The following is a 55,951-nucleotide window of genomic DNA, read 5'->3' on the forward strand; positions in this document are numbered from 1 at the left end:
CGAAACACTCCACTACGCTGACCTCACCACCGAGGATCAGCCCCAACTGGAGGCGGCACAGAACCTAGGGTGATTCACGGTCACCGACCTGGTCACCGAGCGGGTCGAGAAATCGCAGGGCCGAATCTCTGCCAAACGAATCCTGCCGATCGCCCGCACCGCCGGCTACGAAGGGTCGGACCGCAACTTCCGCCGCCTTGTCGCAGAAGAGAAGAAACGCTGGCGCACCGAGCATCACCGCGGCCGCCGCCCAGCAGTCTGGGCACCAGGTGACTACCTCGTCATCGACTGGGCAACAGTGGGCGGACTGCACCTGTTCTGCGCGGTCATGGCGTACTCGCGGTGGCGGTTCGCCACCTTCGCGACCGACGAGAAAGCAACCACCACAATGGCATTGATCGCCGAAGCCTTGGCCGCGATCGGAGGTGTCCCAGCAAAAGTACTCGCCGACCGCATGGCATGCCTCAAAGGCGGCGTCGTCGCGAACGTTGTCATCCCCACCCCGGACTACGTCCGCTTCGCTGCTCATTACGGGTTCGCACCCGACTTCTGCCACGCGAACGACCCACAATCGAAAGGGGTGGTGGAGAACCTCGTCGGCTACGCCCAACGCGATCTTGCGGTGCCGCTGTTCACCGAGGCGGCGGTTGCCGGCACCACCGTCGATGTCCATGTCGCCAACGCCGCGGCGAGAGCGTGGTGCACGGAAGTCAACTCCCGCATTCACTCGGAGATCTGCGCGGTCCCCGACGACAAGCTCGATGAGGAGCGAGAACTGTTGTCGCCATTGCCATCTCTACGGTTGGAGATCGGACCGCCGCCGGTAACCCGGAAGGTCGACAAGCTCTCGTGCGTCCGATTCGCCTCCGCACGCTACTCGGTGCCCGTCCGATTCATCGGCTTCACGGTCACCCTCGTCCAAGCCGAGGGCCGGCTGGTGATAGTTGATCCATCCACCGGCGAAGTCGTCGCCGAACACGACCTTGCCCACCCCGGCACGGCGTCGGTGCTCGACGAGCACTACGACGGCGCCCGTCCCGCCCCGAGTCGTGGGCCCAGGCCGAGAACGACTGTGGAACAACAGTTCTGCGCACTCGGACCCGTAGCGGAAGCATTCCTCCTCGGTGCCGCAGCCATCGGCAACACCAGGCTCGCCTCCGAACTCGAGATCCTCCTCGCACTCGGTGCTGCGCACGGCACCGAGAAACTTCTTGCTGCGTTGACCCGAGCGGTCGCGTTCCGCCGATTCCGAGCCGCTGATGTCCGGTCGATCCTCGCCGCGGGTGCGGGCGCACCGCAACCACGTTCAGCGGGGGATGCGCTGATTTTGGATCTACCGATCGCGCCGACCCGGTCCCTCGACGCCTACGCGATCCGCCCGCCCGCCGGCGACGAGCAGGTGCCCTCATGACCGAAACAACCACGACCGCAACGGGATCGAACAAGGCAGCTGCACCGAGAACTGCTGCACCGCAATCGGTTCCCGAACTAGCAGCCGATCTCGATGCCGGACTGCGGCGACTCAAACTCGCAGCAATCCGCCGGACCGCACCCGAAGTGCTCCTGACCGCGAAGACACAGCGGTGGACTCCCGAAGAAGTGCTGCGCACGCTCATCGAATCCGAGCTCGCCGCCCGCGATGCCTCGAACATCGTCAACCGCCTCAAAGCAGCGGCGTTCCCGGTCACGAAAACATTGGAGGCGTTCGACGTGGCGGCGTCGTCGATCCAACCGAAAGCCTTCGACTACCTGACGAGCCTGGAATGGGTTCGGACACAATCGAATCTAGCGATAATCGGGCCCGCCGGGACAGGTAAATCGCACACCCTCATCGGGCTCGGTGTCGCCGCAGTCCATGCCGGTCACAAGGTCCGGTACTTCACCGCCGCCGACCTCGTCGAAACCCTGTATCGAGGTCTGGCCGACAACACCGTCGGGAAGATCATCGAATCCCTACTACGAGTCGACCTGATCATCATCGATGAGATGGGATTCGCCCCGCTCGACGACACCGGCACCCAGTTGCTGTTCCGCCTCGTCGCCGGCGCCTACGAACGCCGCTCGTTGGCGATCGGATCGCACTGGCCGTTCGAGCAATGGGGCCGGTTCCTCCCCGAGCACACCACCGCCGCCTCGATCCTCGATCGGCTTCTCCACCACGCCACCATCGTCGTCACCGACGGCGAGTCCTACCGCATGAAAGACGCACAGCATCGAAAGGACCGCCCCTGAACAACCGGAAACATCAACACGGGGTGGGGACTTTTACCTGGCCACCAGCGGGGACATCGACATGGCCATTGACACCTCCGCCCGGGGACACGTCGTACTCGTCCCACACTGCGGCACCCGTCTCGAAGTTTCCTTGAAGGTTCCACGCTTCGTCGCCGGAAGCGAACTCTGCATTGCCGAACACGTTGTCGGACCACGCGGCCAAAGTCACCGCCGCCCCGATACCGAGAACGAGACCACCTGCAAGTAATGCGCGGACCTTACGCTTACGGTTTGAATTCTGAATGCTCTCGGACATGCCCCGGCTCTTTTCTGAGGGTGTGGTGGTGAATGCCGATTGCATTCACTGCACCAGTTGTCGAAGCATAGGGCAGTCGCGTTACACGTTCTTGGAAAATGTATGGGTAAATTTTTTGGAGGATATTTGCAGGGTTTCTTTCACGAAGAAGAATGCAGACAGCATCATCCGCACTGGTCCTCAAACCGAACAACAGTGAATAAAGTTAGCCAGCTTCGAAACCGGGCGTCCAATTACTCACGCAAAAGCCGAACTTGCGTCGGCACCAGATTCCAACGCCACTGCTTTCGCATCCGGCCCTGGTGAAACCTCGTCCCCTTCCGGCCTACCACCGATGACGAATGCTCCGGTGTCCGGGAGCCAACCCAAGGCCCCACGCTGAAACAAGCTGTACCGACCGAACCCTGTCGGTGTCGGCCGTTCGTCGCTGATCGGGTAGCCGAGGGCACCGTACGGCCCGCCGTGCGCCATGTACCACTCCAGGATCGGTCCGTGCACCTCGTGCGCGCCGCCCTCTGGAAGCGCGAATACCGTTGCATGCCGATACTCGAGCATGCCGCCGCCACTCGGGCCGAGCATGAATTCCCCAACCTGCTCACCGATCCAAGAATGTTCGTAAGCAAACCGATCGAATTGATAGGCGAATACTTCGAGACCGTTGTACGGAGCAGACATGATCAGCGCCTCCCTTACTTACACAGCGTTGAGTATCCCTCGAATTCTCGCTTGCGACATAGAAATTTGCTCAGATTGGCCCAATTCGGCCACCATGTGCCGCATAAGCAGACCGGGTGACATGAGAATGGGAGCAAAAAAGCCCCGCACTCCGAAAAGTGCGGGGCTTTCACGGCATATCGTCCGATTACCGCAGAATGTCGCGGCGAACGATGGTTTCGTCGCGACCCGGCCCGACTCCAATGCACGACATGTACGCACCCGAGAGCTCTTCGAGACGCAGCACGTAGTTCTGTGCGTTGATCGGCAGTTCCTCGAACGTGCGGGCACCGGAGATGTCTTCCCACCAACCGGGCATCTCTTCGTAGATCGGCTTGGCGTGATGGAAACCGGTCTGCGTCATCGGCATTTCGTCGTGCCGGACGCCGTCGACGTCGTACGCGACACAGATGGGCACCGTGTCCAGGCTGGAGAGCACGTCGAGCTTGGTCAGGAAGTAATCGGTGATGCCGTTGACGCGGGTGGCGTATCGCGCGATGACGGCGTCGAACCAGCCGGTGCGTCGAGCACGCCCGGTGGTGACGCCCACCTCGCCGCCCTGCTTGGCCAAGTACTCACCGTAATTGTCGAACAACTCCGTCGGGAACGGTCCCGAGCCGACACGCGTCGTGTACGCCTTCAGGATGCCGAGGACGGTCCCGATCTTGTTGGGGCCGATGCCGGAACCGACCGATGCGCCGCCCGCAGTCGGGTTCGAGGACGTGACGTAAGGATAGGTGCCGTGGTCGACGTCGAGCAGGGTGCCCTGCGACCCCTCGAGCAAGATGGTCTCGCCGCTCTCTAGTGCGAGGTTCAGCTGCAACCTGGTGTCGGTGATGCGGTGCTTGAAGCCCTCGGCCTGCTCGAGCACCTCGTCGACCACCTGCTGTGAGTCCAGCGCCCGCCGGTTGTAGATCTTCGAGAGCACCTGGTTCTTGAATTCCAGTGCGGCCTCGACCTTTTGGGTCAGGATCTTCTCGTCGAGCACATCGGCTGCGCGGACGCCGACGCGAGCGATCTTGTCCTGATAGCAGGGCCCGATACCGCGGCCGGTGGTTCCGATCTTCTTGGCACCGAGGAAGCGTTCGGTCACCTTGTCGATGGCGACGTGGTACGGCATGATCAGGTGCGCATCGGCACTGAGCAGCAGGTTCGTGGTATCGACGTCACGCTTCTCGAGGCCTTCGAGTTCGGTGAGCAGCACACCCGGGTCCACGACGACGCCGTTGCCGATGACGTTCTTCACGCCGGGCGTGAGAATTCCCGACGGGATCAGGTGCAACGCGAACTTGTCGCCGTTCGGAAGGACGACGGTGTGACCGGCGTTGTTGCCGCCCTGGTAGCGAACGACCCACTGAAGGCGTTCGCCGAACAGGTCGGTGGCTTTGCCTTTGCCCTCGTCGCCCCACTGGGCGCCGATCAGGACTATCGCCGGCATGTGCTCTCCTACGTTGCTTTCGTGCGAGGACGCGCTGCAAATACTGCTCGATCGAACGCAGCCGTCACCATTTGCCGCAGGCGCGACAGTGGCCGGGGGAACAGTCTAGCCGAGGCGGTGAGCTGGCCCGCATGCCGCTACGGTGGAGCCGAAACGAGGGCACTATGGTCGTTCGAGGGTTCGACGAAGATCTAGGAGCGCCGTGACACCGTTCGTTCTGCACTGCGGAAATCCGCCGTTGCCGATCACGCTGACCGACGTCCCACTGCGCACCGCCGATGCAGTACCGACAGACGACGACTGCAGCGCGATCTTCTCCGACATCGAATCCGCACCGGCCCCCCGCATCATCGTCCTGGGCAGCGACGCGTCCCTGGCAGCCGTACTGACCCGATTGATGCGCACCGATCGTCTGCACGTCGAAGTCGCGTTCGTACCGGAGACCGCAACCGACGCCGCCCACATCTACAAGCTCGGAACCGGATCCCGTGCCGCAAAGGTGGCAATGACGGGCAAGGCGTCGAGCACACCCCTCATTCGCGACGACGCAGGCAAGGCCGTTGTCGGTCGGGCGCTCCTCGGTGGTGCCGGCGGCACGGAACTCGAGGGCGAGGCGTACGTCGACGACACTCGGTTGTTCTCCGGAGTCGTACCCGGCGTCGAGGTGGCACCGACCCCGGAACTGCCGGGGCTGCGCGCGCGAGTGATCAGCCGTCGACGATTTCTGCCTCGCCGCTGGGTGAGCGGACGGGCGATGCAGCTCGGCTCCCCCGCCGCAGACCTGATGCGCGACGGCATCGCCGGCGACAGAACGGTGAAGCGGTCTACGTTCTATCGTCACCACGAAGAGTGGCTACTGGTCCGATGACCGTTCCGCTGCGCCGCAGTCCCGTTCTGCCGAGCCCGGTGTTCGTTGCCGTTCTCGCAATCGCGGGAGTGGGCGGCGCACTCGCGTGGACGGCCGAGGACGTCACGTCGTTCACCGCGCGCCTCGGAGTGTTCGTTCTGGTATTGGCCGGCTGGATCGCCTCGGTGTGCCTGCACGAATTCGGTCACGCATTCACCGCATTCCGCGCCGGCGACCGAGAGGTCGAACTCCGCGGCTATCTGACGCTCAACCCGCTGAAGTACACCCACCCGCTGCTCTCGATCGTCCTGCCGGTGGTGTTCATCGCGATCGGCGGAATCGGACTTCCGGGCGGGGCCGTGTACCTGCGGACCGGCCAGTTCTCGGCGTCCACGCAGCGGCGCATCGCCCTCGCCGGCCCCTTCGCCAATGCCGTTGTCGCCGTAGCACTCCTGATCGTCATTCGCATGTTCGGCACCGACGGCACTCATCAGGCCTTCTGGTACGGGCTCAGCTTCCTGGCGTTCCTGCAGATCATGGCCACGATCCTCAACCTGATTCCGGTACCCGGACTCGACGGCTACGCCGCACTGGAGCCCTCGCTCTCGCCCGCCACCCGTGCATCGCTCAACCAGTTCAAGGGCTACGGAATCCTCGTGCTCGTCGCGTTGCTGTTCGTGCCCGCAGTCAACTCCGTATTCTTCGGTGCGATCTACACCCTGTTCGGGCTGTCCGGTGTTCCCGAGTTCTTCGCAGGCAACGGCAACTACCTGATGCGATTCTGGCTGTGACGGCTGGTTCATCCGGGAGCAGCGGGAAGAATTGCACGGTATCGAGCGCGATCGACGGGATTCCGTCGATTCAGGCAGGTTCTGTGCAGACTTTCCCAATTGTGTCGGTGCTCGGTCGCATAATTTCCCCATGACGACGTGGAACGACTTCTCGACGGCAGCACCGAGCCTGGCATCGGCGGTGCGCGCCAGATTCACCGCCCACAAGCACCATGTACTCGCGACGCTCCGGGTGGACGGCTCACCGCGCGTCAGCGGAACCGAGGTCGAGTTCGACGACAGCGGCGTACTGCGCCTCGGCTCGATGCTCGGAGCCGTCAAAGCACGAGATCTGCAGCGCGACGGACGGTTCGCGCTGCACAGCAATCCGGGTCACCACTCGATGGAGGGCGGGGACGCGAAGATCGGCGGGCGTGCCGTCGAAATCACCGATCCTGCTGCGCTGCAACCGATATTCGACGCCGCGCCGGGCGAGCTGGTGCCGTACCACGTGTTCGATCTCGACATCACCGAGGTCGTACTGACCTCACTGGTGGACGATCACATGCAGATCGACGTGTGGCGTCCCGGCTCCGACGTACACACCGTCACCAGGTGAGCTCTTCCTTGCAGGTTCGGCCGTGCGCAGCGGGTTCGACCTGCACCGTGGCGTGGTCGAGGCCGTAGCCGGACAGCAGCGACTTGGCACGATCGAGCACCATCGACGACGACCCCTCACATTCGAGGTGCACCGTGGCCACATCCATTCCGGTGGTGAGTGTCCACACGTGCAGGTCGTGCACTCCCGTCACGCCCGGTAGCGCGCGCAGGTCTCCGGTCAGCGCGTCGACGTCGACATTTGCCGGGCTCGCCTGGGTGAGGATGCGCAGCGCCGACCCGGCGAGCTTGATCGCACGCGGAATGACCCACAGCGAGATCAGGACGCCGACGACGATGTCCGCCCACGTCCACCCGAACACGACCATCAGCACGCCGGCCACGAGCACGCCGACGCTACCGACCGCATCGGCCAGAACCTCCATGTACGCACCGCGGACGGCCAGGGAATCCTTGGCGTCGCCGCGAATGAGCAGCATCACGACAATGTTGGCCGCGAGACCGGCCGTCGCGGTGAGAATCAGTGGTACGCCGGGAATTTCAGGAGCATCGCCGATGCGTGAAATCGCCTCGTACATGATGAATGCCGCAACACCGAGCAACAGAACGGCATTCGCGATGGCGGTCAACACTTCTGCCCGATGCCAGCCGAATGTTCTTGCCGCTGCGGCACTTCCCTTGCGAGCGAGCATCAACGCGATCAGACCCATGGACATGCCGAGCACATCGGTGAGCATGTGGCCGGCGTCGGCGAGCAGGCCGAGCGACCCGATAGCCAAGGCCACGGTTGCCTCGACGACGAGAAACACCACCAGGATTGCCAGCGCGATGATCATCTTGCGCACCCGAGACCTGGGCGGCCCCGCACCTGCAGGCGAGTGACCGCCCACGCCGTGGCTGTGCCCGTGACCCGCGCCCATGACTCCCCCTGGTGACCGATGTCGACTTCCGGAAGTCACCATATGCGTACATACGCATATATGCAATGGTGTGCTTCGGTCACAACTCCGGCGGGACGTGCGGATGGTCCACCGTCGGTGGAAGTGTCGCCAAGGCAGAAATACGCTTGAGCCCGGCGACCTGCAGCAAGTCGACGATGATCGATCGCAACTGCGCCAACACCACCGTCGCCGACAGACCGGCGTTCGAGATCAACTCCGGCTTGGCGCCAGCCGCAACCGACCTCAACACTCGCGCCGCTTCTGCCGCGTCGGGCTTCTGTCCCGGATCGGCGAGGATCATCTGCCGCAACACCTCCACCGCATGCGCCAACTTCTCCACCTCGTCGACGACGCGCGGATCGAGAATCTCGTCGTCGCGCACCAAAGTCAGCGACCGGCGCGCGAGCACCCGGATATTGCGGACGGCGTTGTCGATGGGATCGGCCGTGGCCGCGAGCGCCGCAAGACGATTGCGGTGATTCCAATACATCGGAGAGATTCGCGCGATCTCCCGGCCGCCCTTGAGGTCGGTCCGCAGAGCATCGATACCGGACTGCGTCGCACGCGCCTTGCGCAACGCCTCCTCGATCGGTTTGGGGTCGTTGGCCACCAAACCGTCGGCCACCTTCTGCAACACGCTCGCAGCCGTCGCCAACACGCTCGCCGCATCCTTACGGGCCCGCCACACCGGATGCGTCGGGATCAGCGCCACGATCGCGATGCCTACCAGGCCACCGACCAACGCGTCGACCATGCGGTTGGGGCCACCCATGTTGCCGGGTGGAATGAGTGTCGCGACCAGCACGGCGGACGATCCGGCCTGCATCGCGATGATCGGGCCGCCGTCGAGGAACACCGCAGCCGACATCGCCAACACCACGACAAGAGCGATCTGCCACGGCCCGCTGCCGATCAGTGAGATCAGCAGATCTCCGATGCCGATGCCCACCGTCACTCCGACGACGAGCTCGGCCGATCGGCGCACCCGCGCACCGAGCGAGACGCCCAGTGAGACGACAGCGGCGATCGGCGCGAAGAACGGGCTCTCGTGACCGACGATGTCCGTCGCGACGAACCACGCCACACCTGCCGCCAACGCGCACTGAATGATGGGCAGCAGCGACAACTTCAGCCGAGCGCTGCCCGATTTCACTCGGGTTCGGCCGCGCACCCGGCTGGCGCGGGCCCTGTCAGCCCAGGCCGAGCGCTTCTGCTGCCTTGGGGTCACAGTCTTCGAGGAGGTCGAGGCAGCGGGCGTACTCGTCGTGCTCGTTGATGTCGCGGGCCGCTTTGGCGAGGACTGCGACGCATCGGAGGAATCCTCGGTTGGGCTCATGGCTGTACGGGACCGGCCCGAATCCCTTCCATCCGTTACGACGCAACTGGTCCAGACCTCGGTGGTAACCGGTACGAGCATAGGCGTACGCCGTGATGGTGGCACCGGACTCGAGGGCGGCCTCGGCCAGGTAGGCCCACGCGATGGACGCCGTCGGATGCGCCGCCGCGACTGCCTCGGGTGCTTCGTGGTTCAGCAGCGCGGATTCGGCCTCGTCGTCTCCGGGCAACAGTGTGGGTTGGGGTCCGAGCAGATCACCGAAAGAAGTCATGGCGCTCATTGTGCCCTTACGTCACCGAATCGTGTCCGAACACCCCCGGTGGCGCTCGCGGCGAGCGGCACACCCGGTCGATAGGCTGCCAGCTGACGAAATCGAGAACCTCCGAGTTCTCGGCTGAATTCGGTGAACGAGGGAGAACGCATGCCGGACGAGAAGAAGAAGGCGCCCTCCGAGGCCGACGTAGCCACCGAGAAGATCGATCTGGGCAAGAAGAAGCAGGTCGACGAGCCCGCCGACCCTCCGACCGAGAAGATCGTCACTGCCCCAGCCGAGGAACCGGCAGCGGAGGCGAAGCCGGTCGCGAAGCCGACTGCAGCCCCGCGCCGTATCCCGCCGCGAAACCCGTCCGGCGCTCCAGCGAAAGATGTTGCGGCAGAGAAGAAATCACCAGCCGCCGTGCCGCAGCCGGTCGGACCCAGGAAGATCGAGCCGCAGCAACCGAGACCTAAGCAGGTCGGTCCCCAGCGCGTCGGACCCCCGCCGACCGAACCCGGCAAACCGAGTCGGAAGAAGTGGTGGGCGGCGCTGGTGGCTGTAGTTGTCGTGGTCGCGGCAGTCGCCGCCGGTGCGTATCTGCTGATCGACCGCACGAGCGTCGACGACTCCCCGGAGGCCCGGATCAGAACGACCGTCGAGTCGTTCACCCGCGCATTGGCCGACGGCGACCTCGCCACGCTGCGCAGCACCTCGTGCGGTGACCTCGCGACGTTCTACCGAGACATCCCGGACGCGGAGTTCGCCGATGTCCACCGCGTCTCGGCCGAGCAGGGCAACATCCCGACCCTCGACAGCATCGACGCCATCCAGGTCGGCGACGACACCACCGCGATCGCCCAGGTCATCGCGCACACCGAGGCCAACCCGAACGATCGATCGCCGCGCACCTTCGACCTGCGCCTCGAGGGCGATCAGTGGAAGGTGTGCAGCTGACGCTGCATGTGCGCGGAAACTCGTAGCCTGCTACGAGTTTCCGCGCACCTGCGGGCTTGCCCGCTCAGCCTGCGGATACGCTGCGACCGGCGGACTTGAGGTCGTTGCAGGCCTCGACGACGCGGGCGGTCATCCCGGCCTCTGCCTTCTTGAGGTAGCTGCGCGGGTCGTAGGCCTTCTTGTTGCCGACCTCGCCGTCGATCTTCAGAACGCCGTCGTAGTTGGAGAAGAAGTGTCCGGCGATGGGACGGCTGAACGCGTACTGGGTGTCGGTGTCGACGTTCATCTTCACCACGCCGTACTCGAGAGCCTCTTCGATCTCGCTCTTCGCCGATCCCGATCCGCCGTGGAAGACGAAGTCGAACGGCTTGGAACCCGATGCCAGGCCCAGCTTCTCCGACGCGACCTTCTGGCCGTCCGCCAGCACCGACGGCTTGAGCTTGACGTTGCCCGGCTTGTAGACACCGTGCACGTTGCCGAACGTCGCCGCCAGCAGGTAGCGCGAGCCCGCGTCGCCTGCGCCGAGGGCCTCGACGGTCTTGAGGAAGTCCTCGTTGGAGGTGTAGAGCTTGTCGTTGATCTCCGCCTCGACGCCGTCTTCCTCGCCGCCGACGACACCGATCTCGACCTCGAGAATGATGTTCGCTGCCGCCGCGCGGGCGAGCAGGTCCTTGGCGATCTCGAGGTTCTCGTCGATCGGGATGGCCGAGCCGTCCCACATGTGCGACTGGAACAGCGGGTTCTTGCCTGCGTCGACGCGCTCCTGCGAGATCGCGATGAGCGGCCGAACGTAGGTGTCCAGCTTGTCCTTGGGGCAGTGGTCGGTGTGCAGAGCGATGGTGACGTCGTACTTGGCGGCGATCACGTGCGCGAACTCGGCGAGCGCCACAGCGCCGACGACCATGTCCTTGATGCCCAGTCCCGAGCCGAACTCGGCTCCACCGGTCGAGAACTGGATGATGCCGTCGCTACCCGCGTCGGCGAAGCCCTTGATGGCGGCGTTGATGGACTCGGAACCCACACAGTTGATTGCCGGAAAGGCGAACTTGTGTTCCTTCGCCCGGCCCAGCATCTCGGCGTAGACCTCGGGAGTTGCGATAGGCACGGCGTCATTCCTCCATTGAAAAGTTCGGTTGTGTCCTGTGCAGTATGGCAACCTCCGAGCCCGGTGTCGTGCGTACCCGCATCGCTGACGTCATTACGCGGGAGATCGAACAGGGCAGCGTGTTCACAGCCGGGCGACACCAACTACGGAGGGACTTCCCGGTTCAGGCCGGTAGTGTGGGCGCGGTGAGTCTTCTAGCTGCCTCGGAATCGGTGACGACCAATCTGGCGTTGTTACCTGGATTTCTCGACCCCGTGAACCTGCTCAACTCCTTCGGTCACTGGGTGCTGATCGGGCTGCTGCTGGTCGTGTTCATCGAGTCCGGGCTGCTATTTCCGCTGCTCCCAGGCGATTCGCTCCTCTTCACGGCCGGCTTGATCGCAGCGTCGAAGTCCACCGAGATCGAGCCGTTCGCGTCCATCTGGACTCTGGTGATCCTGATTCCGATTGCGGCAATCCTCGGTGATCAGGTCGGCTATCTGATCGGCACGAAGGGCGGCGCAGCCCTCTTCAAGAGCAACGATTCGCGCTTCTTCAAGAAGAAGTACATCGACGAATCGCACATATTCTTCGAGAAGCACGGTCCGATCACCATCATCCTGGCGCGCTTCGTGCCGATCGTGCGTACGTTCGCACCGGTCGTCGCGGGTGCGTCGCACATGAAGTACTCACTGTTTCTCACCTACAACGTCGTCGGCGGCGTGCTCTGGGGCGCGGGTGTGACCACCCTCGGTTACCTGCTCGGGCAGATCGCGTTCATCCGCGACCACGTCGACATCATCTTCCTGATCATCGTCGCCGTCTCCGTACTGCCCATCGTCATCGAGGTCGGCAAGCGCATGATCAAGGCCCGCAAGACTCCGCTCGGGGAGGCCACCGACATGATCGAGGCAGACGCCCCGGACACCAAGTCCTGATCGAGATCTTCCGAAAGTGATCGAGTCCATGTCGTCGATTACCACTGCGCTTCCGACCGTCTCCGTACAGACCGTCGGCAGTTTCGGTCCGCTGGAGACAGCAGGCCCCCTCGTCGTGTGGATCATCGTCATGACTTTCGTCTTCATCGAATGCGCGGTGATCATCGGATTGTTCCTGCCGGGAGATTCGATGCTGATCACGGCAGGAATCGTGATGGCAACCCACGCGTCGGGCACCGGTCACATCTGGGCGCTGTCGCTCGGAGCGATGGTCGCCGCCATCGCCGGCAACCAGGTGGGGTACTCGATCGGTCACCGCACAGGCTCGACGCTGGTGGCCCGCAAGAACGGCAAATACCTCAACACCAAGAACCTGCACAAGGTCAATCTCCTGCTCGAGAAGCACGGATTCTGGGCGGTGCTGGTCGCGCGATGGATCCCCTGGGTGCGCACCCTGTGCCCACTCGTCGCCGGTGCCGCGAAGATGGATCACCGCAAGTACACGATCGCCAGCACGCTCGGTGCCATCATCTGGGCTCCGGTGCTGTTGCTGATCGGGTTCTACTTCGGCTCGTTCATCGACGGCATCCCATGGCTGATGCCCGCCGTCCTCATCGGCATGGTCGTGCTGCTGGTCGTCGGAACCGGACTCGGCATCTGGCAGTACCGCAAGGAAATGGCACGCCCCGAAGAGACCATCGAGGTCGAAGAGGTCGTGGAGTAGCGGCTCTAGAAACCTGCAGGAGTGGAGCCTGCGGAACGACTCAGAAACCTGCAGCTGCGACGCGGTATGCGGCTTCCATGAGCATCCATCCGCCCAGTTGGACCGAGAGGTCTCGCTCGGGGACGTCGGACGGTCGGACCGTTCCTTCGGTGAAGCTGGCGATGTGCAGACCTTGCCCCGGGAATCGGGCTTCGCGGGTCCAGTCGGCTCCGAACAGCGGGTTGTCTTCCACTTCGAGGCGGTTCTCCCATGCTGCTTCGGCCGAGTTCAGCACGATCGCAGCTGCGAGTTCGCGAGCTCGGTCGTCGGCGTCGGAGTCCCCGGGCAGCTTCACCGCGACCATCGCCAGGTACCGCGCGAGGATCGGGTTGAACAGGCCGCCGTCTCCCCCACCGCCGCCGGTGATGACGAGGTTGCGGGTCAGGTGGTTGTCGACTGCGTCGACCAGAGCGTGGACTCGCTGCGCGTGCCTGGGTTCGCCGAGCCGAACTGCGAGTTCGGTCTCGAGGCCCAACGTGACGCCCTGGCAGTAGCTGTACACGGCGCGTTCCATCTCACCGGGTTTGCCGGCATCGACGAGTGCGCGAGTGGAATGCATTCCGTCGAGAATCAGCCCCGTGCGCTCGTCCCTGAGGGTGTGGTCCATCCAGTCGGCCATCTCCTGGGCACGCCACAGCCGACCGGTGCGCGCCAACAAGATCGCGGCCGGACCGTTGGCGGGTGCGTTGTAGAAGTCGGACTTCTTGCGCCACGGAATGCCGCCGCCCTCGGCCGGAGCCCAGGCGTCGAACAATTCCATCTCGATCTGCTGGATGCCACCGCGATTGCCGACGAAGTGCTTCCGCTGCGCCCGTTCGAGCGCCAACCCGAGCCACGCCATGTCGTCGTAGTAGTTGTTGGTCCACCCGCTGACGTTGCGTGTTCGGTGCGCTCGGGTGATCTTGTTCAGTCGCCGACGGCGCTTGGGGGTGAGATCGCGATCTGCGGCATCGACCGCGCAGTCGAGCAGGTGGGCCTGCCACCAGTAGTGCCAGCGCAGGAACATCCGTTCCTTCCGGACCGGTGGCCAGGCGACGACTCCCAACGTCGTGCCCGGTAGCCCCCAGAGCCGACGCATGTGCCGCGCGACGACGGCCCCCTCCGCGGCGTCCGCACGCTGCGACCACAACTCCTGCATACCCGCAATCCTGCCACTACCGTTGCAGATTCGTTACATCCCGCCCCGGAAACCGCCCCCGAAACCGTTCCGGAACCCGCTGTGGTGTCACCACGCAGTATCGATGTCGGCATGCCGCCGAATCCACGAGTGCATGGCAATTCCCGCGGCAACCCCGGCGTTGATACTGCGGGTGGAACCGAACTGGGCGATCGATACCGTCATCGACGCCGATGCGCGGGCACTGTCGGTGACGCCCGGTCCCTCTTGTCCGAAGAGCAGCAGGCAGTCGCGCGGCAACTCCGCCGTCTCGATCGGCACCGACCCCGGGGTGTTGTCGACGGCCACGACGACGAGGCCTTGCTCCGCGGCGAACGCCATCAGCGCTTCCACCGTGTCGTGGTGGTGGATGTGCTGGTAGCGGTCGGTGACCATGGCACCGCGGCGGTTCCACCGACGTCGCCCGACGATGTGCACCGCCTGGGCGGCGAAGGCGTTCGCGGTGCGCACCACCGTCCCGATGTTGGCGTCGTTGGTGAAGTTCTCGATGGCGACGTGCAGCGAATGCCGTCGGGTGTCGATATCGGCGACGATGGCTTCGCGCCGCCAGTAGCGGTAGGCGTCGACGACGTTGCGGCGGTCACCGCCTGCGAGCAGTTCCGGGTCCAACCGCGGGTCGTCGGGTGGTGGTTCGACGTGGGTGTCGGACCACGGTCCGACACCGTTGGGGTTCTCGCCCCACTCGGTGGGACCGGCATCGTCCGACGGAGGAGTGCTGTCGCTGCTCAATAGATTTCGTTGCTGTCCGGTGCGATGCGGAATCCGTGTCCGGTCGCGTCGTCGACGCACGAGATGCCGTTCTCGGCGGACGTGCAGGTGAATCCGTTCTCGGCGATGGTCGCCCCGACCGCGAGCGGCGGATCGATCGTTTCCCCACCCGAGGTGTAGACCACGCCGCCGGAGCACATGAAGGCCGCCGGCCCTTGATTGGTAACTCGAATACCGTTGCCCCAGTTGATCATGCAATCCTCCGGCCGCGGCGGCACCGGAGTGGTGGTGCCCTGACACCCGGCCTCGGTGCGGTTCGACAGCGGCACGATTCCGCACTGGAACAGACCGTCGGGGGAACTGAAGTAGAAGGCGCCGCCGATGGCGGCGTACGTCGTCTGCGGTTCTGCGGTGGGCGGCGGCTCGACCGGAGGCGGGGGCGGCGGGAGCGCTTCTTCCGTCGTCGTCACCGGCGCAGGAGTGGTGGTTGCCGTGGTCGTCGTCGGCGCGAGAGTGGTGGTCGACGGCTGCGGCGGCGGCTGGGCAGCGGACTCACTGCTGCAACCGGCGAGTACCAGCGCCGCGGCCCCGATTCCCACCGACAAGGCTCGAAACCGACCCATTCGCCTTGCCCTGCTCGAACGCACCCTGCTCGAACCCCACGTACTCAGCATGAAGAAACCCCGACCCACCTTTCGACACCGATTGCTCGAAAGACCGACGATACCGGCGTCAGGGCCGGCATCGTTCGGCGACGAGTTCTAAGTGTGGCTCAGGCGCCGGTTGACCTCGCGAGTGAGCCACGCGGGCGAGAAGCGCGAGCCGAGCGAGAGCGCCTTGGACGGCAAGCCGACCGGGAAATGCACCTTGTGCAACCGACGCTTCACCGGCCGGGTCGCGTCGAAGATCGCGTCGGACACGTCTTTGACGGTGAGCCGGACACCCAACGAACTCGTGGTGCCCGTCGACACGCCCTGGGTCATCGCAGTCTGGACGAACAGCGGCCACATGGCCTTGACCGAGATGTCGTACTTGCTCCACTCGAGATCCAACGCCTCGGTGATGCCGCGTACCGCGAACTTGGTTGCGCCGTACGTCACCAGCTCGGGCTGACCGTAGATGGCGGACGCGGAACACAGGTTGACGACCTGCGCGCCTGCCGTGTCCTTGAGGTACGGGAAAGCCGCGAGGGTGCCGTAGACGACCCCGTTGACGTTGATGTCGATCTGACGGCGGTGCACCGACAGGGGCATGTCCTCGAAAGCGCCCGCGGCGAGGATTCCGGCGTTGTTGATCAGAATGTCGAGTCGACCGTCGCCCTCGGAGACGAACTCCTTCAACCGGGTTTCCCACTGGTCGGAGTTGGTTACATCCAAGATGCCGGTGACCACACGGCCGCTGAGCGAGGCAGCTTCCTTGCCGAGCGATGCCAAGCCGGTCTCGTCGATGTCGTAGGCACCGACGAGGTAGCCACTGGCGGCGAACTTGAGGGCCGTCGCGCGGCCGATACCGGCAGCTGCGCCTGAGATGAAGACAGTTGGTCGAGTCACATCGATCACCGTACATGTAACCCTACTTACCGGTAACCCCCTATCGTCGAATATCCAACGGCCGCTTTCGGCGGCGTAGGAGCACCGAAGTGAACAACGCGAGAATCGTGCGATCCGTCGTCGTCGTGACGATCGGCTACGCCCTTGTGCTGGCGATCTGGATCGGTTGGTTGAGGGACCGCACCCCACCGGGAACGCTTCCGTATCAATTGGCAGCCCTGGTCGCCGGATTCGGCGCAGCTCTCGGACTTGCCATGCTGATCGCCGGACGCCCCACACGTGAGCAGAAGGAACTGATCGAACACGGCGTGGAGGGGTGGGCGACGGTCGATGCCATCCGCCGGATCGACGACGACACCGCCGAGTTGGACCTCGAATTCACCGTGCCGGGCTCGGGCAGTTACTTCGGCAAGATCGTCTACGACATCCCACGTTCGGACACCTCACGATTCGAGCCGGGCACCGTCATCGCCGTTCGCGTCGACCCCGCCCACCGCGAGCGGGTACTGCTGCTACCCCGAAGCCAGGGCCTCGACGAGTAGGACCTGCGCCGCCACATAGGTCGAGAGGATGACCGCTTCCGCGGCGCGCCGCCGACGGTCCTCGGTCAGGAAGAGCCGTCTGAACACGATCAGCGCGTCGGAGACGGTGAACAGAACACCGCCGATGATCAGCCTGCGATCGCCGCCGCGCGAGACCGAACGCGCAGACAGGGTCGACGTGGTCGCGAGCACCGCACCGTAGCCGGTCAGGGTCGACGCCACCGCGGGCTGCCGCCCGGCCAGGAGCGTCGATGCGACTGCCCATCCGACGTATCGCGGAACGGCGTCGAGCAGCGTCGGCCGCGCACCCCGACGGAGCAGCAGATACGTATAACTGCCCTGCATCACCGCGAACGCACGCGCGCCCCATTCCAGAGCGGAATCGTCGTCGGGGTCGATCAACAGAACATCGCCGACCGTGGCCGCCGCAAGACCCGCCAGGAGCACCCGATCTCGCGCTGGATCGAGCCCGCTCGCCAGCGCCGGGACGATCAGAGGCTTGGCCATGCGCTGCACGGGCATCGACCCCGCCGCCGCACCGACCACGGTCACCGCACCCGCTATCAGCGCGGCTGCACGAGCCCGCCGAACCCGACCGACAACCATCGCAGACCTCCACCGACAATCTCGTCACAGCGCAAGTCACATGTGACGCTGACCCCTATCGCTTGATACTCGCAGGTCGCGTCGCCATCGTGGAGAGGTCGGTCGGATCATATCGAGGTAGTGGGGACCATCATGCGCCGCAAACTCACCGGGCAGGACAGTTCGGGACGATCCGCCTTCGCCGGCAATCCCAACCCGTTGCTCCGCGACTGCGACGTTCGCCAGGCGCGCATCAAGCACTGGGTGACCGCACTGCTGATACTCATGGTTCCGGTGTCGCTGTGGATCGGCGCCACCGCCCACTCCGATCAACAACAGCGACTCGAAGACCAGAAGAATTCGATTCACCAGGTCACCGCGACCACGACGGCAGTCGCACAATCCGTGCCCGCCGTATCCACCGAGCTCGGCGCATCCGGCGCAGCCGCAACTGCCGTCGACTCACGCTGGGTCTACCGAGGCGTCGAGCACACCGGACGCGTCAGCGTCGACACCGGATCGCCTGCCGGGACCACCACGCAGATCTGGGTCGACAACAGCGGCGATCTGAGCATGCGCCCCCTGACCTCGTCTGATGTCGTCGCCGCATCCATTTTCAACACCATCGGCAGCTGGGTGCTCGTGGCATCCGTTCTCATCGGTGCCTATCAATTGATGCGCTTCCGCTACGACGGTCGACGGGACGCCGAGTGGGACCGCGAGATCGCCGATCTGCTGCGGCAACACTGATCCGAGCTCGTCCATCTCCCTGGGCTCGAGCGCATTTTGCGATAGATAGTTAGTGTATGTAACAATAAATCGGTGAGTCACTCCGACGAAGACATCCGAGATCTCCTCTCACAGCTGGTCACCAGCTCGTCGCGCTTCGTCCGATTGGCCGCACGGTTCGGCAGCGACGAATGGCCGAGGGCGTGGATGCGGGCCCTGTCGTTGCTCGAGGAGTACCAGCCCCTGCGCATCAGCACCTTCGCGGAGCTGGACCGCTGCTCCCAACCCTCGGCAACGGCGCTGCTCGCCAAGTTGAGCAACGCCGATCTCGTCACCAGGCGACCCGACCCCGACGATTCGCGTGCCGTTCTCATCGAGATGACCGAGTCCGGCCACCGATGGCTCGCCGAAGGTCGACGCCACCTCGTCGACGGACTTCTCCCGTACCTGTCCGACCGCGACCCAGAACAGATCCAGAAACTGACCGACGGCTTGAGCGAGCTTCGCAGCATCCTCGAGCCCGTCGATCACGAAACGAGAGGAACTCTTTCGTGACCACCAACACCTCGACCGACAGCCTGCTGAAGCAACCTCGCGCAGTATGGGCAGTTGCATTCGCCAGCGTCATCGCCTTCATGGGCATCGGTCTCGTGGACCCAATCCTCAAGCCCATCGGTGAACAGCTCGACGCCTCGCCATCGCAGGTGTCACTGCTGTTCACCAGCTACATGCTCGTCACCGGCATCGCGATGCTGATCACCGGAGTGGTGTCGAGTCGCTTCGGCCCCAAGCGCACGCTGCTGGTGGGACTGGCGATCATCGTCGTCTTCGCAGCCCTGGCAGGTACGTCCGGATCGGTCGGCGAGATCATCGGATTCCGCGCGGGCTGGGGGCTGGGCAACGCCCTGTTCATCGCGACGGCGCTGTCGACCATCGTCGGTGCCGCATCGGGAGGTGTCGCTCGCGCGATCATCCTCTACGAAGCCGCACTCGGTATCGGTATTGCGACCGGCCCTCTCGTCGGTGGAGTTCTCGGCGGGTTCAGCTGGCGCGGACCGTTCTTCGGGGTGGCCGCACTGATGGCCGTCGCGTTCGTCCTGCTCATCGTCATGCTTCCGGACACCCCGAAGCCCGCCCACACCACGTCGATACTCGATCCGTTCCGCGCGCTTCGTCACCGCGGCCTGCTCACTGTCGGCATCACCGCGCTGCTCTACAACTACGGATTCTTCACCCTCCTCGCCTACACCCCCTTCCCGTTGGACATGGGCACCTACTCCATCGGCTTCATCTTCTTCGGCTGGGGCCTGTGCCTGGCCGTGGCGTCGGTGTTCGTCGCGCCGAAGCTGCAGCGGGCCTTCGGAACGCTGAACATGATGATGCTCGCGCTGCTGCTGTTCGCCGTCGACCTGGCCGTCATGGCGATGTTCACCGAGAACAAGACCGTCCTCATCGTGGGAACCGTCGTGGCCGGGTTGTTCCTCGGCGTCAACAACACGCTGATCACCGAGACCGTGATGATCTCGGCACCGGTCGAGCGCTCGACGGCATCGGCGGCCTACAGTTTCGTTCGCTTCACCGGCGGGGCCGCGGCTCCCTACCTGGCCGGCAAACTAGGCGAGTCGAACATGCACGTCCCGTTCTGGGTGGGTGCCGCCTGTACTGCTCTCGCCATCGTCGTGTTGGCAACCGGCCGGAAGGTGCTCGCTCACGTCGACGATCACGAACCCGCACCTCACAGCATCGACGAGGCCCGTGCCGTGACGGTCGGCGACTGAAATACGTTCACCCGACGGGGTTTTCGCGGCGGTCGAGATGTACGCATCTCGACCGCCGTTTCACGTCTCGAATCTCTCTCGTCACATACGTCCCATCAGTAACACTTTCATAACCAATTCTCAGGTAAAGCTCTGAACGGTTCCCGAGACCGGCCGGTTGGTTTACGGTCACGTCAACACGGTTGTTCGTGTGACTCACCAACTACACCCGTTCCGCGTGGGAGGGCGGGTGCGCGCAGCACGATGCTGCCACTGACCGAAGGGCCACAATCTCCATGTCGCAGAAGTCGATCGCCAGGTCCAAGAAGGCGCGCCTCGCCGCTGCCGGGGCCGCCATGGCACTGTCCCTCTCCATCGCCGCACCGGGAATTGCCAGTGCGCAGGAGCAGACACCCGAAAGCTCCTCCGTCGAACAGCCCGCCACCGAAGAAGGCACCGAGTCCGGCGCTCCCACCGCGGAAGAGGGCGCAACCGTCGAGGGATCGGCCACCGTCGACGGGCAGATCGAAGCGCCTGCTCCGGCCGTCACCCCTGAAGACGCCGCAGCAGCCGCCGCAGCAGCAGTGCCGGCCCCCGAGGTCCCGTCGGCCATCCGCCCACTGCCGCAGGTGACCGGTGGCGTCGTCTTCAACGACGACGGCACCGCGACGGTCAACCTGGACATCATCCCGCAGCTGTCCGACGCCGAGAAGCAGGCGATCGCCGACGCCGAGGCCGAGAGCAAGGCAGCGGTGGAAGCCACCACTGCCGCCCAGGTGCGGCTCGAGACCGCCAAGGCCGCCGAGGCCACCGCGAGCACCGACGCCACCAAGGCAGAGGTCGCCGCAGCCGAGGCCGACGTCAAGGCCAAGACGGCCGCCGCAGAGGCCAAGGCCGCCGTGGTCGCCAGCACGGCCGCCAGTGCTGCGGTCACTGCAGCCAAGAACGACGCTGCCGAGCTGAAGACCACCGCCGACGAGGCCAACGCTGCAGCGGACCAGGCCGAAGCCGACGCGACAGCAGCCGAGGAGCTTGCCGTCCAGCTCGAGGCCGCAGCGGTATCGGGCGATCCCGAGGCCACCGCAGAAGCCGAGGCAGCTCGCGCCGATGCGAACGCCAAGGCCGAACTGGCAGCAAGCGCCAAGGTCGAGGCAGATGCGTCGACCAAGGCCGTCGAGGATTCCGTCGCGGCACTGCAGGAGTCGTTCAAGAGCCTCAACCTCGCCAAGATCGCGGCGGCCACCAGGGCCGCAGCCGCGACCGCAGCGAAGTCGCTGGCACTGCACGTCGAAGCGCAGACGGCCGCTGCCGTGGCCGCGATGGCCGAGCAGAACGCTCTGAACCTCGAAGCTGCAGCCGAGGCCGCAGCAGGTGAGGAAACCGAATCCGAGAAGGCCGCAGCCGACGCCCGGACAGCAGCAGATGCTGCCAAGGCCGACGCCGACGCCAAGGCCGACGCGGCCACCGCAGCTCAGGCTGCGCTCGACGCCGCGCCGTCGGACGCCGATATCGCAGACCTCGAGCAGGCTGCAGCCGACGCCGCACAGGCAGTGACGGATGCCAACGCAGCCGTTGTGGCCGCCGACGCGGATCTGCAGCTCAAGACCGAGGCAGCCGCAGCAGCCAAGACCAAGGCCACCGACGCCGCGACGGCGCTGACGGCCGCACAGGCAGACGTGACCGCAGCTAAGGCCAACTCCGACGAGAAGGCCAAGGCCGAAGCCGATCTGAAGGCCGCAGCCGCCGAATTGGCTGCCAGCGGACCGAAGTTCGAGTGGACGATCAATCTCGGAAACACCGTCCGCGAGGACGTTCCGGTCACCGAAGTCGACGAGAACACCGTCGTCGTCGACAAGACCGGAGTCTCCCTGGTCGGCGTCAAGAACGAGGACGGATCGTTCACGGTCGCGGACTACTTCACCACCGACGAGAACGGTGTCGTCAGTGTTGCCGGCGATCTGCCGCCGGTCGATCTCGCTCTCGGCGACTCCTCCGACGAGGCTTCGGGCGCATCGGACAGCTCGTCGAACACCCCGGTGATTCTCGCCGGAGTCGGCGTGGTCGTCGTTGCGGCTGCAGGCGGAGCGTTCTACCTGCGTCGCCGCAGCTCCACCGATGCCACCTCGTAGTACCCGCTGGTTGTGGACGGCGACCCTGACCTTCGTTCTACTCGTATCAGGTTGTGCGAGTGACGAAGTCGGGGTCGCCGCGCCGGATCGCTCGCCGGTGCAGTCACAGATCACTGTGGCGGCACCGGCGAGCGACGTCGCTCCCGCTCAGCCGGAACACATCGAACTCCGGTCCTCGGACGGCACGACCTATCTGAGCAGCCCCATCCACCCCGATCCGCTCTACCGCGGCGGCGACAGTGGCCAGGTACTCAACCCCGTCGACGAGCTACCTGCCTGGTGGGCCGAGAGCGGCATGCCGGGAACCACAACCGAACAGACGGTAGTGGTTGCCGGACACAACTATTCGAAGCGCGACGCGCCGTTCAAGGCGCTGCGCGTGGTGATGCCCGGCGACACCGTCGCGTTGCGCACCGCGGGCGGCACTCTGGAGTACGCGGTCGAATCGGTCGGCCCCCTACCGAAGGGGTCGCTGTTGGCCGACAACGAACTCCGACGCTCGGTGCCCGGACGATTGATCCTGGCGAACTGCGACGTCCAAGGCGGCGAACCCACCGACGACAACTTCGTCGTCGTCGCGCAACTGGTTCGCTGACAAGCCCTTTCGGGACCGGGATTACAGGCCGAGGTCCGCCAAGCCGAGCAGGGATCGATACTCGAGTCCCTCGGCGGCGATGACCTCGTCCGCCCCGGTCGCGCGGTCGACCACCGTGGCCACTCCGACGACCGTCGCGCCCGCGTCCCGCAGAGCCTTGACGGCAGTGAGCGGAGAATTTCCGGTCGTCGTCGTATCCTCTACGACCAGAACACGTTTGCCGACGATGTCCGGACCTTCGATCTGACGCTGCATGCCGTGCGCCTTCGCTGCCTTGCGCACCACGAATGCATCGATCGGCCGTCCCTGGGCGTGCATGATCGACATCGCCACCGGATCTGCGCCCATCGTCAAGCCGCCGACCGAGACGAAATCCCAATCGGCAACCAGATCACGCATCAGCGAACCGATCAACGCACCTGCCCGGTGATGCAGGGTCGCGCGACGCAGATCCACGTAGTAGTCGGCTTCCTTGCCCGACGACAACGTGACCTTCCCATGCACGACGGCAAGCTCTTTCACCAAATCGGCCAGTTCCTGCCGGTCCGAATTCGCGGCACTCTCGGCCATGTTCGGATTCCTCTCGTCGCACCACGGATCTTCGATAGGTCGGTACGAACTTACCCACCGACTCGCGCGACCGCTTCCGGCGGCTCCGATGCTCGATCTCGGGTCGTTGCTGCCACTAGGCAGCGATGTGGGCCGACTGCTGCTCGTCGAGCAGTTCCTTGGTCTCCACGAACGGTTCCGGTGCGGTCAACGAACGAGACTTGGCAACGAGCGAGGACGGAAACGTGCCGACCGCCTGCGACAACCGGTACGCGTTGTCGTTGTACACGCGCACCGCGCCTGCGATACGACGCTCGGTGACGTTCAGTTTTCCGGCGGGACCCTGAAAAGCCCAATTGCCCAACGCATTCTGACGCGCATCGGCGTCGGCGAGCACAGCATGAAACGCGGCGGACAACGCATTCTCGGCAGCGGCCTGCGCCTGCAGACCAAGGCTGCGATCGCGCACTGCCTTGGACCACGACCGTGCACCGCCGAGCTGACGCAACAGATCACCGGACAGCCCGGTGGCCTCCGCGGCCGCGAGGAACGGGCCCAACTGCTCGTGACGCCGATCCAGTTCGACCTCGACCAGTCGCAGACTCTGCTCCGTCTGCTCGCTGTACCGACCGAGTCGACGCAGCGCGATCAGCACGTAACCGACCACGACAACCGCGACCAGGACCACCACTGCCACGACAACACCCGAAGAAACCGTCACGAGGTACGAATTTAGCCGCGTAAGCGCAACTGTGCCTGTAAACACGCCCGAACTTTCGTCAGGGCTGGTTGCGTCGGCGCTCCGAGTCGAAAGGAATCGGACGCGACGCAGGCGGACGCGGCACCGGACGCGACGGATTCGCCGAACGCGCAGCCTGCGGACCGGCCGCATCGGGCCGCGGCGGACGCGGCCTACGTCCGGGTTCCTGCGGACGTGGCTCGGAAGTACGAGGATCTCGGGTGCGGGGCTCCGGGGTACGAGGAGGTCGAATCCGAGGCTCGGGTGTCTTGGGCGCGGGCGTTCTCGGCTCGGCAACACGTGGCTCCGGGCTTCGCACCGCCTGGATTCGGGGTTCCGCCACCCGAGGCTGGGGATCGTGCGGCACGTCCGCTTGCTGATTATGTGGCTCATGGACCAGTGGCCTACCCGGATCGCTTCGATCGCGGCCGGGATCGCCGGGGCGAGCGCCGTAGACGGCACTTCCACGAACCGGGGGCAGCACGTGCAACATGCCCGACAGTCGCGCGACCGCGTCGATCGCGGCGTCCCAATCGCGACCCGAACTGTTCAGCGGCAAGGACCCGAGCGTCCAGTCCTTCTCGCTCCACAGCAACTGCAGATTCGCCGGAATGGACTCGGTGAACGCGGCCATCCGCTGGTCGCAGACACGGCGAGCGATATCGACGTCGGTGGCGAACACCACGCGCGGCCCGATCGAACCGAGCAGCTCCATGTCCTCGTCGCGCGGCGGCGGCGTCGAGCGGGGCCGGAGGTCGATGTCGACATCGGAACCGACCGAACGCTGCACGGCCACGATGGTGCCTGTCTCCTCGACGTCGAAGAGAACGAACTCCTCACCGCGCCGAACACCGGTCACCACTCCCAGAGCCACGTCGAACTCGGGCTTGGACAGAGCAGCGCGAGAGAACCGAGTGACCAGTTCTCGATCGTGCGGTCGATACTCGTACCCCTGCGCCTTGGCCCACATCTGCCGGACACGTCCGGACCGATCTCGCTTGGACCTGTCGATGTAGAGCAGCGCCACTGCACCCATCAGTGCAATTGCCGCAAGGCCGAACCACATTGCCGTCATCGCGAACCACCTTAATCGACATCCACACCTTCACCGCCCACCACCGCCGGGTCCTGTGAACGGTCCCTACGACTGCTCGGGTTGCCTATGGGGTCATTCCGCAGGCTCCACTCCTAGCCACCGAGACTGGGCGTTTCGATGATGACGTTCGCGCGAATCGTTCCATCCTCGACGGCCTCGCCCTGGACCACGACGAAAGCACCGACCGCCAGCGACGCCAGATCGCTACCGGACAACGAGATTATCTGGGTCTGGGGTGTGGTCTGCACCGTCACCGGAGCGCCGTCGAGTCCGTCGAGCGTCAGAGTCGAACCGTCGTTGGCGCTGATCGTTCCCACCGACGATCCCAGCTGACCGAGAATCTCGGGAATTCCTCCCGGGATCAGCTCGGGCGTGGTGGCGGTGCCCGATTCGGTGGGCTGCGGCGTGGTCGTGGGTGCACTCGAGGTGGGCGGTCGGATCGACGTCGACGGCGCAGAAGCGGTGGTCGACTCGTCGGATCCCCCGCTCAGGAAGGAAATCCCGAACACCACGACGATGGCGAGTACGACGAGTCCGATCAGCGCCAGAACCCACGGTCGTGGCCCCTTGCTGCCGGAATCGGCGGCGTTCGGATCATTGCCGGGAGGCGGAGCGCCGTACTCCGGCGGCTGCCCGAACTGCTGGGTGTGGCCGAATTGCTGAGTGTTGCCGTACTGCTGTGGCTGCCCGTACTGCCCAGTCCCATACCCCTGGCCGTACTGCTGGGTCTGGCCGTAGGCCTGATTCGCCGCCGCCTGCTGCTCGGGGTCGTACGGCGGAAATGCCTGCGTGGGCTGATACCCCGGCGGATAGGCCTGGGGATCGGGGTTCTGCTGGGCCGGATTCTGCTGAGTCGGATCCTGATAGGCCGGGTTCTGGTACGCCGGGTTCTGGTACGCCTGGGTCGGATATGCCTCGGTGGGGTGAGCGCCGTCGGGATACTGCTGGGCTCCGGGGTACGGCCGACCGTAGTCCTGGGTCGGCTCGGATGGCTCCGCCTGGGGTGCTGCGTCCTGATCGCGCTCCCGAGGTGACCGTGGGTCGTCCGGATTCGTCATTCCACGAGCGTACCTACCCGGCACTTCCCGGTTGACGGCACAAAACAGGCCCACCCGAGCGGTGCTCGGGTGGGCCTGTTGCGGAGCGGGGCCGCCGCTAGCCCAGGATCAGGCGTTCGCCGTCCGGGCTCGAGTTGACCGACACCACGTCGCCGTCGTGGACGTCGCCGGCGAGCAGGAGCTTCGCCAGCTGATCGCCGATGGCCTGCTGGATCAGCCTGCGGAGCGGACGCGCGCCGTACAGCGGGTCGTAGCCGCGGGCTGCGAGCCACAACTTGGCCGGCGAGGACACCTCCAACGTCAGGCGACGAGCCGCCAGACGCTTGGCGAGGAAGCCGAGCTGAATGTCGACGATCGACTCGAGCTGGTCCTCGGACAAGGCGTCGAACACCACGACGTCGTCGAGTCGGTTGACGAACTCGGGCTTGAACGAGCGCCGCACCGCGTCCATCACCTGCTCCTTGGTGCCGCCGGCACCGAGGTTGGAGGTGAGGATCAGGATCGTGTTGCGGAAGTCGACGGTCCGGCCCTGGCCGTCGGTGAGCCGGCCTTCGTCCAACACTGCGAGCAGGATGTCGAACACGTCGGGGTGCGCCTTCTCGACCTCGTCGAAGAGCACCACGGTGTACGGACGCCTACGCACGGCTTCGGTCAGCTGGCCGCCGGCCTCGTAGCCCACGTAGCCCGGAGGCGCACCGACGAGCCGAGCGACGGCGTGCTTCTCGCTGTACTCGCTCATGTCGATCCGCACCATCGCGCGTTCGTCGTCGAACAGGAACTCCGCCAACGCTTTCGCCAGCTCGGTCTTGCCGACGCCGGTGGGTCCGAGGAACAGGAACGATCCCGTCGGACGGTTGGGATCGGCCACTCCAGCGCGGGAGCGTCGGACGGCGTCGGACACCGCTTGTACTGCGTCCTTCTGGCCGACGACTCGCTTGCCGAGCTCGTCTTCCATCCGGAGTAGCTTCGCGGTCTCACCTTCGAGCATCCGGCCGGCCGGAATTCCGGTCCAGGCTGCGACGACGTCGGCGACGTCGTCCGGGCCGACTTCCTCCTTGAGCATCACGTCACCCTGGGCTGGCGAGTCCTCGGTCTTGGCTGCGAGCTCCTTCTCGAGGGTCGGGATGCGTCCGTAGCGCAGTTCGGCGGCCTTGCCCAGATCGCCGTCGCGTTCGGCGCGATCGGATTCGCCGCGCAGGTTCTCGAGCTCCTCCTTCAGTGCCCGTACCGAGTCGATGGCGTTCTTCTCGTTCTGCCAGCGCGTGCTGAGCCCGGCCAACTTCTCCTGCAGGTCGGCGAGTTCCTGGCGGAGCTTGTCGAGTCGAGCCTTGGACGCGTCGTCGGTCTCCTTCGCCAGTGCCATCTCCTCGATTTCGAGGCGACGGACGGCGCGTTCGACCTCGTCGATCTCGACGGGGCGCGAGTCGATCTCCATGCGCAGACGGGACGCGGCCTCGTCGACGAGGTCGATCGCCTTGTCCGGCAGGAACCTGGCCGTGATGTACCGGTCGCTCAGGGTTGCGGCGGCGACCAGGGCGGAGTCCGTGATCCGGACGCCGTGGTGCACCTCGTAGCGTTCCTTGAGTCCGCGCAAAATGCCGACGGTGTCCTCGACCGACGGCTCACCGACGTAGACCTGCTGGAAGCGTCGTTCGAGGGCGGCGTCCTTCTCGATGTACTTGCGGTACTCCTCGAGGGTCGTCGCACCGACGAGACGTAGTTCGCCGCGGGCGAGCATCGGCTTGATCATGTTGCCCGCGTCCATCGCCGATTCGCCGGTCGCGCCGGCTCCGACGATGGTGTGCAGCTCGTCGATGAACGTGATCACCTGACCGGCGGAGTTCTTGATGTCGTCGAGCACGGCCTTGAGCCGTTCCTCGAACTCACCGCGGAACTTCGCGCCCGCGACCATCGAACCGAGATCGAGAGAGACGACGGTCTTGCCGCGCAGGCTTTCGGGTACGTCGCCGGCGATGACGCGCTGGGCCAGTCCTTCGACGATGGCCGTCTTGCCGACGCCGGGCTCTCCGATGAGCACCGGGTTGTTCTTGGTGCGTCGGGAGAGAACCTGCACGACGCGCCGGATCTCGGTGTCGCGGCCGATGACCGGATCGAGCTTGCCCTCCCGGGCGAGCGCGGTCAGGTCGGTGCTGTACTTCTCCAGCGCCTGGTAGGTGTTCTCCGGATCTGCGCTGGTGACCCGAGCGCTGCCCCGGACGGCCTGGAAGGCGTCGCGCAGCTCGTTGGGTCCGGCTCCGTGGCCGGTCAGCAGCTTGGCGACGTCGTCGTTTCCGGTCGCCAAACCGACCATCAGATGCTCGGTGGAGACGTACTCGTCGTCGAGTTCGGTGGCCAGGTGCTGCGCTGCGGTGATCGCGGCGAGGGTTTCACGGCCGAGTTGCGGAGTGGTGGTCGAACCGGTTGCCGAAGGCAGTCGGTCGACGAGGCTCTGCGCTTCTCGACGCACCGTTGCGGGGTCGACGCCGACGGCCTTCAGCAAGGGTGTGGCGATGCCGTCGGTCTGATCGAGCAACGCCACCAACAAATGTGCCGGACGGATATCCGGGTTACCGGCCGCGGATGCGGCCTGCAGAGCAGCGGAGAGTGCTGCCTGCGACTTCGTGGTGGGAGTGAAACTGTCCACCGGTCACCTTCTTTCGACTGGGTTCTGCAAAGACTGTCGCTCGGTACAACCATAGCGAAGTTGAGTCTGTTCCGCTCAACCTTGGATTTCTCCACATTCTGCGACGTGCGCGATATCCTCGACCGGTCTACTTTGGTGACGGTCGACAGCAGTGATTCGGTGGGGTGGAGGTGGATCGATGCTCGACGCACGCACGATCTCCCTGGTCCGCACCGGATTCAAATCCGTCGTGGCCGCTCAGGACGGTCCGGCGCGGCTGTCCCGGTCCTTCTACGGCCATCTCTTCGCTCAGCACCCCGACTTCCGAGCTCTGTTTCCCGCCTCGATGGATGCCCTGCGTGAACACTTCGTCATGGCACTCGGCTACGTCTTCGAGCATCTCGACGATCCCGACCGCGTCGAACCGTTCCTCGAACAACTCGGCCGGGACCACCGAAAGCACGGAATCTCCGGTGCACACTTCCGTGCGGGCAGTTCGGCTCTGATCAGCGCGTTCCGCACCTTCGCAGGCAACGAGGTATGGACCGACGAGGTCGAGACGGCCTGGAACGACGCACTGACCGTGGTGAGCGATGCGATGGCCGTCGCCGCCGACGACGACGAACTGCCGCCGTTCTGGAGTGCCACCGTCGTCGAGCATCAGCGGGTGCTCGACGATCTCGCGGTGGTTCGATTGAAGACCGACGGCGAGATCCCGTACTTCCCCGGGCAATACGTCAGTGTGCAGATTCCGCAGCGGCCCAAACTGTGGCGGTATCTGTCCCCAGCCATTCCGAGTAATCCGTACGGCGAGATCGAGTTCCATGTTCGACGCGTATCCGGGGGCTGGGTGTCACCGGCGATGGTCACCGAGACCGCGGTGGGTGATCGCTGGTCGATCAGTCCGCCGCTGGGCGGGATGCATGTCGATCGCGCGATCGGCGAGGACGTGTTGATGATCGCGGGAGGCACCGGTCTGGCTCCGCTGCGTGCACAGGTCATGGAGATGGCGCAGCGCAGCAACAATCCGCGGGTGCATCTGTTCGTCAGCGGAACGTATCCGTGCGATCTCTACGATCTGGACACGTTGTGGCAGCTGTCGCTGTCGAATCCATGGTTGACGATCGTTCCGGTGACCGAGCAGCTCGAGAATCCGTGGTGGTATTCGGGCACACCTCGCGAGCTGCCGTGGGGAATGCATCACCGTCTGCACGGTGCGGTGGGCAAGGTGGTGACCCAGTTCGGCTCGTGGGCCGATCGGCAGATTCAGATCTGCGGGTCTCCGTCGATGGTACGAACGACGATCTACGCCCTCCGCAAAGTGGGCACGCCGATGGAGCACATTCAGCACGATCCGTTCTGAATCAGGATGCGCTGCAGGGCAATCAGCTGGACAGCGATTTCGGTGGCAGATCCTCGACGATTCCGCCGGCCACCAGTCGCGGAGTCCACGTCTCGGTGATGAGCCGGCCGTCTCCGGTGATGATCGCGTCGGGGTCGGGATCGATCAGGATGGGATAGCCGGTGTCCGCGGTGGCGAGAATGTTCTGCACCAGGAGGCCGTTCTCGATGGTGTAGTGCACCGATACCGGATACAGGTCGGAGTCGAATGCCCATGGGCGGCCGATGAATATCACTGCATCGCCGAGACCGTCGAGTACCGACACCGAGCCGTCGCGCTCGAGCCGCAGGCTCCACTGGGGCGGCATGGACGTGGCGAACTCGAATCTGTGGGGCGCTCGGGCGTCGAGCAGGTGGATCATCAACAGCGCGCCGTCGCGGGGATCTCGTTGCGGAACAATGACTTCGAATGATCCGCATTCGTAGAATCGGGACCCGAACGGCCCCGGGATGCCCGCGCCGAGATCGTCTGCGATGGTGAGTGCGAGCCGAACGAACCCGGAGCCGTCCTCGGCCCGGAGCGTGATTCCCTCGGAGGGGTGCGGCAGGCGCGATTCGTCCCGCGGCGCGTAGGACAGCACGGCGCGTAGCAGCGGCTCGACCACCTCCGCGTCACCGTCTCGTGAATCGAACGTTCGCCGTCGACGATCGGTCATCTCCACCCCCTTCGCCTGGCAAGACAGTCTGCCACCGGGGCTCGAATCACGCGTCCGATTCTGCGGAAAACCATTCGTTCGTTCCCGCTCTCGGGGCACCCCACTGCCCGGCCTCGCCCCGCTACGTCCACCGACGCATGAAACCGATCAGTACGATTTTCTGACGAATTTCTGCAGGTCAGCCATGGTTCGCGGGATTCGCGGCAGCGGCTACTATGAGCCGGTTCGGTCCGCGGCGGACCGATCTGCCCGGGTGGGCAGCGGCTGTATCAGGAAGGCACACACATCCCCGATGTCCGCTGATTTCGCCGCACGTCTGAACCATCTGTTCGCCACGATCCACCCGCCCGGACGCAAGCCACACACCAATGCCGAGGTCGCCGACGCTCTCGCCTCGCGCGGACACCAGATCTCCAAGCCCTACATCTCGCAATTGCGCTCGGGACAGCGCGCCAATCCGTCCGCGGACACCGTCGCGGCGCTGGCCGCGTTCTTCAAGGTCAAGCCCGACTACTTCTTCGACAACATCTATGCGACGAAGGTCGACCACGATCTCGAACTGCTCACCCAACTGAAGGGCTACGGTCTGCGCCGCCTGTCCGCTCGGGCATTCGACCTGTCCGAGGAATCGCAAAATCTGCTCAGCTCGATGGCCGAGAAACTCCGCGTGAGCGAAGGCCTACCCGCGGTGCCGCCGGACAGCACCCGCTAGGACCCGCTAGGACCCGGCCTTCGCCGCTGATATGGGTCGTTCCGCAGGCTCCACTCCCGCCGCGGCAATTCGCGCCTGCACTTCCGGACGCCGCAGCGGCGGCACCGTCGGCGGTGGCTGACGCCGCTCGGGAAGCGCATCGAGGAGCCGGTGCGTCGTTGCCGTCACCTCGGCGACGGCCAGCTCGAAGGCATCGCGGGTGGCGTCGGACGTCTTCTGTACGCCGCTGATCTTGCGGACGTACTGACGCGCGGCCGCTTCGATCTCGGCGTCGGTGGCGTGCGGTTCCAACCCTCGCAGGGTGGTGATGTTTCGGCACATGACTCGACGATAGCCCCGCATCTCACACCTCGAGAAGACCCGACAACGCCCGTAGACACAACGCGCGTACCTGCTCGCGGTCGAGAGTTCTGCGCTCCACCCAGTCCAGACACACAGCTCGCACGAAGGCGATCCAGCCGCGCAGCGCGGTGCGTACCGTTTCGTCGTCCTGCAACGTCGTCGGCAGCGCGGCAAGGATCCGCTGCTGCTGGACGTCGAACTCGCGCGTGAGGATCTCGTTGATCAGAGGATCCCCCAGCAACGTGCCGCGATTGACCGCGCGGACGCCGTGCGCATGTTCGTCGGTGTACAAGATGTACGCATCGAGGCCTGCGGCGATCTGCTCGAACACCGGCAACGAGGTGTCCGGCGCGGTCAGACCGAGGTTGCGCTCCGATTCGGCGCGGACGATCTCGACGAAGAACTCCCGCTTGGACGGGAAGTAGTGATACATCAATCCGCGTGACACGCCGGCGAGGTCTGCGACCTCCTCGATCCAGACGTCCTCGTACGGCCGCTCGGCGAACAGTGCCGAGCCGATCTCGATCAGCTGCGCACGCCGCAGTGCCGGCGTCATGCGCTTGCGCGGTGTGGTCATGGGCCTCGAACCTTACTTGACACCGGTTCAACAGTGAGTACGGTCACTATTTGACACGGTTCAACAAGGGCCGGTCCCGAGACGATGGAGTGGCGATGTCGACACAGTTCGCGGTACGAGGCGGCTCCCTGCCCCATCCCCCGCACCGACTCCCCGTGCTCGGCGACGTCGTCGGCGTCGATCCCCGCACCCCCGTCCAGGATTCGACCGCGATGGCCCGCACGCTCGGCCCGCTGTTCGAGCGGCACATCCTCGGCCGACGATTCGTCTTCGCCTCCGGTGCCGACGTGGTGGGCGAGCTGTGCGACGAGAAGCGCTTCGAGAAGTTCTTGCCCCCGGGCGTCGAGAATCTACGGGACATCGGGGCCGACGGGCTGTTCACCGCCTACAACCACGAACCGAATTGGCAACGCGCCCATGATCTTCTGCGCCCGGCGTTCACCGCAGGGGCCATGCGCGGGTACCACGAGATCATGGTCGACGTCGCCGACGACCTGATCGAGCATTGGGAGTCCCTCTCTCGCAACGCGTCACCGACCGATGTATCGGCCGACATGACGACGTTGACGCTCGAGACCATCGGCCGGACCGGATTCAGCTACAGCTTCGGCTCGTTCGCGCGTGCCGAGCCGCATCCGTTCGTCTCGGCCATGGTCGGTGCGCTGACGTACAACCAGCGGCGGGCGTTGCTGAAGGTTCCCGCGTTCGCCAAGCCTCTGTTCGCCCGCTCGGATCGCCGGTACGCGGACAACAAGCAGTACCTGGCAGACGTCCTCGCAGATGTCGTCAGGACCAGGCGCCGATCCACCGAAGACTTCAGCGACCTGCTCCAGATCATGATGGACGCCGCGCGTGAGGCCGACAATCCGAATGCACTGAGCGAAGCCAACATCGGCTGCCAGATACTGACATTCCTGATCGCCGGTCACGAGACCACCTCCGGTGCACTCTCTTTCGCGCTGTACTACCTGGCGACGCACCCCGAGGTCTTCGAGCGCGCCCGCGCCGAGGTCGACGAGGTCTGGGGTACCGGCAAGCCCGAGTTCGGCCAGGTTCCCAAGCTGCGATATGTCCGACGCGTCCTCGACGAATCACTGCGCCTGTGGCCCACGGTCCCGGCGTTCGGCCGCGGGGCACGCGCCGACACCGTCGTCGGCGACGGCTACGCCATGGCGGCCGGAGACTGGGCGATCGTGCTCGCCACGGCGCTGCACCGCGATCCTGTGTGGGGTGACCGCCCGCACGAGTTCGATCCCGACAACTTCCTGCCCGATCGCATCAAGGCCCGGCCCGCTCACGTGTACAAGCCTTTCGGCACCGGTGAACGTGCCTGCATCGGACGGCAATTCGCCATCCACGAGGCCGTTCTGGTACTCGGAACCATTCTGCAGCGCTTCGACCTGCAGGCCGACCCGTCGTACCGACTGAAGGTCCAGGAGCGACTGACCATGATGCCCACAGGCTTTCGGGTACAACCCTCAGTGCGGCAATAGTCAGTCGGGCAGCAGCGGAACCGAGATCCCCGGATCACGGCCGAGCAACACCCCACGAGTGAGCGACGTCGAGCCGAACTTCTTGTGCACCCCGTCGAGCGCCCGGTCCAGGGCCGAGGCCTCCGGCGGTGTCCGTACCTGCGGCGGGTCGAACTGCAGCTCCAGTTGCTCCGCACCGCCCCTGTCGATGCTCGACACGGTGACCCCCACCAACGTGATGCCCTTCTCCGCGATCAGCGGCGCCGCGTCGTGCAGCAATTCGAGTGCGGCGTCGAGAATGTCGCGGGTGTCGGCGGTCGCTCGATCGAGCGTGTGCGACCTCGTCGCCCGGGTGAAATCGGCAAAGCGCAAGCGCAACATGACGGTTCGGCCGGTTCGCTGCGCGGCGCGCATGCGGTGCGTGACGCGATCGACGAGCCCGATCAACGATGCCTCCACCTCGGCCGCGTCGTGCCTGCCGCGACCGAGTGCCCGCTGCGCACCGATGGAACTGCGCGACTTACCGGGCTGGACGCGTCGGGGATCCCGGCCCATGGCCAGCGCGTACAGGTGGGCACCCGCCCCCTTGCCGAGTACCGAGGCCAACGACCGCTCGCCGTAGGCCGCGATGTCGCCGACCGTTCTGATATCCAGAACGTGCAGCTTCTCGGCGGTCACTTTCCCTACGCCCCAGAGTCTTTCGATGTTCAGCGGGTGCAGGAATTCGAGTTCGCCGCCGGGCGGTACCAGCAGCAGACCGTCGGGCTTGGCGAAGGCGCTGGCAACCTTGGCCAGGAACTTGGTGGTGGCGATCCCGACGGTGATGGGCAGCCCCACCTGCTCGGCGACCTCCTGCCGCAGACGCTGTCCGATCTCGGTGGCACTGCCCGCGATCTTCTGCAGCCCGCCGACGTCGAGGAATGCCTCGTCGATGGAGATGCCCTCCACCAGCGGGGTGGTGTCGTGGAAGACGTCGAACACGTCCTTGCTCGCCTGCGAATAGGCATCCATACGCGGCGGCACCACGATGGCCTGCGGGCAGACCGCGCGTGCCTGCCCACCGCTCATCGCCGTGCGCACCCCGAAGGCCTTGGCCTCGTAGCTGGCGGCCAGCACCACTCCCCCGCCGACGATCACCGGCTTACCGCGCAGCCGCGGATCGTCACGCTGCTCCACCGAGGCATAGAAGGAGTCCAGGTCGGCGTGCATGATGCTCGCCACGGGTCTACCGGTGGACTCCACCGTTCCATGCTCGCACAGGCCACCGACACCCTCGGCCCGCTCACTCGCAGACGTGGTCCTCCGCGGCCTGCACTATCGGCTCGGCCCAGGGTTCGCCGGTCCCCTTCTCGTAGGTAGCACCGAGCGAATCGGTCACCTCGGCGACGGCCTCCTCCTCCGACAGTCCTTGCTGAGCGCGGGTTTCACAGAAACCCGGAACGTAGATGCCCAATGCGAACACCTCGTTGACTGTCGTGCCGATGCCCTGCCCGTACAGGTCGTCGAACAGTTCGCTCATTCCCGGAGTCTCGAGAAATCCGTCCCTGGCCTCCTGCACGTCACGCGAGATGCCGGTACCGGTCTCGGTCGACGTCATCTCGTAACTGCAGCCTGCGCTCAGTGCCATCAAGCAGAGTGCAGCGCCCATCGATATCCGACCCGCTCCCCGCTTCACAGAATCACCCCCGCAACCACGTAGGTCAGCGCGGCGACGGCAGCGGCCGCGGGCAGCGTCGTCACCCACGCTGCGAACATGTTTCCCGCCGTCCCCCAGCGCACGGCCGTCGTACGCTTGGTTGCCCCGACGCCCATTATCGCCGACGAGATGACGTGGGTGGTCGACACCGGCGCTCCCAGTCCGATCGATGCCACGTACAGCACGGTCGACGCCGTCGCCTCCGCGGCGAACCCCTGGGGTGGGTCGAGTTCGATGATCTTGCGCCCGAGGGTGCGCATGATCCGCATCCCACCGGTCGCCGTTCCGACCGCCAGCACTGTCGCGGTGAGGAAGTAGCACCACAGAGGAATCGTGTAGTCGGCCTGGTTGCCCGATACGACCAACGCCAGCACCACGATGCCCATCGTCTTCGCTGCATCCTGCATGCCGTGTCCGAAAGCCATGGCCGCTGCCGAGCACGTCTGTGCCCGGCGGAATCCGCGGCTGGTGGCACTGGGAGACGATCGTCGGAACATCCACAGAATGGCCACCATCGCGGCGCTTCCGAGCACGAAACCGACTGCAGGAGAAACGATCATCGGGAGGATCACCTTGGTCGCGACGCCTCCCCACAGCACCGTCATTCCGCCGGCCAGTGCAGCTCCCACCATGCCGCCGACCAATGCGTGCGAGGACGAGGACGGCAACCCGTACCACCAGGTGATCAGATTCCAGACGATGGCACCGACCAGGGCGCATCCGACCACGAGCAACGCGTCGGATCCGACGTCGAGGGCGATGATTCCCTCCCCCACCGTCGACGCGACCTTCGCACCGAAGAAGGAACCGAGCAGATTCCCCACCGCGGCCATGACGAGCGCCGTCCGCAGCGTGAGTGCGCGAGTGGACACCGACGTCGCGATGGCATTGGCCGAATCGTGAAAGCCGTTGGTGAAGGTGAACGCCATCGCGAGGGTGATGACCAGAACCAGTGCTACCACCGCGCACTCACGTCTCTTTCAGCACGATGGATTCGATGACGTGCGCGACCTTCTCGAAAGCGTCTGCGGCATCTTCGAGTTCGTCGCCCACTCCCTTGAGCTTCATCACGGTCAATGCGTCGAATCGGCCGTCGAACAGATCCGCCAGAAAAGTCCGATAGGCATGATCGGCCCGGTTCTCGAGCTCGTTGATCTCGATCCAGTACCGCTCGAGATCCTTCATCGACGCCAGCCTCGGCATGGCATCCGCGGTGACCTTCGCCGACCGGTCGAGGATGTCGATCATGTCGTGCATGTGCGGGGTCAGTTCGTCGATTCGGTACAGCGAGAGCAGATGTGTCGCCGCTTCCATGTGGTCCATCACGTCGTCGAGGCTCGAGCCGAGGACGTAGATGTCGGTGCGATCGAACGGGGTGATGAAGCTCGAGTTCAAGGTGCGGAACAGATCGTGGGTGACGCTGTCGGCTTCGTGCTCGAGATCGACCATTCGACGCGCCACCGCATCGATTTCCGGTGCGGATTCGAGCAGTTCGGTCAACGTCTTCGCTCCGGTGGCCAACAGCTGAGCCGAGGAGTTGAACAGGTCGTAGAACAGAACGGACTTGGGTTTGAAGCGTGCGAACATCTTTCGTCTCCTGAATGGTGCGGCTACCGGCGAGCGCCGGCGTAGGGCTCGAGCAGATCCGACGGAACGCGATGGTCGGCATCGGCGGGCAGCACCAGTTCGGGCGCACCGGCGCGTGATCGAGGTGCCATCTCGAACGCCTCGATCGACTGGCAGTACTTCGAGACTCGGATGACGGACATGTTCATCCGTGCCGTCATGTCGGTCACCCAGTACGGCACTCGTTCGTTGGCCTTGATCTCCAGGATCGCGAGCTTGGGCGGGATGATGAAGCGGTTCTGGGCACCGGAATCGAATCGGAAGTCGCGATCCCGGCCGTGCACCTTGTGATCGATCGTCACCCGTAGACCGAGGTCGGCCTCACGACCGATGTACGCCTCGCGCAGATAACCGGTGGTGACCATCGGACGCAGATCCAGATTGGCGATCAACGTGCTGACCTCGTTGACGAACGGGCGTTGACTGGGATCGCACTCGATCTCCTCGCGGCCGTTGAGCCACCGCTGAGAAACGTCGTAGGGCAACGAGATTCGGCGCTTCTGGGTGACCCTGTTGACGCGCTGCTTGATCTCGATCTGCACCGGCGTGTCGTCGGTGCACTCGGACGGAGCCCCGTACAGCCGTACCCGCACCTTGCGCCTGAACTTCAGGCCCTCGATCTTCTCCCAGTAGAACCGCAGATCGGTGGTGTCGTAGTACAGCGAGGTGACCGGGTAGCCACCCTTGGGCGAGAACGGGTCGGTGTCCATCCGTGCCGTCAGTTCTTCACGGACCTGAGCGACGTCGGCCTCGGCAACGAAATACTTGATTTCGTACCTGTTGAACGAGTGCAACTTGCTGGCGGTCTGCTGATACCCGGTGGGCTCGGTGTTCAGGTCCTCCGGCGACGCACCCTGCTTCTCCAAAGCGGCCTTGGGTCGAAATTTGTCGAACAGATTCATGGATCGAACCTTCCTTCGGTGGGTGTGCATGGTCGGGCGACGCCGCGTTCAGTTCGGCTCCGCGAACACGATCGGGGGTAACTCGGTGGCTCCGTCGGCCTCGGACGCGAGCAGCAGTTCACCCGCGTCGGTGTAGGCGACGGCCTCGCCTTGTGGTTGATCGGGGCCCTCGACAACACCGGCGGGAGCGCCCGAGAATGCCGCGGCCACATCACCGTCGGCGATTTCGAAGACGAACAGATCCTTCTTGGTTCGCAGTGCCCCCACGGTGGCGTCGGCATCGACGGCTGCACCGGTGATCGGTCTGCTCGACCCGTCCGACGCAGTCGCAGACACCGTTCCGGAACGGACCAGATCGATGGATGTCGTTGTGGTGTAGATGGTTTCGTCACTGCTGTAGATCGACGCGGCCGCACCGCCCGAGACCTTGGTGATCAGCACCGGTTGCCCGGTGGGCGTCAGAGCGAACGCCTCGACGTCGTGTGCGCCGTCGGGGTAGCGCATCGTGACCGAGGTGCGCCGGTCGGTGGCCACGTCGACGCCGATCAACGTCACGCTGTCGCGGTCGTTGTCGTTGTCACCGGTGTCGGCGAGCCACACGATCCCCGCGCTGTCGACGGCGATGTCCTCGACGTCGACCGTCTCCACTCCGACGTCGACCCACCTGGTCACCTCGCATGCCCGGTCCAGCACCGCCAGCCGGTCGTCGCTGCCGCGGTCTCCGATGGCGTAGCCGGTATCGCCCCTCCACGTCAGGCCCGACAACTCGGACAGGCCCGAGTCGGTGGGGGTGCACCAGGTTTCGAACGGTGCTGTTGCGGTCGTGGGTTCGACTGCCGCGAGCTCGGTTGCCGAACACGACGCGAGGACCCCGCACCCCGCGAGAATCATGCCCACGCGTCGTCTCCGAGTATTCACCCGACCGTCGCCTACCCGCCACGAGATCGAGCGTCGGCGGTCACCGCGCGGGAGCAGCATCGGTTCATGAACGGTCGAACTTCTGTTCCCGAGTTGCTGGTCGCCACCGGCACTGCGCGCACGCTGTCGCAGGCCGCCTCCTTCGTGATGGAGGGAATGGTCCTGATCAACGGCTTGCCGCTGCGCGATCCCCGCCGCGGAGTTTCCCCGGCAGACACCCTGACCCTGCGCTGACCGCCGGGACATCACGACGATCCCGTCACGACAGGATCGTCGGCGAGTGCATCGGTGCGAATCTGCAGCCGTGACTTCAATTCCGCAGCGTCGGCGTCGATCTCCTCCTGAGTGAGCGCCGCCGACGTCGGAATGGATGCGGCAACGTCGTCGACGATGTCGAGCACTCGGCCGCTCGCCCACAGCTCGTCGTAGATCGTGCGGAAGGCAGCGTCGTACTCGTCGGTGAATTCGGTCGAGTCCAGGAACATGTCCTTGAGCGAATTACCCAACATCGGGCCGCCCTCGGGCATCCCTCCGCCTTCCGGAATCTCCATCCCCTCCGGCGGTGTGAACCCCTCGGGCATCTGCGGCATCCCGCCGCCACCTGCCCCGCCGCCGCCGGGCATCATCGACACCGCGTCGTTTGCACCTGCCGTGGAATCGGAGTTCAGAGCCAGATTCAGATCCCACGACACCACCGAGAACGTCTTCGAGTCCAAGTCGTAGTACAGGTAGAAGTTCTTTCCCGGGCCACCCATGTCGTCGCCGTTGCCCAGCAAGTTCTGCAGAGCAAGGTAATTCGCCAGTGAGTCGACATCGACATAGTCGGCCAGATGCGCATCGAACTCGGCCTGATCGGCACCGTCGAGCCACTTCAACAGCGTGATGATCGGTTGCAGGTCCGCGGTGCCGAGAGCGTTGATCTGTGTGTACTGCTCGGCGTACGTCGTCTGATCGTCTCCCTCGTAGGTGAAACTGGCCTCGGCACCGACCTTGTACAGCACCCCGTCGCCGTCCTCCAGAGAGTTGGCGTAATCGTCGTCGGGAGCGACGACGACCAGCCGCGTCGTCTCGGCCGAGTCGTTCACCGAGTACGTGGTGTAGGTGAAGTCCTGGGTCGCCTGGCCCGAGGCCTCGGTGATCGCAAGAGACACCGACTCGTTCAACGCGGGCGTATACGGCCGAAGCGACAGCGTGGTGTGACCCTGATAGGCCCGCCCCTCGGAATACTCCGCGAAGTCGATCAGAAACGGAAGATCCTCGGGCGCATCGAAACTGAGCGGCTCCCCGAACATATTCATCCCGGCACCGCCGGGCATGGCCCCACCCTCCGGCATCACTGCACCCTCCGGCATCGCCGCACCCTCCGGTATCGCCGCACCCTCTGCAGGTGCTGGTCGACCGGATGTTTCAGCGTTACCTCCGCCGCGGCCCGGCATCGAGCCGTCGTCGCTGCTGAGAGTTGCCAGTGTGGAGTTGCCCTTCAATCGGATACCGACGTCGGTGATCAGGGTTCCATCGATGGTGATGTCTGCGGGTACCGACTCCTTGACCCCTTCGTTCTGGAAGGAGTCCTTCAGTGTCTGGTAGTCGCCGGCGTCCACGTCGATCGAAATGGAGTGCGACACAGTGGGATCGAACAGATCGACCGTGCCCTGGACGTTCTCGGTGATCTCGGAGGCGATCACGGTTGCATCACCGGTGATGTACGGGCGGATCCGGGTCGACCCGAACACGGTCGCCATCACCACGACGAACACCAGCAGGGTGGCAGCAATCTTCCAGTGCTGCCGCACCGTCCGCGGTACTCGGTGGACGAGCCTCCTTCGCAGGGTTGTCGGGGCCGAGGGAAAGTTCGTGTTCGGGTCGGTCACGATCAGATGTCCGTCTGGTCGTATCCGGTGAGTACCGAGACCCGTTGCCCAGTGTTGACCTCACTGAGAGCAGCGATCAACTCGCCGGGTTTCTTGCCGGATCTGAGTTGGGCCGTGAAGTAGAGCTCGGTCAATGCACCCGATCGCACCGATTCGGTACTGACCAGCTCGAACTCCTTGCAGTACTTGATCAGTACGTCTTCGACGAGATCGGTGTAGTCGGCGTCGGGCGGCACCTGCACCTTGACGACCTGGCGCTGGACATCGAGTTTGAACCAGTTGAACTTGCTCATCACCACCATCACCAGGCAGATCGCAAACGTGGCCGCAATCGCCAGTACGTAGAACCGAGTTCCCGTGGCCATGCCGATCGCCATCACGAGGAAGATGAACCCGACGTCGCGAGTTTCCTTGATGGCGTTGCGGAATCGGACGACGGACAGCGCGCCGACGAGCGCGAAAGCCCGTGCCACGTTCGATCCGACGACCAGCATGATCAAGCTGATGACCATGCCCACCGTGACGAGGGTCTGTACGTAGGACTGGCTGTACGAGACGTTCTTGTGGGTGAGTCGGTAGACCCAGCCGATGATCGCCGACAGGACGAACGACAGTGTCAGAGACACCACGATGTCGAACGTCGAGAACGTTCCGCTCAGGTCTTGAATGTTGAAATTCATTGCATTCCGATCGAGTCGATTCGAATTCCGCACCGGTCACCGGGAGCACGTGACCCGCGCGCCGACATCCGCAACCGATGCTGTTTACCGTTTGTTCGGATGCCGTTAACCCTAGAGACAGCTGCGACGGAAATTCCACCTCAGAAGCTGGCAGTTTCCTGCCAATTCAGCCGTTCATTTGCTGGCAGCGATCGAATTTCGAACGCACACGACCCGGCGTCCCACTCGGACGTCGGTCGGTTCGACTCTTCGGTTGTGTTGTGCATCAATCGATTACGCGTAAGCGCACGTGTACGTACCGTCAATCCATCGTCGAGCGAAGTGACGGCAGAATTACTTCGTCGATTATTCGCGTTCGGTATTCCGAATCCAAAGGCTCGGCGTCCGTCAACGGACCCGTCATGATTGCGCTGAACACCATGTATTGCAGAAAGTCTGCCGATCTCGGCCTGCTCGACAATTCCCCCCGCTGGACCGCACGAACGACGACGGATTCCAGGAACCGAGCCTCGGGTTCGAGAAACGTTCTTCGCACCGCTGCCGCCAACTGTTCGTCGACCATCACCGCATGGTGAATCGCCGCGGCAAAACGTCGATCGTGCTCTGCCCCCTCGGAGATCCGGCGCATCAGCTCCACCAGATCGCCGCGAAGAGTCCCGGTATCGATTCCGGCGAACGGCGCCGGCCCGACCGATTCGATGGCGGCGACCACCATCTCCCCTTTGCTCGACCACCGCCGGTACAGGGTGGCTTTGCTGCACCGCGCTCGCTCGGCGACAAGATCCATCGACAGCGAGTCGTAACCGACGTCGCCGAGACACATCAGTGCAGCGTCGAGAAATTCTTCCTCGCGCTCCGCACTGATCCTCGATCGACGTGGAGCGTCGCCGTTCATGCGTGCCACCTTATCGAATCGAAACAGTTTCGTACCGCTTCTCGACTGTAGCGGTGACGCATAATTCTGTCACCGGACGAGCAGTGCGGGTGACCGACGTCACGGTCGTGTGCCATTGTTGAAGCCGTCGGATCGGCGTGAACGGCTGGAGAAAATCGTGACGGCCTGGTGGCGGTGGTACGCAGCGCTCGGCGCAGTCGGCTGCGCCGCTTACTTCGTTGTCCCGACCACCGTCTGGGGCCAGTCGGTCTTCGTCCTCGTCGGAGCCTCCGCCGTTGCCGCCACCGTCGTCGGCACCAGGATGCACCGGCCCCGCAACCGTACGGCCTGGCTGGCCATCGCCATGGGCACCGCCCTGTGGGTGATCGGCGACATCGCCTACGAGTGGATCCACATCACCCAGGGCAGTGTCCCCTACCCGTCGCCGGCGGACGCGATCTATCTCGTCGGCTATCCGGTCTACGGTTTCGGCCTGTTCCTTCTCGCTCGCCACAAGTGGCGACCCAGCGAACGCGGCCACGTGGCCAACAGCGCCATCATCATGGTCGCGTTCGGACTGCTCACCTGGGTGTTCGCCGTGCAGCCGTCGCTCGGCGGAGGCGGCATCTCCGGAACCGCAGGCCTGGTCGACGTCGCGTACCCCGCGATGGACATCTTTCTGCTGGGACTGCTGGCCCACTTCGTCGGCTCACGGCAGTGGCGGACTCTGTCTTATCGGCTCCTCACCGTCGCCGTAGCGCTGCTCGTGGTCACCGACACCGTGAACAACTTCGCGATCGTCTCCGATTCCTCGTCCGACAGGTCTGTGTTCGACGTCGGATGGATCATGTCCTACGTCCTCATCGGGGTCGCCGCCCTTCACCCGTCCATGCGGCGCATCACCAACCCGAACATCGAATCCGACGCCCACCTGATGGCGTCGTTCACCACTCCCACGGTCGTCGTGCTGACCGCGGCCACCCTGACTGCGCCGATCGTGATGTTCATCGAGGTCGTTCGCGACGAGCCGATCGCCCAGTGGGGATGGGCGGTGCTGCTCTGCGCTCTCGCTCTGGTGGTCCTGGTGATGCTCCGCATCACCGATCTGCTGCGGTTGTTGCACACTCAGACCGTCCAGCTCCGTGCCGTCGCCGATACCGATCACCTCACCGGACTGGCCAACCTACGCGCCCTCGAGCATCGACTCTGGGGCAATGCGGGTGAGTCGACCTTGCTCACCGTCGACATCGACCGATTCAAGGAGATCAACGACACCTTCGGACGCGGCCTCGGCGACCAGGTCCTCGTGGTGGTCGCCGAGCGACTGCGAGGCGTCGCCGACGACTCGATTCTGTTGGCGCGCTTGGCCGGTGACGAGTTCGCCCTGTGTGGAGCATCGGAGTCGATGGACCCGGCCGCGTTGGCGCACCGGATTCAGCTCCTGTTCGCCACTCCTTTCGAGGTGGGGAACATGACCCTGCTGATCGAAGCGAGCGTCGGAGTCGCGTCGAATTCTCCCGGCGACGGTGAGGACGAAACGACACCCGATCGCCTCGTACAGCGCGCCGACCTCGCCGTCCAGGCCGCGAAAGCCGCCCAGTCTCGCGTCGCGTACTACGACCGGTCGATGGACCGGGACAAGAGCGAGCAGCTCATCATGCTCGGCGAACTCACCACGGCACTGGAGACGGATCAACTGCAACTGCACTATCAGCCGCAGATCGACCTCACGACGATGACCGTCGTCGGCGTGGAAGCACTGCTGCGGTGGCATCATCCGAACGGCACCGTCCTGTCCCCCAGCACATTCCTGCCCACCGCCGAACGCACCGGACTGATCCGGCCGTTGACGAGCTACGTCCTCACCCAGGCCCTCGCCCAACGAAGGCAGTGGATGACCGATGGGCTCGAGCTGAGCATCGCCGTCAACATCTCGACCCGAAACCTGTTCGACGACAACCTCATCGAGCAAGTGTGTGCTGCGCTGAAGGAATTCGATTGTCCACCTCGCCGATTGACCGTCGAGGTGACCGAGACCTCGGCGATGACCGACCCGATCGGCGCGACCGAGACGTTGTCGATACTGCATGCGATGGGCGTGCAGGTCGCCATCGACGATTACGGAACCGGTTACAGCTCGCTCGCCTACATCGAGCGATTGCCGGTTCAGGAACTGAAAATCGATCGCACGTTCATCGGCGGCATGGCACACAACCCGGCGCATGCCGCCATCGTGCGATCGACCGTCGAGCTCGCCCGTACGCTGGGATTGTCGGTGACGGCAGAGGGAGTGGAGGACGAGGTGACGATGACGGCGTTGCGCGAACTACGGTGCGGACGAGCGCAGGGTTACCACCTCGGCCGTCCCACCTCGGCAGACCGACTCCCCGCCCTCGTCGCCGAACTGAACGCGCATCTGAATACTGCTACAGGAGAACGGATATCATGACCGAAGCAGCCCTGTCGGTGTATGCCGCGATTCGATCTCGCCGCGACGTCCGCGCCGAGTTCGACGGAACCGTCGTCGACGACGACGTTCTGCGACGAATCCTCGGAGCGGCGCATCAAGCCCCGAGCGTGGGCAACACCCAGCCCTGGGACTTCGTGGTCGTCCGCAAGCCCGATACTTTGAGCGCATTCGCGACCCACGTGGCCGGCTGCCGACAGGATTTCGCGGACAAGCTCGACGCCGAACGACGAAAGACGTTCGACCCCATCAGAATCGAGGGAATCGAGACCAGTGGAACCGGGGTGGTGGTCACCTACGATCCCGACCGTGGAGGTCGGCACGTCCTCGGCCGCGACACCGTCGACGACACCGGACTGTTCTCCGCCGTCCTCGCCATCGAAAACCTCTGGCTCGCAGCGATAGCCGAGAACGTCGGCGTCGGCTGGGTCTCGTTCTACGACGAGGCATACCTCACCGAACTGCTCGACATCCCCGCACCGGTCCGCCCGATCGCCTGGCTCTGTGTGGGTCCGGTCCAATCGTTTCAGGAGGTACCCGATTTGGAACGCTTCGGTTGGCGTAGCCGCCGTCCACTGGACGACGCCCTGCACTTCGAGCAGTACCGCCGATGAGGGCGCGCCTGGTCGCGGCGGCCACTCTCTGCCTGCTCGTCGCCGGCTGCTCTGCGGCCGAATCCCCGACCGAACCGTCCACTCCGGCAACCACTCCGGCGGCCGAGCCCGCACAGGCCCCGGATGCGGCCGACCCGATCGGTACCGTCGTTCCTCTTGCGGGTGCTCCCGAAGGTGTCGTGGTGGGATCGTCCGGGATCGCTGCTGCCGGAGTGCGGGAGCCCGACGGCGTGGTGCTGTTCGACGCGGCCACCGGTGCCGTGCGCCAGATGGTCTCGACGACGGGTGCGCCGCGACATCTCTCACTGGCCGGTCCCGACGGCCCGGTGTTGGTTCCGCTCGAGGGCAGTGACGAACTGCTCGAGATCTCACTCGCCGACGGCGCGATTCTGTCGACCGCCACCGGCGTCGGCCGTCAACCACACGATGCGGTGCAGACCTCCGACGGCACCGTCGTGGCCACCAACGAGATGGGTGGCGGAGTGATCTTCCTGCGCGACGGGGCGATCGTGTCGGAACTACCGCCGGGCCCTGTCCAGCCCGGTGGCGCTGCCGCTCTCGGTCCGTTCGCGGCCGTCGCGGATGTGCAGGGCAACGGTGTGTGGGTCTACGACGGCGCGACGCAGCAGGAGGTGTCGCAGGCTCCGATCGGCGTCAAGCTCACCCATGCGGTGACGGTGAATCAGACGGTGGCCGGGTTCGCCGACACCGACGGCGGTACGGTCCTGCTCGCATCGGTCGACGACGCCGGCGGCATTCGTCAGATCGCATCGATCGACGCACCGGGTAACCCGTACGGGCTCGCCGTGGATCTCGAACGTCGGTTGCTGTTCGTGACACTGACAGCATCGAACGTACTGCGGGTGGTCGATGTATCCGATCCCGCAGCTCCGCGAATCCTGGGCGATGTTCCGACGGTGACGCAGGCCAACTCGGTCGCGGTCGATCCGCGGAACGGAGACGTGCTGGTGACCGGTAGCGACCCCGGCGCGGCGAGTTCGATTCAGATCATCCCCCGCGCCGAGTTGCCGGTCGGTTAGGGCGTCACCACCCGTAGGAGCCCGGGATTCCCTTGAACGGACCGACGACGTCGTCGGTGATCCAGCCCTCGTAGAACCCGCCTTCCTGGGGTCGGACCGCTTCGCCGTCGATCTCGCACTCGAGGCGGCTGGGTGAGAACGCCAGGTAACCCGCGATCTCGGCGAACCGAGGGGTGGGGTTCTCGTAGCTCCACCCGGCGGCCTCTGCGACAGCGTCTCCGCCGTGGACGTCCCAGTAGGTCGCTGCGCCTTTCCACTCGCAGTGCGTCGAGCGGGCCGCCGAGGGGGTCAGCGCGCCGGGAACGACGTCTGCAGGCGAGATGTACCAGGTGGGCGGATGGCTCGTCTCGAGTACGCGGTAGGCGGCGGTGGTGCGGGCGATCACCTCGCCGCCGAGCCGGACGACGAGGGAACGGTTCGAGGCTTCGAGCTTGGGCGGACGGGGGTAATCCCAGACGGACTCCTGGCCCGGCTTCGGCTTCTCGGGAACGACGGATCTCGGCAGATGTGTACTCATCCTTCGATGGTGCCACCGGCTGTCACGGGGCGTCGACGGGATAGAGATCGTCCACACGTTCCTCGTCGAGAATCCAGCGATCGACGTCGTCGAGAGGCTCGACCGTGCGCACCGAGGTGACCGGGGATTCAGGCGGGCGGTGTTCGGTGCGGACCGGCTCGGTGAGGACGGGCTCGGTGCGGACCGGCTCGGTGCGCTCGATCGGCGCGGGTGCCGGTATATCCGGGGTGGTGAGTTCGGCTGCAGGTGTCACGGGTTCTGTTCTCGGGACCGCGATCGCCACCTCTTCGGGAGCGGCTTCTTCGGCGACGGTCTTCGGCAGTTCCGCCGGTACCCGGACGAGGATGCCGAGTCCGTGGGTCGCGGCCAACAGACTCACCGGGGCGACGGTTGCAATTGCCGCCGACAGGGCCGGATGCAGTGTGCCGGCGTCGGAGATGAAGGCGTGCATGGCATTTGCGCCGATACTCACCAGAGCTGCCGTGATCAACACACCCCAGAAGAAGCGTCGACCACTGCGTTGATCTTCGATTTGGGCCAGCGCAATCACGGAGATCGTGGCCTGCAGGATGGTGCCGTCGACGATCACCGGCCACAGCCAGGACAGCGAGCGTGGAACGCCTGCCATCGTGGCCAGATCCCACAGTGCAGCGAAACTGAGCACGAAGGACGCAATGCCGATGACGGTGGTGATGACGACCGCACTGACGAGCGTCGCACGCAGGACCTTGTTCATGGATCGTCATGAAACACGAACCCACCGACAAGTTCGGTGTGGTCGAAGCCGGCTAGCGAGCTTCCGACACGAGACCGTGCACGACGAATTCGGCGAAGCCCCGAATGTCGCTGTCGTCGAGCCCGTCGGTACCGGCGAGGGGGCTGGTCTGAACGCCCAGGAAAGACGACAGAATCATCACTGATGTCCGGGTCGGATCCAGTGTCTCCGGCAGGTTTCCGAGACTGCTCTCTGCTGCGATGTAATCCGAGAGAAGAAGTGGTGGACCGCCCGCCTCGCGCACCTTTTCCTCGAGCTGGTCGGCCGTGAGATTCGGCCGGGCAACCGGTAGCGCGTCGTTCATCGGGAGAACTGCCTCTCGAAGTCGAGAGAGTTGGGTGAACGTCTCCTCGAGCAGGTCCACGATGGGTGCCGTCCCGGCGCGCCCAGGTAGTTGCGCCATCCATTCGGTGACCTCACGCTGACCTGCGAGTACTGCCGCTGCGAACAGTGCTTGCTTGTCGGGAAAGTGTCGATAGATGGTGCCTTCGGACACTCCTGCGCGCTCGGCTATTGCTCTGGTGGTGGCCCGGTGATAGCCGACCTCGGCCACCAGCTCGGTCGTGGCATGAATCAACGCGTCCTGGGTGCGCTTGGATCGCTCTTGCATGCCCTCATTCTCCGGTGTTCGATTCCGCGGACTCTCGTCGACGGTGTTCAGTCGGTGATGTCGCGGCGTCGGAACACCGTGAACGACGCCGACAGCGCCACGATTACGTACGCCGCGCCGACGATGGACGCCACCGCCAGTGTCATTGCGGCGTTTCCGCCCTGTGCGAGAGCGGTGAGGACCGACCCGGGAAGCCAGTCCGCCGCGTCACCGGCGACCGCAGCGATGATGGCCTCGACCAACAGGACGTAACCGACTCCTACTCCGATCGCGATTCCGGCGGAGCGAGTGAAAGTTGCCAGTGCCAGACCGAGGGTTCCCCACACGAGCAGAGAGAGATACAGGTGCAGGTACGCGGTGAGCACCACGCCGACTGTGCCATCGCTCCATGCGTCGGGCGCGTACCCTCCGGCCTGCGCGGCTATCGGTGCGACCACAACGTTGACGACGGTTGCAGCTGCACTGACGGCAGCCGTGGCGGCGGCGAGGGCGATCCACTTGCCGAGGAGCAGTCGCCATCGGCGTGGTTCTGCGGCGACGAGGATGCGGACCAGTCCCGTGCTGTAGTCGCCTGCGGTCGCCAGTGCCCAGAACGCGAGAGTGACCACCCCGAAGAACGACGCTGCGGCACCGAGTCCGGCGATGATCCCGTCCGCGGACAACAGCGTCTGCGCGGTGGGGAACGCCACGCCGGGACCGTCCGTCATCGAGGTGCCGTCCTGCGGGACGACGTTGAACATGACGAAGTTGATCAACACAGCGAACACGGCTGTCAGTCCGAGCCACCCGAGGACGATGCCACGCCGACCGATGCGTACCGATTCACTGCGCACGACGCCGATCATCGTCGCGCTCCAGCCGTGTCGCGTCCGCTCAGGGCAGCGTCGCGGTCTCGAGCCAGTTCTCCGTCGTCCGAACCGGTCATGGCCAGAAACACCGCTTCCAGGCTGTCTCTGTGCACGGAGAGCGTTCGCAGTGTCACTCCGGCTTCGGCGGCAACGCGGTTGATCCTCGCCGCATCCGCGGCTCCGGCCGAAACACTCAACGTTTCAGCGGATTTCGGGGACACTGTCCATCCGTTTCGGGTCAGTGCATCACGCAGTCTCGAGGTGTCGATGTCATGTTCGGCTGCAATGTCGACTGTGGTGTCGGCGCGTTCCATCAGCTCCGAGATGGGCCCGGAGAACATCAGGACGCCGAAGCGGATCACCACGACATACGAGCAGATGGACTCGATTTCCGTCATCAGATGCGAGGACACCACGACGGTGCGGCCCTGCGTTCCCAGTCTCTGCAGCAGTGCTCGGATCTCGACGATTCCGGCTGGGTCGAGCCCGTTGGTCGGCTCGTCGAGAATGAGCAGGGTCGGGTCGGGCAGAAGTGCCGCCGCGATGCCCAGGCGCTGCTTCATGCCGAGTGAAAATCGCTTGACGGGTTCGGACCCTCGCCCTGCCAGGCCGACGATGTCGAGCACATCGTTGACCCGCGATCGCGGGATTCCTCGCAGTGCAGCAATGGAACCGAGATTGGCTCGGGCCGACAGTGCAGGAACGAAAGCGGGTGCTTCGATCAGCGCACCGACCTTCCCGGCGTATCGACTGGGACGCTCGATGCTCTCGCCCAGTACGGACGCCGAGCCGCCGGTCGGAGCGATCAGTCCGAGCAGCATGCGAATGAGGGTGGATTTTCCGGAACCGTTGGGGCCGACCAGTCCGACCACCCCACCGGCAGGCAGTTGCAGATTCAGGTCATCGACTGCGGTGAGGGAGCCGAACTCCCGTCTGAGCGTTTCCGTGCTGACGATCATGATTCCTCCAAATGTAAGTGAGCGCCCACTTACATTTACACACCGGGCTCGATCCCGCAAGGAAAAAGCGAGTGCCGAACGACCATGCCCGCGCATCCACGTTCTGCGAATGCTTCCGAAACCGCGAGAAAGGATCACCGACCGTCGTCTTGCCATACGACCGGCGGACATGGACCGAGATCGAGGCGACCGGCGACTTTGATTGCGCCGCAACACATTCAGCAGAACATCGGGATCGGTCACGAAACGCACGTGGCACTTCAGCGGAAGTGGCCGACACGAGATGCGACATCAGCCGAGCCTCCGGGGCCGACGTCGCCACCGGAAATGAAGTCCACGGCAGGCGAGCGTCGAGGGCGCAGTACCGACACGGAGGATCTAGCGTCCGACGATGAACGATTCTTCCCGGGCGCATGCGAGCGCACCGAGGCCGCTCAGGGATCAAGCGGTACGAACGGCTCCGCGGTAGAAGTCGGCGCGATCGTGTGCGGACATTCCGCCCCATACGCCGTAGGGCTCATTCGCCTCGAGGGCGTGCTGGCGGCACTGTTCGAGTACCGGGCAGCGGCCGCAGACCTGCTTGGCGGATTTCTCACGCGAGGTGCGAGCGCGGCCTCGTTCACCTTCGGGATGGAAGAACACGGACGAGTCCAATCCGCGACACAGACCGTCGAGTTGCCAGTCCCAGACGTCAGCATTGGGAACGGGAAGTTGGACCGGCCTGGCGGGTGCGCCTCGCACCATGAGCTGTCTCCTCACTGAAAAAGTGAACAAGCTCACTATCTCGCATTCGTCATACTTTTACAAGTCCTTTCGGTCATTCGTAGTACTTAAAAGCAAGCGCGCTTGCTTGAAATGTGCACGTTCAGGACAGCCGTGAGCAGATCTGCGCCCCGTTTGCGGCCCCAGGCCCGGATGAATGTCGCATTGCCGCAGTCAGACCGACTGGAAATCACATTGATCCCCCGTGGCAGATACGAAACGGCGATCAGTGACTCTCCGACATGCCCGCACGCTTTTCGAGCTCGACGAGAATGCGCTCGGCGATCTTGGTCGGCGGCGGTCCGATGTCGACGACGATCGCGTTCTCGTCGTCACCGAGTGGCTCGAGCGTCGAGATCTGCGTATCGAGCAGCGAGGACGGCATGAAGTGATCCATCCGAGCGTTGAGGCGTCCGCTGATTCGGTCCTTGGTGCCGGCCAGATGCACGAAGATCACCTCGGCCCCGTCCCTCGATGCGGCGCTCAGCACGTCTCGGTACGACCGCTTGAGGGCCGAGCACGTCACGATTCCCGACCGACCCGTGGAGGTGTGCTCGGTGATCCACTCCGCGATCACGTCGAGCCATGGCCACCTGTCCTCGTCGGTCAGTGGCTGACCCGACGCCATCTTCTCCACGTTGGCGTCCGGGTGCAGGTCGTCGCCTTCTTGCAGGTCCCATTTCAAGGCTCCGGCGAGGATGCCCGCCACTGTGGATTTACCCGAACCGGACACTCCCATCACCACGAGAACCGGATGATGTGCTCTGCCTGTCGTCTGTGCTGCCATCCCTCGATACTGCTCCATCTCGCTCGGGTGGACCGGACAGACGCGAGAAACCGGGCAAGGCGTGGGACGATCGGTCGGACATGAGCGAGACCAGCGACTTCCGCCAGCTGCACGATTCGGTGCTCGACGAGCTCGGTCGCGACATCGTCAGCGGCGCGATCCCGAGCGGGACCCGAATCTCGGCCGACGACGTCGCCGTGCGGTTCACCGTGTCACGGACCGTCGTCCGGGAAGTGGTCCGCGTCCTGGAATCGCTGGGGTTGCTCACCGTGCGTCGACGCGTGGGGATCACCGTGCAGGGCTCGCAGAACTGGAACTCCCTGGACCCGGTGGTCATCCGCTGGCAACTGGCCGGGCCGGCCCGCGCCGAGCAGTTGCTGCTGCTCAGCGAATTACGTTCGGGGATCGAGCCTTTGGCAGCCAAGCTCGCCGCGCATCGAGCAACGCCCGAGCAATGCGGCGCGCTGACGGCCGCCGTCATCGGAATGTCGTCGACGTCCCGGGCCGCCGACTCCGACGCCTACCTCGAACACGACAGCAATTTCCATCGCACGTTGCTCGCGGCGTCGGGCAACCCGATGTTGCGCTCGATGTCCGACATCGTGGTGGAGGTGCTCGCCGGCCGCACCCGCCATGCCCTGATGTCGCGGCAGGCCGACCCGGAGGCGATCCGACTGCACGGCGTGGTCGCGTCGTCGATCCAATCCGGCGACGCCGACGGCGCGCAGCGAGCCATGTTGGCCATCGTCACCAAGTCCGCCGCCTCGATGTCGGCGGCCTCCGGAGTGACTCCGTCACCCGGTCTGGTCCCCGACCAGCAGTGATACATCCCGCGCACAAAGCCAGGTACGCCGAGGCGGGGTTCATCGCCTAGATTCGACGGGTGACTGCTCTCGAATTGCCGCTCGAACTTCGCCGCGCGCTCGTTGGAGTAGCTCGGACTCCGCGTCTACTCGTCGCGTCCGATTACGACGGCACCATGGCGCCGATCGTCTCCGACCCGCAGAAGGCCTTCCCGCACCCCGAGTCGGTCAGCGCCATGCGCGGGCTCGCCTCCCTCGCCGGCACCAACGCTGCCGTCATCTCCGGGCGTGCCCTCCGCGATCTCGCGATCCTCTCCCGCCTGCCGTCCGAGGTGCAGCTGGTGGGCAGCCACGGCAGTGAGTTCGACGCCGGATTCATCAACGCCATCGACGACAACGCCAAGAAGCTCCTCACCGTCATCACCGGCGAACTGCAGGCCATCGCCGACGCCCATCCCGGCGTCAGCATCGAGACCAAGCCGGCCAGCGTCGCGCTGCACGTCCGCAACGCCGAGACCGCCGCCGGTGACGAAGCGCTCGCAGCAGTGCGATCCGGCGCGGCCGCACGGGACGGCGTTCAGGTCACCGAGGGCAAGTCCGTCATCGAACTGGCAGTCATCGTCACCGACAAGGGCGTCGCCCTCGACATTCTTCGGCACCAGGAAGCCGCCACTGCCGCAGTATTTTTCGGCGACGACGTCACCGACGAGAAGGCCTTCGGACACCTGCACGGGCCGGACATCGGCGTCAAGATCGGACCGGGAGACACCCTCGCGGAGTTCCGCATCGACAGCACCGAGCACGTCGCGCTCGCCCTGGCATTCCTACTCGAAGAGCGACGGCAGTGGCTTTCGGGAGCCGACGCCCCGCGCATCGAACGACTGACGATGTTGGCCAGCCCCAATGCCGTTGCCCTGCTGACCCCCGACGCCGACGTCACCTGGCTGTGTCACCCCGAACCCGATTCCGCAGCCGTGTTCGCACACCTGCTCGGCGGCGATCAGGCCGGCCACTTCAGCGTCGGACCCACCCGCGCATCGCTTCCGTTGAGTCAGCAGTACGTGGACGGCACGATGACGGTGCAGACCAAGTGGGCCAGCCTGCAGGTCACCGATTATCTGCCGCACGACATCGGCCAGGGCCAGACCGCGCTGACCCGCGTCATCACCGGCAAGGCCACCGCCGTCGTGACGTTCGCGCCGCGTCCGGAGTTCGGAAAGGCCTGGGCCTCACTCGAACCCGATGTCGACGGCCTGCGCATTCTCGGTACGGCAGATCCGATGGTGCTGCGTAGTCCCGGCGTTGCCTGGAACATCGTCTCCGACGGTTCGCAGCAGGCCGCGCACGCCGAGGTCGATCCCTCGAACGGTCCGATCGTTCTCGAATTGCGCCTCGGCACAGACGATCTGAGCGAGCACCCGTGGGACGAGGTGGATCGTCGCCGCGCGTCGGAGGCGTACTGGAAGGACTGGGCCGACGGCCTGGACCTGCCGCCGCTCAAGCGCGATCTGATGAAGCGATCGGCACTGACCCTCCGAGGCCTCGTCCACGCCGAGTCCGGCTCGATCATGGCCGCAGCCACCACCTCGCTACCCGAAGACATCGGCGGAGTGCGCAACTGGGACTACCGATACTGCTGGCTGCGCGACGCCGCACTCACCGCAGCCGCGCTGGTCGACGTAGGGTCGACGGCCGAGGCCGAGAACTACCTCTCCTGGATTCACGGGGTACTCGAGTCGGTCTCCGGCCCCGAGCGCTTGCACCCGCTCTACACCATCTGGGGTCTCGGGCTACCGCCAGAGGCTGTCATCGACGAGCTGCCCGGCTATGCCGGCTCGCGTCCGGTGCGCGTGGGAAATGCTGCGAATCAACAGGTTCAGCTCGACGTCTTCGGCCCGATCGTCGAACTGGTCTCCGCCCTCGCCCATGCACGCAAGGCCAAGGGTTCCGAGAACGGCCTGTCCGACGACGATTGGGAACTCGTCCGCGCCATGGTCGAGGCCGTCGAGCGTCGCTGGTTCGAGCCCGACCACGGCATCTGGGAGATTCGAGACAACCCCCGGCACCACGTCTACTCCAAGGTGATGGGTTGGATCACCGTCGATCGCGCCATCGGTCTGGCCGAAACCTTCGGTCGTACAACAGAACCCGGTTGGGCATCGTTGCGCGATACCATCCGCGAGGAAGTACTCGCCAACGGCTGGAACGAGGAAGTGCAGTCCTTCACCGCCGCGTACGACGGCACCGACCTCGACGCCGCGACGCTGTTCATCGGATTGTCCGGACTGATCGACCCGGCCGACCCCCGCTTCGCGGCCACCGTCACTGCCACCGAAGCCGAACTGCGCAGCGGCTCGACCGTCTACCGCTACCGCCACGACGACGGCCTGCCCGGCGGCGAGGGCGGCTTCCACCTCTGCGCCGCCTGGCTCGTGGAGGCCTACCTACTGGTGGGACAACGCGCCGAGGCCGAAGCACTGTTCGCCCAGCTCGTCAGCGCCGCAGGCCCCACCGGACTGCTCAGTGAGGAATACGACCCCATCGCCGAACGATCACTCGGCAACCATCCCCAGGCCTACAGTCACCTGGGTCTACTGCGTTGCGCGAGATTGCTCAGCGCCTAGGGCTCACCCCAGCTGCGTCAATGGACCACTGCATACGTCTGACCGGTGCAGTGGTTCATTCACCCACTGGGGTCCGCTGCGTGGATGGCACCCTGCATACGTCTGAGCCGTGCAATGGTCCATTGACGCGAACTGGGGCACGCGAACGGGGAGCGGGCGGGCGGCGGGGGCGAACGGGCGAGGGGCAGCTCAGGCGATAGCGGGCGGCTGTTTCGGCGGCGGTCCTGCGGTTCGTCCGCGGAAGAGTTCGGTCGGCAGAGTTTCGGCGGCGACGATGCCCGAGTGCGAGGACGAGAGCACCAGTTTTCCTGCTCGACGGCCTTTTTCCTCGGCGTCCTGGCGCACGGTGGTGAGGTTTTCGCGGATGGCGTCGGAGATGCCGTCGAATCCGG

The 55,951-nt window shown here is 64.8% G+C and carries 59 protein-coding genes and 1 pseudogene (1 of these 60 cut by a window edge); 23 read left to right on the forward strand and 37 right to left on the reverse strand.

Annotation, left to right across the window (positions count from 1 at the left end; translation table 11 throughout):
• Positions 1-82 precede the first annotated feature (82 nt).
• Positions 83-1,411, forward strand: a pseudogene (istA, locus tag R3P95_RS24560) (IS21 family transposase); the annotation flags it as partial.
• Complete coding sequence (istB, locus tag R3P95_RS24565) at positions 1,408-2,232, forward strand: IS21-like element helper ATPase IstB (protein WP_317549772.1); 825 nt, start codon at positions 1,408-1,410, stop codon at positions 2,230-2,232. The pseudogene istA and the gene istB, both read left to right, overlap by 4 nt.
• A gap of 13 nt (positions 2,233-2,245) precedes the next feature.
• Here istB and R3P95_RS24570 read toward each other — a convergent pair whose 3' ends face one another.
• The 3 genes from R3P95_RS24570 to R3P95_RS24580 form a co-directional block, all read right to left on the reverse strand.
• Positions 2,246-2,530, reverse strand: a complete 285-nt coding sequence (locus R3P95_RS24570) for a SipW-dependent-type signal peptide-containing protein (RefSeq protein ID WP_317549773.1) — start codon at positions 2,528-2,530, stop codon at positions 2,246-2,248.
• A gap of 237 nt (positions 2,531-2,767) precedes the next feature.
• Positions 2,768-3,205, reverse strand: a complete 438-nt coding sequence (locus R3P95_RS24575; protein ID WP_269596853.1) for an LGFP repeat-containing protein — start codon at positions 3,203-3,205, stop codon at positions 2,768-2,770.
• 187 nt (positions 3,206-3,392) lie between these two features.
• Positions 3,393-4,682 carry an adenylosuccinate synthase gene (locus R3P95_RS24580; protein ID WP_283347698.1) on the reverse strand — a complete coding sequence of 430 codons (1,290 nt, stop codon included), beginning with the start codon at positions 4,680-4,682 and terminating at the stop codon, positions 3,393-3,395.
• Between the two features lie 202 nt (positions 4,683-4,884).
• On the opposite strand from R3P95_RS24580, the gene R3P95_RS24585 reads away from it, so the two are divergent.
• The 3 genes from R3P95_RS24585 to R3P95_RS24595 all read left to right on the forward strand — a co-directional run bounded on the left by R3P95_RS24585 (position 4,885) and on the right by R3P95_RS24595 (position 6,918).
• Positions 4,885-5,550: a hypothetical protein gene (locus tag R3P95_RS24585; RefSeq protein WP_269596852.1), complete on the forward strand. Its 666-nt coding sequence runs from the start codon at positions 4,885-4,887 to the stop codon at positions 5,548-5,550.
• A complete protein-coding gene (locus tag R3P95_RS24590; RefSeq protein ID WP_269596851.1) occupies positions 5,547-6,320 on the forward strand; it encodes a site-2 protease family protein in 774 nt (257 codons plus the stop codon). Before R3P95_RS24585 ends, R3P95_RS24590 begins: the two co-directional genes overlap by 4 nt.
• 130 nt (positions 6,321-6,450) lie before the next feature.
• Complete coding sequence (locus R3P95_RS24595; protein ID WP_317549775.1) at positions 6,451-6,918, forward strand: pyridoxamine 5'-phosphate oxidase family protein; 468 nt, start codon at positions 6,451-6,453, stop codon at positions 6,916-6,918.
• Here the strand turns inward: R3P95_RS24595 and R3P95_RS24600 are convergent.
• From R3P95_RS24600 to R3P95_RS24610, 3 genes are all read right to left on the reverse strand, one after another.
• Positions 6,908-7,837 (reverse strand): cation diffusion facilitator family transporter, encoded by a 930-nt coding sequence (locus R3P95_RS24600; protein WP_149406514.1) that lies wholly within the window; start codon positions 7,835-7,837, stop codon positions 6,908-6,910. The genes R3P95_RS24595 and R3P95_RS24600 overlap by 11 nt on opposite strands.
• 79 nt (positions 7,838-7,916) lie before the next feature.
• Entirely contained in the window at positions 7,917-9,011 is a 1,095-nt protein-coding gene (locus tag R3P95_RS24605) for an FUSC family protein (RefSeq protein WP_094640956.1), read from the reverse strand.
• A gap of 37 nt (positions 9,012-9,048) precedes the next feature.
• A complete protein-coding gene (locus R3P95_RS24610; RefSeq protein ID WP_068053907.1) occupies positions 9,049-9,465 on the reverse strand; it encodes a DUF3151 domain-containing protein in 417 nt (138 codons plus the stop codon).
• Between the two features lie 150 nt (positions 9,466-9,615).
• Between R3P95_RS24610 and R3P95_RS24615 the strand changes: the two genes are divergently transcribed.
• On the forward strand, positions 9,616-10,404 hold the full coding sequence (locus R3P95_RS24615) for an Rv0361 family membrane protein (protein ID WP_317549776.1): 789 nt from the start codon (positions 9,616-9,618) through the stop codon (positions 10,402-10,404).
• Between the two features lie 64 nt (positions 10,405-10,468).
• Here the strand turns inward: R3P95_RS24615 and fbaA are convergent, their stop codons facing one another.
• Entirely contained in the window at positions 10,469-11,509 is a 1,041-nt protein-coding gene (gene fbaA / locus R3P95_RS24620; RefSeq protein WP_317533919.1) for a class II fructose-bisphosphate aldolase, read from the reverse strand.
• A gap of 176 nt (positions 11,510-11,685) precedes the next feature.
• Here fbaA and R3P95_RS24625 point away from each other — a divergent pair, with 176 nt between their 5' ends.
• Both R3P95_RS24625 and R3P95_RS24630 read left to right on the forward strand, forming a co-directional pair.
• Positions 11,686-12,426 carry a VTT domain-containing protein gene (locus tag R3P95_RS24625; protein ID WP_394855471.1) on the forward strand — a complete coding sequence of 247 codons (741 nt, stop codon included), beginning with the start codon at positions 11,686-11,688 and terminating at the stop codon, positions 12,424-12,426.
• Positions 12,427-12,454: 28 nt separating this feature from the next.
• Complete coding sequence (locus tag R3P95_RS24630) at positions 12,455-13,150, forward strand: DedA family protein (protein WP_317549777.1); 696 nt, start codon at positions 12,455-12,457, stop codon at positions 13,148-13,150.
• 40 nt (positions 13,151-13,190) lie between these two features.
• On the opposite strand, the gene R3P95_RS24635 is transcribed toward R3P95_RS24630, so the two are convergent.
• The 4 genes from R3P95_RS24635 to R3P95_RS24650 form a co-directional block, all read right to left on the reverse strand.
• Complete coding sequence (locus tag R3P95_RS24635) at positions 13,191-14,327, reverse strand: glycoside hydrolase family 76 protein (RefSeq protein ID WP_094640954.1); 1,137 nt, start codon at positions 14,325-14,327, stop codon at positions 13,191-13,193.
• A gap of 87 nt (positions 14,328-14,414) precedes the next feature.
• Entirely contained in the window at positions 14,415-15,095 is a 681-nt protein-coding gene (locus R3P95_RS24640; protein ID WP_317549778.1) for a TrmH family RNA methyltransferase, read from the reverse strand.
• On the reverse strand, positions 15,092-15,697 hold the full coding sequence (locus R3P95_RS24645) for a DUF6636 domain-containing protein (RefSeq protein ID WP_188078691.1): 606 nt from the start codon (positions 15,695-15,697) through the stop codon (positions 15,092-15,094). Before R3P95_RS24645 ends, R3P95_RS24640 begins: the two co-directional genes overlap by 4 nt.
• Positions 15,698-15,835: 138 nt before the next feature.
• On the reverse strand, positions 15,836-16,624 hold the full coding sequence (locus R3P95_RS24650) for an SDR family oxidoreductase (protein WP_068053942.1): 789 nt from the start codon (positions 16,622-16,624) through the stop codon (positions 15,836-15,838).
• 89 nt (positions 16,625-16,713) lie between these two features.
• Between R3P95_RS24650 and R3P95_RS24655 the strand changes: the two genes are divergently transcribed.
• Positions 16,714-17,166, forward strand: a complete 453-nt coding sequence (locus R3P95_RS24655; RefSeq protein WP_300521151.1) for a hypothetical protein — start codon at positions 16,714-16,716, stop codon at positions 17,164-17,166.
• Here the strand turns inward: R3P95_RS24655 and R3P95_RS24660 are convergent.
• A complete protein-coding gene (locus R3P95_RS24660) occupies positions 17,137-17,772 on the reverse strand; it encodes a lysoplasmalogenase family protein (protein ID WP_317549779.1) in 636 nt (211 codons plus the stop codon). The two genes, R3P95_RS24655 and R3P95_RS24660, sit on opposite strands and share 30 nt — an antisense overlap.
• Positions 17,773-17,904: 132 nt before the next feature.
• Between R3P95_RS24660 and R3P95_RS24665 the strand changes: the two genes are divergently transcribed.
• The 5 genes from R3P95_RS24665 (at position 17,905) to R3P95_RS24685 (ending at position 22,961) form a co-directional block, all read left to right on the forward strand.
• Positions 17,905-18,501, forward strand: a complete 597-nt coding sequence (locus tag R3P95_RS24665) for an Rv1733c family protein (protein ID WP_143545925.1) — start codon at positions 17,905-17,907, stop codon at positions 18,499-18,501.
• Positions 18,502-18,573: 72 nt separating this feature from the next.
• The gene (locus R3P95_RS24670; RefSeq protein ID WP_149406507.1) at positions 18,574-19,035 is read left to right on the forward strand and encodes a MarR family winged helix-turn-helix transcriptional regulator; all 462 of its coding nucleotides are present in this window, start codon (positions 18,574-18,576) and stop codon (positions 19,033-19,035) included.
• A complete protein-coding gene (locus R3P95_RS24675) occupies positions 19,032-20,258 on the forward strand; it encodes an MFS transporter (RefSeq protein WP_317549781.1) in 1,227 nt (408 codons plus the stop codon). The genes R3P95_RS24670 and R3P95_RS24675 overlap by 4 nt, the downstream gene beginning before the upstream one ends.
• A gap of 275 nt (positions 20,259-20,533) precedes the next feature.
• Positions 20,534-22,366 (forward strand): hypothetical protein, encoded by a 1,833-nt coding sequence (locus R3P95_RS24680; protein ID WP_317549782.1) that lies wholly within the window; start codon positions 20,534-20,536, stop codon positions 22,364-22,366.
• 97 nt (positions 22,367-22,463) lie between these two features.
• Positions 22,464-22,961, forward strand: coding sequence for a class F sortase (locus R3P95_RS24685; RefSeq protein ID WP_317549783.1), 498 nt, complete (start codon positions 22,464-22,466; stop codon positions 22,959-22,961).
• A gap of 21 nt (positions 22,962-22,982) precedes the next feature.
• Here R3P95_RS24685 and pyrE read toward each other — a convergent pair whose 3' ends face one another.
• From pyrE to clpB, 5 genes are all read right to left on the reverse strand, one after another.
• Complete coding sequence (gene pyrE / locus R3P95_RS24690; RefSeq protein WP_094687780.1) at positions 22,983-23,531, reverse strand: orotate phosphoribosyltransferase; 549 nt, start codon at positions 23,529-23,531, stop codon at positions 22,983-22,985.
• Between the two features lie 115 nt (positions 23,532-23,646).
• Entirely contained in the window at positions 23,647-24,231 is a 585-nt protein-coding gene (locus R3P95_RS24695; protein ID WP_317549784.1) for a LemA family protein, read from the reverse strand.
• 58 nt (positions 24,232-24,289) lie between these two features.
• Positions 24,290-25,324: a type III secretion system chaperone family protein gene (locus R3P95_RS24700; protein WP_317549785.1), complete on the reverse strand. Its 1,035-nt coding sequence runs from the start codon at positions 25,322-25,324 to the stop codon at positions 24,290-24,292.
• Positions 25,325-25,437: 113 nt separating this feature from the next.
• The gene (locus tag R3P95_RS24705) at positions 25,438-26,403 is read right to left on the reverse strand and encodes a DUF5666 domain-containing protein (protein ID WP_317549786.1); all 966 of its coding nucleotides are present in this window, start codon (positions 26,401-26,403) and stop codon (positions 25,438-25,440) included.
• Between the two features lie 97 nt (positions 26,404-26,500).
• Complete coding sequence (clpB, locus tag R3P95_RS24710; RefSeq protein ID WP_068053854.1) at positions 26,501-29,047, reverse strand: ATP-dependent chaperone ClpB; 2,547 nt, start codon at positions 29,045-29,047, stop codon at positions 26,501-26,503.
• Between the two features lie 178 nt (positions 29,048-29,225).
• On the opposite strand from clpB, the gene R3P95_RS24715 reads away from it, so the two are divergent.
• Positions 29,226-30,389 carry a globin domain-containing protein gene (locus R3P95_RS24715; RefSeq protein ID WP_068053851.1) on the forward strand — a complete coding sequence of 388 codons (1,164 nt, stop codon included), beginning with the start codon at positions 29,226-29,228 and terminating at the stop codon, positions 30,387-30,389.
• A gap of 22 nt (positions 30,390-30,411) precedes the next feature.
• Here the strand turns inward: R3P95_RS24715 and R3P95_RS24720 are convergent, their stop codons facing one another.
• Complete coding sequence (locus R3P95_RS24720; protein ID WP_317549787.1) at positions 30,412-31,083, reverse strand: hypothetical protein; 672 nt, start codon at positions 31,081-31,083, stop codon at positions 30,412-30,414.
• Positions 31,084-31,375: 292 nt separating this feature from the next.
• On the opposite strand from R3P95_RS24720, the gene R3P95_RS24725 reads away from it, so the two are divergent.
• A complete protein-coding gene (locus R3P95_RS24725) occupies positions 31,376-31,795 on the forward strand; it encodes a helix-turn-helix domain-containing protein (protein WP_068053936.1) in 420 nt (139 codons plus the stop codon).
• Between the two features lie 6 nt (positions 31,796-31,801).
• Here the strand turns inward: R3P95_RS24725 and R3P95_RS24730 are convergent, their stop codons facing one another.
• Together R3P95_RS24730 and R3P95_RS24735 are read right to left on the reverse strand one after the other, a co-directional pair.
• A complete protein-coding gene (locus R3P95_RS24730; protein WP_149406498.1) occupies positions 31,802-32,116 on the reverse strand; it encodes a DUF2277 domain-containing protein in 315 nt (104 codons plus the stop codon).
• A gap of 22 nt (positions 32,117-32,138) precedes the next feature.
• Entirely contained in the window at positions 32,139-32,714 is a 576-nt protein-coding gene (locus R3P95_RS24735) for a TetR/AcrR family transcriptional regulator (RefSeq protein WP_317549788.1), read from the reverse strand.
• 95 nt (positions 32,715-32,809) lie between these two features.
• Between R3P95_RS24735 and R3P95_RS24740 the strand changes: the two genes are divergently transcribed.
• The gene (locus R3P95_RS24740) at positions 32,810-34,207 is read left to right on the forward strand and encodes a cytochrome P450 (RefSeq protein WP_149406497.1); all 1,398 of its coding nucleotides are present in this window, start codon (positions 32,810-32,812) and stop codon (positions 34,205-34,207) included.
• On the opposite strand, the gene dinB is transcribed toward R3P95_RS24740, so the two are convergent.
• From dinB to R3P95_RS24770, 6 genes are all read right to left on the reverse strand, one after another.
• Positions 34,208-35,395, reverse strand: a complete 1,188-nt coding sequence (dinB, locus tag R3P95_RS24745) for a DNA polymerase IV (RefSeq protein WP_188078714.1) — start codon at positions 35,393-35,395, stop codon at positions 34,208-34,210. It abuts the gene before it with no gap.
• 73 nt (positions 35,396-35,468) lie between these two features.
• Positions 35,469-35,834: a hypothetical protein gene (locus tag R3P95_RS24750; protein ID WP_149406496.1), complete on the reverse strand. Its 366-nt coding sequence runs from the start codon at positions 35,832-35,834 to the stop codon at positions 35,469-35,471.
• 23 nt (positions 35,835-35,857) lie between these two features.
• The gene (locus tag R3P95_RS24755) at positions 35,858-36,844 is read right to left on the reverse strand and encodes an inorganic phosphate transporter (protein ID WP_149406495.1); all 987 of its coding nucleotides are present in this window, start codon (positions 36,842-36,844) and stop codon (positions 35,858-35,860) included.
• Positions 36,845-36,851: 7 nt separating this feature from the next.
• A complete protein-coding gene (locus R3P95_RS24760) occupies positions 36,852-37,469 on the reverse strand; it encodes a DUF47 domain-containing protein (protein WP_094687770.1) in 618 nt (205 codons plus the stop codon).
• A 23-nt stretch (positions 37,470-37,492) separates the two neighbouring features.
• Complete coding sequence (locus R3P95_RS24765; RefSeq protein WP_068053816.1) at positions 37,493-38,410, reverse strand: polyphosphate polymerase domain-containing protein; 918 nt, start codon at positions 38,408-38,410, stop codon at positions 37,493-37,495.
• Between the two features lie 48 nt (positions 38,411-38,458).
• On the reverse strand, positions 38,459-39,307 hold the full coding sequence (locus tag R3P95_RS24770; protein WP_149406493.1) for a hypothetical protein: 849 nt from the start codon (positions 39,305-39,307) through the stop codon (positions 38,459-38,461).
• Between the two features lie 87 nt (positions 39,308-39,394).
• On the opposite strand from R3P95_RS24770, the gene R3P95_RS24775 reads away from it, so the two are divergent.
• On the forward strand, positions 39,395-39,562 hold the full coding sequence (locus R3P95_RS24775; protein ID WP_317549789.1) for a hypothetical protein: 168 nt from the start codon (positions 39,395-39,397) through the stop codon (positions 39,560-39,562).
• Positions 39,563-39,573: 11 nt separating this feature from the next.
• Here R3P95_RS24775 and R3P95_RS24780 read toward each other — a convergent pair whose 3' ends face one another.
• From R3P95_RS24780 to R3P95_RS24790, 3 genes are all read right to left on the reverse strand, one after another.
• The gene (locus tag R3P95_RS24780) at positions 39,574-41,157 is read right to left on the reverse strand and encodes a CotH kinase family protein (protein ID WP_394855472.1); all 1,584 of its coding nucleotides are present in this window, start codon (positions 41,155-41,157) and stop codon (positions 39,574-39,576) included.
• A gap of 44 nt (positions 41,158-41,201) precedes the next feature.
• The gene (locus R3P95_RS24785) at positions 41,202-41,879 is read right to left on the reverse strand and encodes a DUF4956 domain-containing protein (RefSeq protein WP_037190487.1); all 678 of its coding nucleotides are present in this window, start codon (positions 41,877-41,879) and stop codon (positions 41,202-41,204) included.
• A gap of 301 nt (positions 41,880-42,180) precedes the next feature.
• Entirely contained in the window at positions 42,181-42,774 is a 594-nt protein-coding gene (locus R3P95_RS24790) for a TetR/AcrR family transcriptional regulator (protein ID WP_317549791.1), read from the reverse strand.
• 157 nt (positions 42,775-42,931) lie between these two features.
• Here R3P95_RS24790 and R3P95_RS24795 point away from each other — a divergent pair, with 157 nt between their 5' ends.
• From R3P95_RS24795 to R3P95_RS24805, 3 genes are read left to right on the forward strand one after another with little or no spacing between them, the layout of a single operon-like run.
• Entirely contained in the window at positions 42,932-45,202 is a 2,271-nt protein-coding gene (locus R3P95_RS24795; protein ID WP_317549792.1) for a putative bifunctional diguanylate cyclase/phosphodiesterase, read from the forward strand.
• Complete coding sequence (bluB, locus tag R3P95_RS24800) at positions 45,199-45,834, forward strand: 5,6-dimethylbenzimidazole synthase (protein WP_269596728.1); 636 nt, start codon at positions 45,199-45,201, stop codon at positions 45,832-45,834. Before R3P95_RS24795 ends, bluB begins: the two co-directional genes overlap by 4 nt.
• On the forward strand, positions 45,831-46,874 hold the full coding sequence (locus R3P95_RS24805) for an NHL repeat-containing protein (RefSeq protein ID WP_317549793.1): 1,044 nt from the start codon (positions 45,831-45,833) through the stop codon (positions 46,872-46,874). Before bluB ends, R3P95_RS24805 begins: the two co-directional genes overlap by 4 nt.
• Before the next feature lie 4 nt (positions 46,875-46,878).
• Here the strand turns inward: R3P95_RS24805 and R3P95_RS24810 are convergent, their stop codons facing one another.
• The 7 genes from R3P95_RS24810 to R3P95_RS24840 all read right to left on the reverse strand — a co-directional run bounded on the left by R3P95_RS24810 (position 46,879) and on the right by R3P95_RS24840 (position 52,132).
• Complete coding sequence (locus R3P95_RS24810) at positions 46,879-47,391, reverse strand: DUF427 domain-containing protein (RefSeq protein ID WP_068053796.1); 513 nt, start codon at positions 47,389-47,391, stop codon at positions 46,879-46,881.
• Positions 47,392-47,413: 22 nt separating this feature from the next.
• Positions 47,414-48,127: a DUF2637 domain-containing protein gene (locus tag R3P95_RS24815; RefSeq protein WP_317549794.1), complete on the reverse strand. Its 714-nt coding sequence runs from the start codon at positions 48,125-48,127 to the stop codon at positions 47,414-47,416.
• A gap of 52 nt (positions 48,128-48,179) precedes the next feature.
• A complete protein-coding gene (locus R3P95_RS24820; RefSeq protein WP_317549795.1) occupies positions 48,180-48,776 on the reverse strand; it encodes a TetR/AcrR family transcriptional regulator in 597 nt (198 codons plus the stop codon).
• Positions 48,777-48,823: 47 nt separating this feature from the next.
• Positions 48,824-49,621 carry an ABC transporter permease subunit gene (locus tag R3P95_RS24825; protein ID WP_269596723.1) on the reverse strand — a complete coding sequence of 266 codons (798 nt, stop codon included), beginning with the start codon at positions 49,619-49,621 and terminating at the stop codon, positions 48,824-48,826.
• A complete protein-coding gene (locus R3P95_RS24830; protein WP_317549796.1) occupies positions 49,618-50,583 on the reverse strand; it encodes an ABC transporter ATP-binding protein in 966 nt (321 codons plus the stop codon). Before R3P95_RS24830 ends, R3P95_RS24825 begins: the two co-directional genes overlap by 4 nt.
• Before the next feature lie 441 nt (positions 50,584-51,024).
• Positions 51,025-51,327: a WhiB family transcriptional regulator gene (locus R3P95_RS24835; protein WP_008713079.1), complete on the reverse strand. Its 303-nt coding sequence runs from the start codon at positions 51,325-51,327 to the stop codon at positions 51,025-51,027.
• Positions 51,328-51,571: 244 nt separating this feature from the next.
• Positions 51,572-52,132 (reverse strand): gluconokinase, encoded by a 561-nt coding sequence (locus R3P95_RS24840; RefSeq protein ID WP_317549797.1) that lies wholly within the window; start codon positions 52,130-52,132, stop codon positions 51,572-51,574.
• A gap of 80 nt (positions 52,133-52,212) precedes the next feature.
• On the opposite strand from R3P95_RS24840, the gene R3P95_RS24845 reads away from it, so the two are divergent.
• Both R3P95_RS24845 and otsB read left to right on the forward strand, forming a co-directional pair.
• On the forward strand, positions 52,213-52,956 hold the full coding sequence (locus R3P95_RS24845; RefSeq protein ID WP_037190693.1) for a FadR/GntR family transcriptional regulator: 744 nt from the start codon (positions 52,213-52,215) through the stop codon (positions 52,954-52,956).
• Between the two features lie 59 nt (positions 52,957-53,015).
• Complete coding sequence (gene otsB, locus R3P95_RS24850; RefSeq protein WP_317549798.1) at positions 53,016-55,559, forward strand: trehalose-phosphatase; 2,544 nt, start codon at positions 53,016-53,018, stop codon at positions 55,557-55,559.
• A gap of 189 nt (positions 55,560-55,748) precedes the next feature.
• On the opposite strand, the gene R3P95_RS24855 is transcribed toward otsB, so the two are convergent.
• Positions 55,749-55,951, reverse strand: the final stretch of a protein-coding gene (locus tag R3P95_RS24855; protein ID WP_068053785.1) for a LacI family DNA-binding transcriptional regulator. The gene runs 904 nt beyond the window's last position; 203 of the gene's 1,107 nt are visible here — the last part of the coding sequence; its start codon lies off the right edge, out of view — the gene reads right to left on this strand; its stop codon occupies positions 55,749-55,751.

The organism is Rhodococcus cercidiphylli, from assembly GCF_033042225.1.
GTDB lineage: Bacteria > Actinomycetota > Actinomycetes > Mycobacteriales > Mycobacteriaceae > Rhodococcoides.

Excerpts from the sequence above, each read along its gene's own strand:
- istB (WP_317549772.1), top strand. The coding sequence starts at position 1,408 with ATGACCGAAACAACCACGACCGCAACGGGATCGAACAAGGCAGCTGCA.
- R3P95_RS24570 (WP_317549773.1), bottom strand. The coding sequence starts at position 2,530 with ATGTCCGAGAGCATTCAGAATTCAAACCGTAAGCGTAAGGTCCGCGCA.
- R3P95_RS24575 (WP_269596853.1), bottom strand. The coding sequence starts at position 3,205 with ATGTCTGCTCCGTACAACGGTCTCGAAGTATTCGCCTATCAATTCGAT.
- R3P95_RS24580 (WP_283347698.1), bottom strand. The coding sequence starts at position 4,682 with ATGCCGGCGATAGTCCTGATCGGCGCCCAGTGGGGCGACGAGGGCAAA.
- R3P95_RS24590 (WP_269596851.1), top strand. The coding sequence starts at position 5,547 with ATGACCGTTCCGCTGCGCCGCAGTCCCGTTCTGCCGAGCCCGGTGTTC.
- R3P95_RS24595 (WP_317549775.1), top strand. The coding sequence starts at position 6,451 with ATGACGACGTGGAACGACTTCTCGACGGCAGCACCGAGCCTGGCATCG.
- R3P95_RS24600 (WP_149406514.1), bottom strand. The coding sequence starts at position 7,837 with ATGGGCGCGGGTCACGGGCACAGCCACGGCGTGGGCGGTCACTCGCCT.
- R3P95_RS24610 (WP_068053907.1), bottom strand. The coding sequence starts at position 9,465 with ATGACTTCTTTCGGTGATCTGCTCGGACCCCAACCCACACTGTTGCCC.
- R3P95_RS24615 (WP_317549776.1), top strand. The coding sequence starts at position 9,616 with ATGCCGGACGAGAAGAAGAAGGCGCCCTCCGAGGCCGACGTAGCCACC.
- R3P95_RS24630 (WP_317549777.1), top strand. The coding sequence starts at position 12,455 with ATGTCGTCGATTACCACTGCGCTTCCGACCGTCTCCGTACAGACCGTC.
- R3P95_RS24635 (WP_094640954.1), bottom strand. The coding sequence starts at position 14,327 with ATGCAGGAGTTGTGGTCGCAGCGTGCGGACGCCGCGGAGGGGGCCGTC.
- R3P95_RS24645 (WP_188078691.1), bottom strand. The coding sequence starts at position 15,697 with ATGGGTCGGTTTCGAGCCTTGTCGGTGGGAATCGGGGCCGCGGCGCTG.
- R3P95_RS24660 (WP_317549779.1), bottom strand. The coding sequence starts at position 17,772 with ATGGTTGTCGGTCGGGTTCGGCGGGCTCGTGCAGCCGCGCTGATAGCG.
- R3P95_RS24665 (WP_143545925.1), top strand. The coding sequence starts at position 17,905 with ATGCGCCGCAAACTCACCGGGCAGGACAGTTCGGGACGATCCGCCTTC.
- R3P95_RS24680 (WP_317549782.1), top strand. The coding sequence starts at position 20,534 with ATGTCGCAGAAGTCGATCGCCAGGTCCAAGAAGGCGCGCCTCGCCGCT.
- pyrE (WP_094687780.1), bottom strand. The coding sequence starts at position 23,531 with ATGGCCGAGAGTGCCGCGAATTCGGACCGGCAGGAACTGGCCGATTTG.
- R3P95_RS24700 (WP_317549785.1), bottom strand. The coding sequence starts at position 25,324 with ATGACGGCAATGTGGTTCGGCCTTGCGGCAATTGCACTGATGGGTGCA.
- R3P95_RS24705 (WP_317549786.1), bottom strand. The coding sequence starts at position 26,403 with ATGACGAATCCGGACGACCCACGGTCACCTCGGGAGCGCGATCAGGAC.
- R3P95_RS24715 (WP_068053851.1), top strand. The coding sequence starts at position 29,226 with ATGCTCGACGCACGCACGATCTCCCTGGTCCGCACCGGATTCAAATCC.
- R3P95_RS24720 (WP_317549787.1), bottom strand. The coding sequence starts at position 31,083 with ATGACCGATCGTCGACGGCGAACGTTCGATTCACGAGACGGTGACGCG.
- R3P95_RS24725 (WP_068053936.1), top strand. The coding sequence starts at position 31,376 with ATGTCCGCTGATTTCGCCGCACGTCTGAACCATCTGTTCGCCACGATC.
- R3P95_RS24730 (WP_149406498.1), bottom strand. The coding sequence starts at position 32,116 with ATGTGCCGAAACATCACCACCCTGCGAGGGTTGGAACCGCACGCCACC.
- R3P95_RS24735 (WP_317549788.1), bottom strand. The coding sequence starts at position 32,714 with ATGACCACACCGCGCAAGCGCATGACGCCGGCACTGCGGCGTGCGCAG.
- R3P95_RS24740 (WP_149406497.1), top strand. The coding sequence starts at position 32,810 with ATGTCGACACAGTTCGCGGTACGAGGCGGCTCCCTGCCCCATCCCCCG.
- dinB (WP_188078714.1), bottom strand. The coding sequence starts at position 35,395 with ATGCACGCCGACCTGGACTCCTTCTATGCCTCGGTGGAGCAGCGTGAC.
- R3P95_RS24750 (WP_149406496.1), bottom strand. The coding sequence starts at position 35,834 with ATGGGCGCTGCACTCTGCTTGATGGCACTGAGCGCAGGCTGCAGTTAC.
- R3P95_RS24760 (WP_094687770.1), bottom strand. The coding sequence starts at position 37,469 with ATGTTCGCACGCTTCAAACCCAAGTCCGTTCTGTTCTACGACCTGTTC.
- R3P95_RS24765 (WP_068053816.1), bottom strand. The coding sequence starts at position 38,410 with ATGAATCTGTTCGACAAATTTCGACCCAAGGCCGCTTTGGAGAAGCAG.
- R3P95_RS24775 (WP_317549789.1), top strand. The coding sequence starts at position 39,395 with ATGAACGGTCGAACTTCTGTTCCCGAGTTGCTGGTCGCCACCGGCACT.
- R3P95_RS24785 (WP_037190487.1), bottom strand. The coding sequence starts at position 41,879 with ATGAATTTCAACATTCAAGACCTGAGCGGAACGTTCTCGACGTTCGAC.
- R3P95_RS24790 (WP_317549791.1), bottom strand. The coding sequence starts at position 42,774 with ATGAACGGCGACGCTCCACGTCGATCGAGGATCAGTGCGGAGCGCGAG.
- bluB (WP_269596728.1), top strand. The coding sequence starts at position 45,199 with ATGACCGAAGCAGCCCTGTCGGTGTATGCCGCGATTCGATCTCGCCGC.
- R3P95_RS24805 (WP_317549793.1), top strand. The coding sequence starts at position 45,831 with ATGAGGGCGCGCCTGGTCGCGGCGGCCACTCTCTGCCTGCTCGTCGCC.
- R3P95_RS24810 (WP_068053796.1), bottom strand. The coding sequence starts at position 47,391 with ATGAGTACACATCTGCCGAGATCCGTCGTTCCCGAGAAGCCGAAGCCG.
- R3P95_RS24815 (WP_317549794.1), bottom strand. The coding sequence starts at position 48,127 with ATGAACAAGGTCCTGCGTGCGACGCTCGTCAGTGCGGTCGTCATCACC.
- R3P95_RS24820 (WP_317549795.1), bottom strand. The coding sequence starts at position 48,776 with ATGCAAGAGCGATCCAAGCGCACCCAGGACGCGTTGATTCATGCCACG.
- R3P95_RS24825 (WP_269596723.1), bottom strand. The coding sequence starts at position 49,621 with ATGATCGGCGTCGTGCGCAGTGAATCGGTACGCATCGGTCGGCGTGGC.
- R3P95_RS24830 (WP_317549796.1), bottom strand. The coding sequence starts at position 50,583 with ATGATCGTCAGCACGGAAACGCTCAGACGGGAGTTCGGCTCCCTCACC.
- R3P95_RS24835 (WP_008713079.1), bottom strand. The coding sequence starts at position 51,327 with ATGGTGCGAGGCGCACCCGCCAGGCCGGTCCAACTTCCCGTTCCCAAT.
- R3P95_RS24840 (WP_317549797.1), bottom strand. The coding sequence starts at position 52,132 with ATGGCAGCACAGACGACAGGCAGAGCACATCATCCGGTTCTCGTGGTG.
- R3P95_RS24845 (WP_037190693.1), top strand. The coding sequence starts at position 52,213 with ATGAGCGAGACCAGCGACTTCCGCCAGCTGCACGATTCGGTGCTCGAC.